Source organism: Pelagimonas varians (assembly GCF_003208435.1).
GTDB lineage: Bacteria > Pseudomonadota > Alphaproteobacteria > Rhodobacterales > Rhodobacteraceae > Pelagimonas > Pelagimonas varians.
The window spans coordinates 1-57,671 of record NZ_QKMF01000005.1 but is presented as its reverse complement, the minus strand read 5'-3'; the positions used below and the strand labels follow the sequence as shown (position 1 = coordinate 57,671).

At 56.1% G+C, this 57,671-nt stretch carries 54 protein-coding genes (1 of these 54 running past the window's edge); 32 read left to right on the top strand and 22 right to left on the bottom strand.

Annotated elements, in window-relative coordinates; all coding sequences use genetic code 11:
• The 8 genes from C8N36_RS08080 to C8N36_RS08045 all read right to left on the bottom strand — a co-directional run.
• Positions 1-265, bottom strand: partial view of a c-type cytochrome gene (locus tag C8N36_RS08080; RefSeq protein ID WP_097804214.1) — the 5' portion only. Its footprint begins 1,031 nt before the window's first position; the window shows 265 of its 1,296 coding nt (coding positions 1-265); it begins with the start codon at positions 263-265; its stop codon lies off the left edge, out of view.
• Positions 265-1,485, bottom strand: a complete 1,221-nt coding sequence (locus C8N36_RS08075; RefSeq protein ID WP_097804213.1) for a formate dehydrogenase subunit gamma — start codon at positions 1,483-1,485, stop codon at positions 265-267. Before C8N36_RS08075 ends, C8N36_RS08080 begins: the two co-directional genes overlap by 1 nt.
• A 115-nt stretch (positions 1,486-1,600) precedes the next feature.
• A complete protein-coding gene (fdh3B, locus tag C8N36_RS08070; RefSeq protein WP_097804212.1) occupies positions 1,601-2,194 on the bottom strand; it encodes a formate dehydrogenase FDH3 subunit beta in 594 nt (197 codons plus the stop codon).
• 12 nt (positions 2,195-2,206) lie between these two features.
• Positions 2,207-5,104, bottom strand: coding sequence for a formate dehydrogenase subunit alpha (locus tag C8N36_RS08065; protein ID WP_097804211.1), 2,898 nt, complete (start codon positions 5,102-5,104; stop codon positions 2,207-2,209).
• Positions 5,105-5,225: 121 nt separating this feature from the next.
• Positions 5,226-5,411 (bottom strand): twin-arginine translocation signal domain-containing protein, encoded by a 186-nt coding sequence (locus C8N36_RS08060; protein WP_097804438.1) that lies wholly within the window; start codon positions 5,409-5,411, stop codon positions 5,226-5,228.
• Positions 5,412-5,481: 70 nt separating this feature from the next.
• A complete protein-coding gene (locus tag C8N36_RS08055; RefSeq protein WP_097804210.1) occupies positions 5,482-6,102 on the bottom strand; it encodes a TorD/DmsD family molecular chaperone in 621 nt (206 codons plus the stop codon).
• Positions 6,099-6,740, bottom strand: coding sequence for a DUF3306 domain-containing protein (locus C8N36_RS08050; protein ID WP_097804209.1), 642 nt, complete (start codon positions 6,738-6,740; stop codon positions 6,099-6,101). Before C8N36_RS08050 ends, C8N36_RS08055 begins: the two co-directional genes overlap by 4 nt.
• Positions 6,740-7,276 (bottom strand): DUF3305 domain-containing protein, encoded by a 537-nt coding sequence (locus C8N36_RS08045; protein ID WP_097804437.1) that lies wholly within the window; start codon positions 7,274-7,276, stop codon positions 6,740-6,742. The genes C8N36_RS08050 and C8N36_RS08045 overlap by 1 nt, the downstream gene beginning before the upstream one ends.
• A gap of 374 nt (positions 7,277-7,650) precedes the next feature.
• Here C8N36_RS08045 and C8N36_RS08040 point away from each other — a divergent pair, with 374 nt between their 5' ends.
• Positions 7,651-9,597 (top strand): 4Fe-4S binding protein, encoded by a 1,947-nt coding sequence (locus C8N36_RS08040; RefSeq protein WP_097804208.1) that lies wholly within the window; start codon positions 7,651-7,653, stop codon positions 9,595-9,597.
• A gap of 5 nt (positions 9,598-9,602) precedes the next feature.
• Here C8N36_RS08040 and C8N36_RS08035 read toward each other — a convergent pair whose 3' ends face one another.
• A complete protein-coding gene (locus C8N36_RS08035) occupies positions 9,603-10,343 on the bottom strand; it encodes a hypothetical protein (protein WP_097804207.1) in 741 nt (246 codons plus the stop codon).
• A gap of 57 nt (positions 10,344-10,400) precedes the next feature.
• On the opposite strand from C8N36_RS08035, the gene C8N36_RS08030 reads away from it, so the two are divergent.
• The 4 genes from C8N36_RS08030 to C8N36_RS08015 are packed head-to-tail and all read left to right on the top strand — an operon-like array spanning position 10,401 to position 12,840.
• Positions 10,401-10,592 (top strand): DUF6494 family protein, encoded by a 192-nt coding sequence (locus C8N36_RS08030; protein WP_097804206.1) that lies wholly within the window; start codon positions 10,401-10,403, stop codon positions 10,590-10,592.
• A gap of 3 nt (positions 10,593-10,595) precedes the next feature.
• Positions 10,596-11,657, top strand: coding sequence for an Mrp/NBP35 family ATP-binding protein (locus C8N36_RS08025; RefSeq protein WP_097804205.1), 1,062 nt, complete (start codon positions 10,596-10,598; stop codon positions 11,655-11,657).
• Positions 11,654-12,358, top strand: a complete 705-nt coding sequence (locus C8N36_RS08020) for a DUF4444 domain-containing protein (protein ID WP_097804204.1) — start codon at positions 11,654-11,656, stop codon at positions 12,356-12,358. The genes C8N36_RS08025 and C8N36_RS08020 overlap by 4 nt, the downstream gene beginning before the upstream one ends.
• A complete protein-coding gene (locus tag C8N36_RS08015) occupies positions 12,358-12,840 on the top strand; it encodes a DUF6505 family protein (RefSeq protein ID WP_097804203.1) in 483 nt (160 codons plus the stop codon). The genes C8N36_RS08020 and C8N36_RS08015 overlap by 1 nt, the downstream gene beginning before the upstream one ends.
• 56 nt (positions 12,841-12,896) lie before the next feature.
• On the opposite strand, the gene C8N36_RS08010 is transcribed toward C8N36_RS08015, so the two are convergent.
• From C8N36_RS08010 to C8N36_RS07985, 6 genes are all read right to left on the bottom strand, one after another.
• On the bottom strand, positions 12,897-13,697 hold the full coding sequence (locus C8N36_RS08010; RefSeq protein WP_097804202.1) for an ABC transporter substrate-binding protein: 801 nt from the start codon (positions 13,695-13,697) through the stop codon (positions 12,897-12,899).
• Positions 13,694-14,407 carry an energy-coupling factor ABC transporter ATP-binding protein gene (locus C8N36_RS08005; RefSeq protein WP_097804201.1) on the bottom strand — a complete coding sequence of 238 codons (714 nt, stop codon included), beginning with the start codon at positions 14,405-14,407 and terminating at the stop codon, positions 13,694-13,696. Before C8N36_RS08005 ends, C8N36_RS08010 begins: the two co-directional genes overlap by 4 nt.
• Positions 14,404-15,108: an ABC transporter permease gene (locus C8N36_RS08000; protein ID WP_097804200.1), complete on the bottom strand. Its 705-nt coding sequence runs from the start codon at positions 15,106-15,108 to the stop codon at positions 14,404-14,406. Before C8N36_RS08000 ends, C8N36_RS08005 begins: the two co-directional genes overlap by 4 nt.
• A gap of 248 nt (positions 15,109-15,356) precedes the next feature.
• A complete protein-coding gene (locus C8N36_RS07995; RefSeq protein ID WP_097804199.1) occupies positions 15,357-16,907 on the bottom strand; it encodes a heme biosynthesis protein HemY in 1,551 nt (516 codons plus the stop codon).
• A 15-nt stretch (positions 16,908-16,922) separates the two neighbouring features.
• Positions 16,923-18,326, bottom strand: coding sequence for a COG4223 family protein (locus C8N36_RS07990; RefSeq protein WP_141468009.1), 1,404 nt, complete (start codon positions 18,324-18,326; stop codon positions 16,923-16,925).
• 42 nt (positions 18,327-18,368) lie between these two features.
• Complete coding sequence (locus C8N36_RS07985; RefSeq protein ID WP_097804197.1) at positions 18,369-19,073, bottom strand: uroporphyrinogen-III synthase; 705 nt, start codon at positions 19,071-19,073, stop codon at positions 18,369-18,371.
• 73 nt (positions 19,074-19,146) lie between these two features.
• Between C8N36_RS07985 and tsaD the strand changes: the two genes are divergently transcribed.
• The 5 genes from tsaD to C8N36_RS07960 all read left to right on the top strand — a co-directional run bounded on the left by tsaD (position 19,147) and on the right by C8N36_RS07960 (position 22,325).
• Positions 19,147-20,226, top strand: a complete 1,080-nt coding sequence (tsaD, locus tag C8N36_RS07980; RefSeq protein WP_097804436.1) for a tRNA (adenosine(37)-N6)-threonylcarbamoyltransferase complex transferase subunit TsaD — start codon at positions 19,147-19,149, stop codon at positions 20,224-20,226.
• The gene (locus C8N36_RS07975) at positions 20,223-21,173 is read left to right on the top strand and encodes an NAD(P)H-dependent glycerol-3-phosphate dehydrogenase (RefSeq protein WP_097804196.1); all 951 of its coding nucleotides are present in this window, start codon (positions 20,223-20,225) and stop codon (positions 21,171-21,173) included. The genes tsaD and C8N36_RS07975 overlap by 4 nt, the downstream gene beginning before the upstream one ends.
• 2 nt (positions 21,174-21,175) lie before the next feature.
• Positions 21,176-21,442 (top strand): YciI family protein, encoded by a 267-nt coding sequence (locus tag C8N36_RS07970; RefSeq protein WP_097804195.1) that lies wholly within the window; start codon positions 21,176-21,178, stop codon positions 21,440-21,442.
• Positions 21,442-21,861, top strand: a complete 420-nt coding sequence (locus C8N36_RS07965) for an EVE domain-containing protein (RefSeq protein WP_097804194.1) — start codon at positions 21,442-21,444, stop codon at positions 21,859-21,861. The genes C8N36_RS07970 and C8N36_RS07965 overlap by 1 nt, the downstream gene beginning before the upstream one ends.
• Before the next feature lie 65 nt (positions 21,862-21,926).
• Complete coding sequence (locus tag C8N36_RS07960) at positions 21,927-22,325, top strand: DUF1761 domain-containing protein (RefSeq protein ID WP_097804193.1); 399 nt, start codon at positions 21,927-21,929, stop codon at positions 22,323-22,325.
• A 268-nt stretch (positions 22,326-22,593) separates the two neighbouring features.
• Here the strand turns inward: C8N36_RS07960 and C8N36_RS07955 are convergent, their stop codons facing one another.
• Entirely contained in the window at positions 22,594-22,935 is a 342-nt protein-coding gene (locus tag C8N36_RS07955) for a DUF2853 family protein (protein ID WP_097804192.1), read from the bottom strand.
• Positions 22,936-23,162: 227 nt separating this feature from the next.
• Between C8N36_RS07955 and C8N36_RS07950 the strand changes: the two genes are divergently transcribed.
• A complete protein-coding gene (locus C8N36_RS07950) occupies positions 23,163-23,765 on the top strand; it encodes an HD domain-containing protein (protein ID WP_245910762.1) in 603 nt (200 codons plus the stop codon).
• Between the two features lie 76 nt (positions 23,766-23,841).
• Entirely contained in the window at positions 23,842-25,047 is a 1,206-nt protein-coding gene (gene trpB / locus C8N36_RS07945) for a tryptophan synthase subunit beta (protein WP_097804191.1), read from the top strand.
• Positions 25,048-25,105: 58 nt separating this feature from the next.
• Here trpB and ahcY read toward each other — a convergent pair whose 3' ends face one another.
• Complete coding sequence (gene ahcY / locus C8N36_RS07940) at positions 25,106-26,497, bottom strand: adenosylhomocysteinase (RefSeq protein WP_097804434.1); 1,392 nt, start codon at positions 26,495-26,497, stop codon at positions 25,106-25,108.
• A 213-nt stretch (positions 26,498-26,710) separates the two neighbouring features.
• Between ahcY and C8N36_RS07935 the strand changes: the two genes are divergently transcribed.
• The 3 genes from C8N36_RS07935 (at position 26,711) to C8N36_RS07925 (ending at position 28,621) form a co-directional block, all read left to right on the top strand.
• Positions 26,711-27,310: an HD domain-containing protein gene (locus C8N36_RS07935; protein ID WP_097804190.1), complete on the top strand. Its 600-nt coding sequence runs from the start codon at positions 26,711-26,713 to the stop codon at positions 27,308-27,310.
• On the top strand, positions 27,307-27,792 hold the full coding sequence (locus C8N36_RS07930) for a GNAT family N-acetyltransferase (RefSeq protein ID WP_097804189.1): 486 nt from the start codon (positions 27,307-27,309) through the stop codon (positions 27,790-27,792). The genes C8N36_RS07935 and C8N36_RS07930 overlap by 4 nt, the downstream gene beginning before the upstream one ends.
• A gap of 115 nt (positions 27,793-27,907) precedes the next feature.
• Positions 27,908-28,621, top strand: a complete 714-nt coding sequence (locus tag C8N36_RS07925) for a glycine zipper 2TM domain-containing protein (RefSeq protein WP_141468005.1) — start codon at positions 27,908-27,910, stop codon at positions 28,619-28,621.
• 130 nt (positions 28,622-28,751) lie between these two features.
• Here C8N36_RS07925 and C8N36_RS07920 read toward each other — a convergent pair whose 3' ends face one another.
• Positions 28,752-29,312 (bottom strand): ActR/PrrA/RegA family redox response regulator transcription factor, encoded by a 561-nt coding sequence (locus C8N36_RS07920; RefSeq protein WP_176527077.1) that lies wholly within the window; start codon positions 29,310-29,312, stop codon positions 28,752-28,754.
• Positions 29,313-29,385: 73 nt separating this feature from the next.
• Positions 29,386-30,009, bottom strand: a complete 624-nt coding sequence (locus C8N36_RS07915) for an SCO family protein (protein WP_176527076.1) — start codon at positions 30,007-30,009, stop codon at positions 29,386-29,388.
• Between the two features lie 75 nt (positions 30,010-30,084).
• Here C8N36_RS07915 and regB point away from each other — a divergent pair, with 75 nt between their 5' ends.
• The 8 genes from regB to trxA all read left to right on the top strand — a co-directional run bounded on the left by regB (position 30,085) and on the right by trxA (position 41,935).
• Entirely contained in the window at positions 30,085-31,482 is a 1,398-nt protein-coding gene (regB, locus tag C8N36_RS07910; protein WP_097804186.1) for a sensor histidine kinase RegB, read from the top strand.
• Between the two features lie 103 nt (positions 31,483-31,585).
• The gene (locus tag C8N36_RS07905; protein ID WP_097804185.1) at positions 31,586-33,100 is read left to right on the top strand and encodes a PAS-domain containing protein; all 1,515 of its coding nucleotides are present in this window, start codon (positions 31,586-31,588) and stop codon (positions 33,098-33,100) included.
• A 40-nt stretch (positions 33,101-33,140) separates the two neighbouring features.
• Complete coding sequence (gene tsaE / locus C8N36_RS07900; RefSeq protein ID WP_097804184.1) at positions 33,141-33,614, top strand: tRNA (adenosine(37)-N6)-threonylcarbamoyltransferase complex ATPase subunit type 1 TsaE; 474 nt, start codon at positions 33,141-33,143, stop codon at positions 33,612-33,614.
• Positions 33,611-34,582, top strand: a complete 972-nt coding sequence (locus tag C8N36_RS07895; protein WP_097804183.1) for an aminoglycoside phosphotransferase family protein — start codon at positions 33,611-33,613, stop codon at positions 34,580-34,582. Before tsaE ends, C8N36_RS07895 begins: the two co-directional genes overlap by 4 nt.
• Positions 34,567-35,238: a nucleotidyltransferase family protein gene (locus tag C8N36_RS07890; protein ID WP_097804182.1), complete on the top strand. Its 672-nt coding sequence runs from the start codon at positions 34,567-34,569 to the stop codon at positions 35,236-35,238. The genes C8N36_RS07895 and C8N36_RS07890 overlap by 16 nt, the downstream gene beginning before the upstream one ends.
• Positions 35,231-38,155, top strand: a complete 2,925-nt coding sequence (gene addB, locus C8N36_RS07885) for a double-strand break repair protein AddB (RefSeq protein ID WP_097804181.1) — start codon at positions 35,231-35,233, stop codon at positions 38,153-38,155. Before C8N36_RS07890 ends, addB begins: the two co-directional genes overlap by 8 nt.
• On the top strand, positions 38,152-41,535 hold the full coding sequence (gene addA, locus C8N36_RS07880; RefSeq protein WP_097804180.1) for a double-strand break repair helicase AddA: 3,384 nt from the start codon (positions 38,152-38,154) through the stop codon (positions 41,533-41,535). The genes addB and addA overlap by 4 nt, the downstream gene beginning before the upstream one ends.
• A 79-nt stretch (positions 41,536-41,614) precedes the next feature.
• On the top strand, positions 41,615-41,935 hold the full coding sequence (trxA, locus tag C8N36_RS07875; RefSeq protein ID WP_097804179.1) for a thioredoxin: 321 nt from the start codon (positions 41,615-41,617) through the stop codon (positions 41,933-41,935).
• 63 nt (positions 41,936-41,998) lie between these two features.
• On the opposite strand, the gene C8N36_RS07870 is transcribed toward trxA, so the two are convergent.
• Entirely contained in the window at positions 41,999-42,961 is a 963-nt protein-coding gene (locus C8N36_RS07870; protein WP_097804178.1) for a phosphotransferase, read from the bottom strand.
• A gap of 94 nt (positions 42,962-43,055) precedes the next feature.
• Between C8N36_RS07870 and hslV the strand changes: the two genes are divergently transcribed.
• From hslV to hslU, 3 genes are read left to right on the top strand one after another with little or no spacing between them, the layout of a single operon-like run.
• Positions 43,056-43,613 carry an ATP-dependent protease subunit HslV gene (hslV, locus tag C8N36_RS07865; protein WP_097804177.1) on the top strand — a complete coding sequence of 186 codons (558 nt, stop codon included), beginning with the start codon at positions 43,056-43,058 and terminating at the stop codon, positions 43,611-43,613.
• A 5-nt stretch (positions 43,614-43,618) separates the two neighbouring features.
• Complete coding sequence (locus tag C8N36_RS07860; RefSeq protein ID WP_097804176.1) at positions 43,619-44,644, top strand: aldo/keto reductase; 1,026 nt, start codon at positions 43,619-43,621, stop codon at positions 44,642-44,644.
• Entirely contained in the window at positions 44,641-45,948 is a 1,308-nt protein-coding gene (gene hslU / locus C8N36_RS07855) for an ATP-dependent protease ATPase subunit HslU (protein ID WP_097804175.1), read from the top strand. The genes C8N36_RS07860 and hslU overlap by 4 nt, the downstream gene beginning before the upstream one ends.
• A gap of 47 nt (positions 45,949-45,995) precedes the next feature.
• Here hslU and C8N36_RS07850 read toward each other — a convergent pair whose 3' ends face one another.
• Positions 45,996-47,303, bottom strand: coding sequence for a hydroxymethylglutaryl-CoA reductase, degradative (locus tag C8N36_RS07850; protein WP_097804174.1), 1,308 nt, complete (start codon positions 47,301-47,303; stop codon positions 45,996-45,998).
• 189 nt (positions 47,304-47,492) lie between these two features.
• On the opposite strand from C8N36_RS07850, the gene C8N36_RS07845 reads away from it, so the two are divergent.
• The 6 genes from C8N36_RS07845 to C8N36_RS07820 all read left to right on the top strand — a co-directional run bounded on the left by C8N36_RS07845 (position 47,493) and on the right by C8N36_RS07820 (position 57,499).
• Positions 47,493-48,425 (top strand): MYG1 family protein, encoded by a 933-nt coding sequence (locus C8N36_RS07845; RefSeq protein ID WP_097804432.1) that lies wholly within the window; start codon positions 47,493-47,495, stop codon positions 48,423-48,425.
• A complete protein-coding gene (locus C8N36_RS07840) occupies positions 48,422-49,039 on the top strand; it encodes a glutathione S-transferase (RefSeq protein ID WP_097804173.1) in 618 nt (205 codons plus the stop codon). Before C8N36_RS07845 ends, C8N36_RS07840 begins: the two co-directional genes overlap by 4 nt.
• Positions 49,040-49,187: 148 nt before the next feature.
• Positions 49,188-50,993, top strand: a complete 1,806-nt coding sequence (locus C8N36_RS07835) for an autotransporter assembly complex protein TamA (RefSeq protein WP_097804172.1) — start codon at positions 49,188-49,190, stop codon at positions 50,991-50,993.
• On the top strand, positions 50,993-54,718 hold the full coding sequence (locus tag C8N36_RS07830) for a translocation/assembly module TamB domain-containing protein (protein ID WP_097804171.1): 3,726 nt from the start codon (positions 50,993-50,995) through the stop codon (positions 54,716-54,718). Before C8N36_RS07835 ends, C8N36_RS07830 begins: the two co-directional genes overlap by 1 nt.
• A gap of 123 nt (positions 54,719-54,841) precedes the next feature.
• A complete protein-coding gene (locus C8N36_RS07825) occupies positions 54,842-55,978 on the top strand; it encodes a fumarylacetoacetate hydrolase family protein (RefSeq protein ID WP_097804170.1) in 1,137 nt (378 codons plus the stop codon).
• Positions 55,979-55,993: 15 nt separating this feature from the next.
• A complete protein-coding gene (locus C8N36_RS07820) occupies positions 55,994-57,499 on the top strand; it encodes an aldehyde dehydrogenase (NADP(+)) (protein WP_097804169.1) in 1,506 nt (501 codons plus the stop codon).
• A gap of 49 nt (positions 57,500-57,548) precedes the next feature.
• Here the strand turns inward: C8N36_RS07820 and C8N36_RS24835 are convergent.
• Positions 57,549-57,671, bottom strand: a 123-nt coding sequence (locus tag C8N36_RS24835) for a biotin/lipoyl-containing protein (RefSeq protein ID WP_146227648.1), incomplete at its 5' end; no start/stop codon positions are given.

The following is a 57,671-nucleotide window of genomic DNA, read 5'->3' as shown; positions in this document are numbered from 1 at the left end:
GCAACACCCGAAAATCATCTCCACCTGTCAAAAGAACTGGGGCCAGCGCATAGTTCAACGTTGACACCGCCGCCTCATGCCCTTCGAGCCAAGTCGGTAAGCCATCAGACCAGAGCCCAACAGAGTTGTCGAAGCTGGCCGTCGCCACCTGCCCTGCGTCGGACACGGCAATTCCCATAATCGGGCCGCCGTGTCCTTTGAGCGTGGAAAACTCTTGCGCCGCAGCTGGCAGCGCCAGACTTATGAGCAGCACAAGCAACCGCATTATTCAGCCGGCGTCACTTTTTCAGGCTTGGCATCCCGTGGGGGATCACCCCGCTTGACCAGTTCTTCGTCGAGCCAGATCGAATGGTGTTGATGGGCCCATGCCTCATCCACTTCGCCGGTGCCCATAGCATCATACGCGCCCTGCATCCCGACCGAGCCGATGTAGATATGCGCCAGCACGATAGCCATCAAAACAAAGGCCATGATAGCATGCCAAAGCTGGGCGAACTGCATTTCCTCTTGAGGCGAAAGCGAGATTGGCAAGGGTGACATACCCACCCAACCCGGCGCGCCAATGTCGTTCAGAAACGCAAAGGTTTTGGCAAACAGCGGCAATTCATATGGGAACAACAACGATACGCCAGACACGGCAATCGATCCGCCAAACACGATCACAGACCAAAAGATGATCTTCTGCCCGCCATTGAACTTCTTGGCGGGGGGGTGGTTTTTACCAATGATCCCACCAAATTGGGCGAACCATTTGATGTCGGTCCGGTCCGGAATATTGTGCCAAACCCACATGACCAACACCATGACCAAGCCAAGGATAAAGGCCCATGCGACATTGTTGTGGATCAGTTTGGACGCAGTCAGCAGCGTTGAGTTGAAATCTTTGCCCAGATACGGCGCGATAAACAAACGGCCCATTAGAACAAACAGGCCCGTGAATCCCAGCAGGATAAATGAACCACCCAACACCCAATGTGCAAAGCGTTCGATAAACTTGAAGCGTGTGACAGTGCGGCCAGTCATCGGCTCGTCTATAGCGATCTTGCCGCGTGTCAGATAAAACAGGATCAACGCACCGATAGTGCCAAGCAACAACCAGCCGCCATAGGTGACCAACGGGCCTTCACGGAAATTTAACCACCACATGCCGCCATCTTGGACCAGCGTTGTTGCCCCGCTATTGCGGGCGGCAGTCGTAACATCGGCCGAACCATATCGTAGCGCGCGCCACAATTCAGGATCAGATGCGCCGCCTAGCGTGCCCAGCTGCGCTGCGCCGGGATCCGCGCTGGCGTCGCCGGTGTTGTCACGGCGATAGCTGTCGTCCACGGTCTCGCCCCGTTGGCGGGCCATGATGTCCTCAAGCGTTGTCGCGCCGCCCGTGGCAGAGCGATCGGGTGCAGATGTACTGGTCACCTCATCAGCTTGTGCGACAGTGGTGGTCAGCAACAGCGATAAGACAAGTGCGAGTGCCATGCGCAGCATGTGTCACCCTCCTTGGAGAATTTGAATTCGAATAAGGGAACGGGCCGGTCTTGGAACCCCAAGACCGCCCCGAATGATAGGTGCTGGGCGGGAATAAACCCGCCCATCCAAAGCGTCAGCCTGCCTTTTGCTCGTAGGCAGTGCCCCAGCCCCAAGCACCCGAGCCGAAGCCGCGGGAAACGACACGCTCGCGGTAGATGGCCGACACAACATCGCCATCACCGGCCAGCAAGGCCTTGGTGGAACACATTTCCGCACAAATCGGCAGTTTGCCTTCTGCAATACGGTTGCGACCGTATTTGGAGAACTCTGCGTTCGAGTGGTTTTCTTCAGGTCCGCCGGCGCAGAAGGTACATTTGTCCATCTTACCACGGGAGCCGAAGTTGCCAGCCTGCGGATACTGCGGCGCACCGAAGGGGCACGCATAGAAGCAATAACCACACCCAATGCACAGGTCCTTGGAATGCAAAACCACACCGTCTTCGGTCTGGTAGAAGCAATCTGTTGGACAAACGGCCATACAAGGCGCGTCTGAACAGTGCATACAAGCCACCGAAATCGAACGTTCGCCGGGGTTCCCGTCCTGGATCGTTACCACGCGGCGGCGGTTGATCCCCCAGGGAACTTCGTGCTCGTTCTTACATGCGGTGACGCAGGCGTTACACTCGATGCAGCGTTCGGCATCACATAGGAACTTAGCTCGTGCCATATTCCGGTCTCCTTATGCTGCTGAGATTTTGCAGAGAGTACATTTCGTCTCCTGCATTTGGGTGACACTGTCGTAACCGTAGGTTTGGGCCGTGTTGGTGCTTTCGCCCAATACATACGGATCAGCACCGTCAGGGTACTTGCTCCGTAGATCCTCACCTTGGAAATGACCACCAAAGTGGAACGGCATAAAGGCAACGCCTTCACCGACCCGATTGGTAACCATTGCCATGACTTTGACTTTGCCGCCTTCAGGACCTTCGACCCAGACCTGCGCCCCGTCACGAACACCAAGGTTGTTGGCATCGCGTGGGTTGATCTCGACGAACATGTCCTGCTGAAGCTCGGCAAGCCAAGCGTTCGAACGGGTCTCTTCACCGCCGCCTTCGTATTCAACCAAACGACCAGAGGTCAGGATGATCGGGAAGTCCTTGGAGAAGTCGTTCTTTTGGATCGACGCATACATGGTTGGCAAGCGATAGAACTTGCGGTCCTCGTAGGTTGGGTAGTCCGCAACCAGATCGCGGCGTGGTGTGTACAGCGGTTCGCGGTGCACAGGCACCGGATCCGGGAATGTCCACACAACAGCGCGGGCTTTGGCGTTCCCGAAGGGCGCACATTCGTGCTTGATTGCGACACGCTGGATACCGCCCGACAGGTCGGTTTTCCAGTTGGTTTTCGGACCGGCGACAGCGTCAATCGAGGCACGCTCTTCGTCAGTCAGATCACCATCCCAACCCAGATCCATCAACATCTGCATGGTGAATTCCGGATACCCGTCCTGGATTTCCGAGTTCACACTGTAGACGCCGTCGGCCAGCAGGTTGTCACCGTCACGTTCCACGCCAAAGCGTGCACGGAAGGTCAAACCACCTTCAGAAACCGGCTTGGACATGTCGTACAGGTTCGGCGTACCGGGGTGGTTCATTTCCGCGGTGCCCCAGCAAGGCCATGGCAGACCGTAGTAATCACCATCAGCCGCGCCGCCAATAGCCTGCAGCGTTGTTCTGTCGAACGTGTGCTGGTTGGCCATGTGCAGTTTCAGGCGGTCAGGTGTCTGGCCCGTATAACCAATGGTCCACATGCCTTTGTTGATCTCAAGAAGCGTCTCTTCGACGTTTGGCGTAATGCCATCTTCTTCAAGGCCAATGTTGCGGAACAGACGTTCGTGGAAGCCGAACTTTTGCGCAAGCAGGCCAATGATTTCCTGGTCTGGCTTGGATTCAAAGAGCGGGTCCATGATCTGTTCACGCCACTGAAGCGAACGGTTGGACGCAGTGACCGAGCCATATGTCTCGAACTGTGTTGCCGCAGGCAGCAAATAGACGCCATCTGTACGGTCGTGCATAACAGCGGAAACAGTTGGGAACGGGTCAATGACGACCAACATATCCAGCTTTTCCATTGCTGTTTTCATTTCCGGCCCGCGTGTCTGCGAGTTGGGTGCGTGACCCCAAAGAACCATGGCCCGGACCTTGTCTGGGTTGTCCATGTTTTCCGGATCTTCAAGTACGCCGTCGATCCAACGCGACACCGGAATACCGGTGAGGTTCTGAAGCGACTTTTCCTTGCCGTCGGCACCAGTTGTCTTGGCAAACTGATTGCCCAACCATTCGCCGTCTTCTTCCCAAACACGCGCCCAGTGAGCCCATGCACCATTGGACAGGCCATAGTAGCCCGGCAATGTGTGCGACAGAACACCAAGGTCGGTAGCACCTTGAACGTTGTCGTGGCCACGGAAGATGTTTGTGCCACCACCCGAGGTGCCCATGTTGCCCAGCGCCAGCTGAAGCACGCAATACGCGCGGGTGTTGTTGTTGCCGTTGGTGTGCTGCGTACCACCCATACACCAGATTACGGTGCCGGGACGGTTGTTCGCCATTGTGCGGGCAACGCGGCGCAGCTGAGAACCGGGCGTACCAGTGACACGCTCGACTTCTTCAGGTGTCCACTTGGCGACTTCTTCACGGATCTGATCCATGCCCCAAACACGGGTGCGGATGAACTCTTTGTCCTCCCAACCGTTTTCGAACATGTGCCACAAGATACCCCAGATCAACGCAACGTCTGTACCGGGACGGAAACGAACATATTCGTCCGCATGGGCCGCAGTACGGGTAAAGCGTGGGTCACAAACGATCAGCGGAGCGTTGTTTTGCTCTTTCGCCTTCAAAACGTGGAGCAGCGAAACGGGGTGCGCTTCGGCAGGGTTACCACCAATGATAAAGATCGCTTTGGAATTGTGGATGTCGTTGTACGAGTTTGTCATCGCACCGTAGCCCCAGGTGTTCGCAACACCGGCAACTGTGGTTGAGTGACAAATACGCGCCTGATGGTCCACGTTGTTTGTGCCCCAATAGGCAGCAAATTTGCGGAACAGATAGGCTTGTTCGTTGGAATGTTTGGCCGAACCCAGCCAATAAACGCTATCCGGGCCACTTTCTTCCCGGATATTCATCATGCCGTCGCCGATCTCGTTGATCGCCTGTTCCCAGCTGATGCGCTTCCATTCTCCACCCTCTTTTTTCATAGGGTATTTCAGACGGCGTTCACCGTGCGCGTGTTCGCGAACAGCGGCCCCTTTGGCGCAATGTGCACCAAGGTTGAACGGGCTGTCCCAGCCGGGCTCTTGCCCAACCCAAACACCGTTCTGCACTTCTGCCACGACGGTACAACCGACCGAGCAATGCGTGCAGATGGATTTCTTGGTCTCCACCGTGCTGGATGCGGCTGTCGCGGCCGAAGCCTGCTGAACCGTACCGCCAGTGGCAGCAATCGCGGCCAGGCCGCCAATCGCCAGACCTGATCCGCGCAAAAAGGCGCGGCGGTCTACTGAAGCGTTCGCAGCTTCAGACAGGATACTGGTCCGCTGGGGGCGTCGCGCAACCCCGTTGGTCTTTTTCCTAAGCATGTTTCTCTCTCCCTTGCGTGCATGGGTTTAAACCCCAGCTTGCTTGGTATTGCGTAAGATCTTTCGGGCAGTCGGGCGTCACGCAACCAGTTGCCGAAAGGCGGGTATGATCACGTCCGGTTCAGAACCGGGCGGAATCGAAATAGGCGCGGGTGTGCGCGGTATCTTGCATCTTGTCAGATGCCAGATCAGGCGCGGCGGCTTCTGCCTCACCTGTGCCGGCCGCAATCGCCAGTGCCGCTACGGGCGCTGTGGTTCCAGCCATTTTCAAGAAATCGCGGCGGGATGCCTTGGTTTCTTTTGTCATCTTGGGAAACTCCCCTTGATGTGTTCTGACGGTTTCCCGCCACTCGAAATGCCCTGAGAACAAGGCAGGATCATTCACCACTCAACCGAAAGGCTTCGGTTTCGATTTCCATAAAGGCGCGGCCAACAGTGCCGACCGACGCGTAGAAAATCGAATTCTTTGCCCCCTCTAGGTCAGCAAAGAAATGCGAAGCCCAAGGGCCGATGTGCCGATTAAAGAAGGTCTTTTGTTCGTCCAGCGTTGCCGGGTTTCCGAAACGGCCCACAACCAACGCACCCATCATTTCCATCAGGCTGGCGATATTGTCTTCGGGTTCAAAAACGTTCTTCGCCCTCTCCAACCCGCGCGCGACCATATCGCGGCGCAGCTGAGCAAGCGGCTTTTCGTTCAGAAATCCGGTCAGGTAATAGGATGCATAGGGCAGCAATTCACCACGCCCCAGTCCGATGAAAAGCTTGTTATATTCGCTTTCGACAGCCTTCGGTTTGGTGATCTTTGCCACTTTGGCAAGGGTGCTGATCGCCTTGCCCAGTTCACTGTCATCCCCGCTTAGACTGGCGGTTTGGGCAAGCAAGAGTTCATCCGGCGGACCCGCAAGGATCAAGCCAACGAAGTTGTAAAGGTCAGCACGCAGCCGATCCTCTTGGGCGATTTGGGGGGCGGTCTGAGTGGTGTCCACTGCTGCGGTCATCCTGTCCTCTGGTCGTCAAATGTGAATGTCATGCGGCGCGAGCCCGGCATAGGGGCTGTGGCTGCGTCCTCGGGGGCGTCGTCCCATTCTGGCTGGAACGGTTCCTCATCTTGGGCGGATTGCGCAGCAAAAGCCAGCACAGCTTCTTTGTCTTGGGGTTGGGGCGGGCGAACCGGATCAATTGCCGGTTCTTCAATGTCTTGCTCTGACTCTGCATCAGCGTCTTCCGCGGCAGCCTCTTCTTCGGCCTGACGCGCCAACTCCTCGACGTGGGCCATCATGCCTTTGCCGACCTGATAGGCGCTTTGCATGTTCTCGACGCACATCGCGGCATCGGTAAAATCTTCACCATAGTCGACCAATCCATCAATATTGGCCAATAACGGGTTCACAGACCACAAACGCCGGAGCGCACGGGTCTTAAGCCGCGCAGGAATCGCATCACCCATGAATTGTTTAAAATCAGCCCCTTCGCCCAAGCTGTCCGGATCAGGCAGACCCAGCTGCTCCAACAGCTCTTCGTCTGTCTGTTCGGCTTGAACCGCCTCAACGTCGGCTTTAACGATCGCCTCTTCGGCTTTCACCTCGGCGATGGCTTCTGCTTCTACAGCGGCTTTGCGGCGCGACCAAAGATCCATCACTGCAACCTCGCTTTTTTACGGCCGGTGGGGGACCGGTAGACATCGGCTGTCTGCGCAATACGCGCATCTCCAATACCGTCCTCAACCATATCCGTCCGTTTCTTGTCGCGGCGGCGCTTCACGAAAACTTCGTCTTCGTGGAATTCCTCTACAAAAGCGCGCACCCAAGCCATCAGACCGATAGGCATTGGAACCTTTTCAACCAGCTCTTCGCCACTGTCTGTGTAGTCTTGTGCCTCGTAGGGCGAAGCTGTGACTAGCAACATATCTAGAGGGCAATCGCCTTCGCCTTCGCGCATCACGACATAAATGCTGGGAACCTTGGCTGTTAGCCCGTGTAAATACGCTTCGGTCTCGGCTCCGTGCAGTTCTAGCGTTAGGGTGGCTGCGTGGTATTCAATTGCTTCACCTTCGCGGCGCATCTCGCGGAATTCCGCAGGGCCTGCCCCCGGGAGAACGGCGACAGCTTTCCACACCCAAGGCACCCAGCGCGTTACGCCCGGCGTCTTTCGAAGAACAACGCCCAGCGGCATTGCCTCATACATTTTAGGATTGTGGATCAACCCGGATGTCCTCCCAATTGATCTAACCTTGCGGCAAGCGCCCGCCCGTTCAAAGCCTTGATTGAAGCCAAACGGTATTCTTTGGTATTCTGGGACAATTTGGGCAAGCCGCGCGTTGGCAAAGGTCCATGTTGGACGAATTGTCTAATCTGACCAAAACTATAGGCTTTATTCCGTGACGTCACTCCGGCGAATCATCGGTGCGAATCACCTTCAACTTCAGCCCGCGCGTTTGCCTTTGGCAAAATAAAACCGGTTGTCGCCGACAGCGAATCAAGTCTACGCTTTGCACCGAATGGGGAAAATTTCAGGCCGGTTCTGGCCAGAATTAAAGTGGGGAAAATATGCCTAAGTCTCTGATTACGTGTGATTGTATGGGGTCAATGCAATTGGATACTGAGGGGCTCAAGCAATCCACCGGACTAGAGGTCTCAAAACCCTGCCAGACCCTGTGCACCACCCAAATTGACCGAGCCGTGAAGGCGCTTGAGGAAGGTGATGCAATTATTTGTTGCACCCAACAGTCTCAGGTGTTCGAAGCTCTGGCCGAGGAAATCGGGCAGCCCGATGCCCCCCTTTTGGACCTGCGTGATCGGGCCGGATGGAGCGAAGATACCGCCTCGAAACTGCCCAAAATGTCCGCCCTTGCCGCCGAGGCCCTATTGCCCGCCTCTCCCGCTAAGACGCGTGATGTTATTTCCGAAGGGCTGTGCCTGATCACAGGGCCAGCTGAAACAACGCTGGCCGTGGCAGAGCAGTTGCAAGACTATCTGAGCGTTACTGTTCTTTTGGACCACGCCAAGGATGTCCCGGATACAGCCAAATTTGACGTTGTTGTTGGCCGTCTGCGCAGGGCCTCCGGTGCCTTGGGCCAGTTCGAAGTGGCCATCGACGCCCTGCAAATGCCAAACCCAGGTGGCCGTGGCCCCAGCCTGTCCGACCCGCGCGATGGCGGGAAGTCCATGTGTGACATTTTGCTAGACCTAACAGGCGGCACACCGCTTTTCCCGGCGCCCGAAAAACGCGAAGGATATCTGCGTGCAGATCCGGCGCATCCACCATCGATCTCGGCGGCCATTTTAGCCGCATCGCATATGGTTGGCACATTCGAAAAGCCACTTTATGTGCGGGCCGAACCCTTGCTGTGCGCCCATTCGCGGGCGGAACAAACCGGCTGTACCAACTGCCTTGATCTATGTCCCACCGGCGCGATTTCCCCGGCAGGCGACCATGTCAGCATCGATCCAATGGCCTGCGCAGGGTGCGGGGCCTGTTCGGCGGCATGCCCGTCGGGAGCCATCAGCTATGATGCACCGCCTGTCGATCTAACGATGCGCCGCGTTCAAACATTGGCCAAGGCCTTTCTGGATGCAGGTGGCACCGCGCCGCGTTTGATGGTCAGTGACGCCCATGGTGCCGAAATGGTGCGCCTGTCCGCACGTCACGGACGCGGCTTGCCCGCGGATGTCATCCCGATGGAAGTCCCGGCCCTGAACTTGTTCGGACATGCCGAAGCCGTTGCCGCCCTTGCCGCCGGATTTGCTTCTGTCACATTGCTGCCCGGACCGGCGACCGACCGCCAAGCGCTGGCGACCCAAATTGCCCTAGCAGCGGCCATCGGCGGCGCTGGCAGCGTTACGCTTTTGGACACAACCGACCCAGACGCGATGTCCGATACGCTCTACGCCGAAGCCGCCCCTGCCCCTGTCGCCTCCCCAATTCGGCCCATGGGCACACGCCGCCAAATCACCCGCCAAGCCGCCCGTGCGCTCAACCCCGACGCAGATATCCTACAGCTTCCGGACAATGCCCCCTATGGCGCGGTTGAGATCAATACCGACAGTTGTACCTTGTGCCTGTCATGCGTGTCGCTCTGCCCGTCAGGGGCGCTTGGCGACAATCCTGACCTGCCGCAGCTCCGGTTTCAGGAAGACGCCTGCCTTCAGTGTGGCCTGTGCGCCCATGTCTGCCCGGAAGACGCAATCACGTACAAACCGCAACTGGATTTGACCGACGCCGCGCTATCGCAGCGGGTTGTAAACGAAGAAGAGCCCTTTGCCTGCATCCAGTGCGGATCGCTGTTCGGGGTGAAATCAACCATCGAAAAAATAACGGAAAAACTGGAATCGCATAGCATGTTCCAGCGCCCCGATGCGCTTAAGATGATCCAGATGTGTGACAACTGCCGCGTCGATGCGCAGTTCCATGCGCAAAATAATCCGTTCGAAGGCAAGGAACGCCCAAAAGTCCGCACCACCGAAGATTACCTGTCAAAACGGCGCGATCACTAGGGCTGTTATTGATGCACCAACGGTTTCCCCAGATCGGCGGCTTGCAGCCCCGACACATAGGCCAAGATCGCCGAAATTTCGTCCAGCGTCATTTCGACGGGCACGATAGGTGGTGGTCGATCGAGGGGGAACGGGTCCGTCAAATCCGCCACTTGGGTAAAAGACGGGTGGGGGTTCAAATCATAAAACGTCGCGAACCGTTCTTGCCAGTCGGACAGGCTGCGCAACACGAAAAAACTAGGGGTCGATCCAATGCTGGTCAGCCGCGTCGCTTCGTCCACAACGTGGCATCGGGCGCACTTGGTTTTCGACGTGGTGTGGCCCAAAACGCTATTGCCCTCAAGAGTCATATCCTCGGCCTCCGCCACGGTTTCGGGGGGTGGTGTAAACAACGCGGTCCCTTGTGGTGCAAAGCCGGTGATCGTGCGCATGCCAACTTCAGAACGCAGCCATTTGGCAAATCGGTCCGTACCGGCATGTCCTTCACGCTGGCGTTTCACGTGCCAAACTGTTTGCCCACCCTGAAACAACGGTCGACCATCCGCACCCAGCGCAATGTCCGCCTGTGCCGGATCACTGACCAGCTCAACCTTGATCTGGGTTTTCAGAGAAAAACGCGGCAAGATGTGTTTCAACAATCCGGTTTCCGCCAATCCCTGCGGAACATACAACCGAACCAAGCGATCTTCTGCAACCGCAGTCAGCGGCAGCAAAAGCAACAAAGTAATGAAAAGGCCTATACGCATACCCTTAGGGTAGGCGTCGATGGGTCGATCCGTCAACGGGTCCGATAGGAGTAGACGATGAGCGACGATTTCAACATGTCCATGCGCAAGTTTCTCAAACAGGTTGGTGTTACATCCCAACAAGCAATTGAGGACGCGATGCGGGATGCAAAGGCAGACGGAAAGACCTTTGCAGTCAAAGCCGTGATCACCATCGAAGAGCTGGACATGACGCATGAAGTCACTGGCGAAATCAAAGGGCAGGATTGATCCGTGGCAAACAGAGAAGCCGTTCTTGAGGTTCTAAAAACCATCACCGACCCAGTTGCCGGCGGCGACATTGTTGCCAGCGGGGCCATGCGTGCATTGAATGTCGGCGACGGCACCGTGCGCTTTGTGATCGAAATCGCACCCGAACATGCCAAACTGTTCGAACCGGTCCGCGACGAAGCAGAAACACGGGTCAAGGCAATTGACGGCGTCAACAGCGTCTCGGTTGTTCTGACCGGACATTCCAACGCCGCGCCGCCGGATCTGAAACCATCGAAACCCGCCGAACCCAAAGGCCCACAACGCATCCCCGGCATCGCGCATATCATCGCCGTTGCATCGGGCAAGGGCGGTGTCGGCAAATCCACAGTGTCGGCGAACCTCGCCTGCGCCTTGGCCGCGCAGGGCCGCAAAGTTGGACTGCTGGACGCCGATGTTTACGGGCCCAGCCAACCAAGGATGCTTGGCGTCAGCGGCCGGCCCTCTTCACCGGATGGCAAAACAATCCTGCCCATGCGTAATCACGGTGTCACGATGATGTCGCTTGGCCTGATGACAAATGATGACCAGGCTGTCGTTTGGCGCGGTCCGATGCTGATGGGCGCGTTGCAGCAAATGCTGACGCAGGTTCAGTGGGGCGCATTAGACGTTCTGATCGTTGACCTGCCGCCCGGCACCGGTGACGTCCAGATGACTCTGGCCCAAAAAGCCCTTATCGACGGTGCCATTATTGTTTCCACCCCCCAAGACGTTGCATTGATCGACGCCCGCAAGGGGATCGATATGTTCAATCAGTTGAACGTGCCCATTTTGGGCATGATCGAAAACATGTCGACTCACGTATGTTCTAAATGCGGGCACGAGGAGCATCTTTTCGGGCATGGCGGCGTTGCCGCTGAGGCCGCGAAACTGGGTGTTCCCTTGCTTGCCGAAGTACCTTTGCACCTCGACATTCGATTGGCTGCAGACGGCGGCGCACCCATCACTGTCAGCGCACCGGACGGCCCACAAGCACGGGCCTTTCATGACATTGCCAACGCACTGGTGGCATGGGGCAAAGCATGAGCACGCCAGACCTGCAGTTCCCTCCGTTGATGTCGGGCGAAGCCTGCGAAGGCAGTGCCTTTGAAACGGCCTGCCAGCGCGCGATCATGGGCTGCGAGGCAGGGCTTGTATGCTATCACCTAGGGGCCAGCGCGCTGGAAGGCGCGTTGGTTTTCGCCCCAGAAGTGCCGCTACGCGAAGCCATGGCTATGCTGCCTTTGTGCGGGATCAGCTTCCAGAATGCTCTGGGGGCTTTGGCCCCGCCCGAAGTCGCTGTGCATTTGGAATGGTCAGGAGGGATCTTGGTCAATGGCGCATCCTGCGGGGGCTTTCGGGCAATGGCTTCGGATACGAACCCGCAGGCCGTGCCGGATTGGCTGGTGATCGGTTTCACCCTGCCCCTATGGCCCGAGGATGATCGCCCCGGAGACAGGCCCGACCAAACCGCGCTATATTCCGAAGGGTGCGCCGATGTGCAGGCCCCGGCTTTGCTTGAAGCATGGTCCCGTCACTCCTTGAACTGGATCAACAAGTGGGAAGGCGAAGGCACCCGCCCCTTGCACGCCGAATGGCGCGGCTTGGCGCATGGCGTTGGCGAACCTGTCACCCAAGGTGCATTGACCGGCACATTCTTGGGAGTCGACGAGGATTTCGGCATGCTTTTGCGGGATGACACCGACACCCATTTGATCCCTCTCACCTCATTGTTGGAGAACAGCTGATGAAACTCGCCCGCGCGATCCATTTTGACGAATCCGACCAACGTGTTTTCCATTCCCCCGCCCAAACAGGCGAATGGTGCGTGTCAGGCGGGTTCGAATTTTCCAACTGGTCCGAAGCCGATCTTAGCGGCAAAGCCAGACAGGCCTTTGCAAATGGCTGGTTCGGGCTCGAAACGTCAGGCCGTGTGACATTCGTCGCGGTGACCGACATCACTGAGGCAGAACTGGCTGTGCTGATCGACCTTCTGGCACAGCATTTTGTCACCTATTACGGCGCACCATCGGTTGAGGCCGCGCGCCCGGTTGCCAGCGACGAGCTGACTCACATGGTCGATTTATGCGACGATCACACCGCGAATACTTTGCTGACGGTGTCACGTGAATTGACCCCCTCGGGGGTGCGCGAAGCCTTTCGCGTCATCGAGCCGCAAGATGCGGGGCTGGACCAGTTGGCGATCCACGGGTCTGTAGACGAGTATTAAACGCAAACCCCCGCCTGTTTAGGGGCGGGGGTTCGTATTCAACGGCTGGAACACGCCTATTCGGCGTTGAACACAAACAAAGTTTCGCCATTGATCTTGTAGGTATCAATCAGTTCTTTGGCGCGATCAGACACCAACCACCCCTCCAGTTTTTTGGTCAGATCCGTTTTGACATGTGGATGCAATTCGGGATTGACCGGCAAAAACGCATATTGGTTGAACAGCACAGGATCGCCCGCATACAGCAGCGCAAGGTCGCCTTTGTTGCCAAAGTTCAGCCAACTTGCACGATCGGACATGATATAAGCGTTCATTCCGGATGCCGTGTTCAAAGCCGCCCCCATGCCTGATCCGACGGCGCGATACCAATCGCCAAATGTTTCTGGATCCAAATTGGCGGACCCCCACAGACTCAGCTCTTTTTTGTGGGTGCCACTGTCATCGCCGCGGCTCACAAAACGGGAACTGCTACTGGCAATGTTTTGCAACGCGCTGACCGCAGTTGGCACTCCGTCGATGGCAGCGGGATCGTCTTTGGGGCCGATAAAGACAAAATCATTATACATGATTTCGCGGCGATTGGTGCCAAAGCCGTCGGCCAGAAACTTTTCTTCGGCCTGACGGCTGTGTACCAAAATCGCATCCACATCTCCTGCGCGGCCAAGTGTGAGCGCTTGCCCCGTACCAACCACCAGCAACTGAACCTCAAGATCCAAATCTTTTTCGATTTCCGGCAGCAAAACATCTGCCAATCCCGAATTATTAAAAGACGTGGTCACCGCCATTTTCATAGCATCCCCCGCATAAGATACGGTGCCAATAACAGCGGCAAACAGGCTAGCAACTATCAGTTTCATTCCACGATATCTCCCTTGAGGAATGCAGCGGCCTGAGGTGTTTCAGGCGCAGTAAAAAACTTGGACGACGGCGCTTGTTCATGCACCTGCCCATTGAGCAAAAACACTACAGTATCAGCCAACCTGCGTGCTTGACCCATATCATGTGTGGACAAAACAAGACGGGTTCCATTGCTGCTGGCCTCATGCAAAATCGCTTCGATCTCTCGCATTGCACGACCATCCAATGATGCGCAAGGTTCATCCAGAAAAACCAGCTTGGGGTTAATGATCAATGCCCTCGCAAGGGCCAGTTTTTGCTGCTCGCCACCTGACAGAACAGGTGCAGGACGGCGTAGCATCTCTTGCAAACCAACACGCTCGGCCCAGTTTTGCGCCAAATCGCGCGCTTCGGCTTTGGGCATGCCGTGGGCGCGCAAAGGATAAATCAGATTTTCCTCGACCGACCGGCGCAACATCACTGGCCGTTGAAACACGAAGGCCTGATTGTGGCGGGCCTGCTCGGTTGGACAAGCCCAAGTGATTGAGCCTTTGGTCAAACGCGCGGCCCCGTGCAGCAGGCGCAGCAAAGTTGTTTTGCCCGCGCCATTTGGCCCGATCACGACACATGTCCCCCGCCCGTCCAAGGTCAAATCGACCGGGCCCACCAAAACCTTGCCGCGCCGCGATGTTATGGCCCCTTTTGCCACCAATGGAAACAGAGTGCTCACCAACGCCCCTCCCGTTCGGTCCGGCCCAGCCAATGGATCGCCAAGTTGACAACAATTGCCAAGGCGATCAACACAAAGCCAAGCCCCAGCGCCAAGGCAAAATCACCTTTGCCTGTTTCAAGCGCAATGGCCGTGGTCAAAACACGCGTAGAATGGTCAATGTTGCCGCCGACAATCATGATCGCCCCAACCTCGCCGATGGCGCGGCCGAACCCTGCCAGCGAGGCCGTCAACAAAGCACGGCGCGCATCCCACAAAAGCGTCGAAATCTTTTGAAACTGGGTGACATTCATCGAAATCAGCAGATCGTGGTATTCAGCCCAGAGATCGCGCAACGATTGATGTGCAATGCTGGCGATGAGCGGAACAATGATGATGACCTGAGCTATCACCATTGCCGTTGGTGTGAACAGCAATCCCAACACACCAAAGGGGCCAGAACGCGACAATAAAACATAAACGACAAGGCCAACCACAACCGGCGGCAACCCCATCAAAGCATTCAACACTGCGATGACTGTACGGCGCGCTTTGAACCTGCGCACCGTTAGCAACGCGGCCATTGGCAGTGCAATTGCCGAAGCAACAACCAAGGCGATCAGGGTGACTTGCAAGGACCGCAAAGCGATCTCGACCAGCTCTGCGTCCAATGTCACCACAAGCCAGAATGCGCGGGACATACCATCCCACAGATCAACCATGTCTGCTCTCCCCAACTTCGGCCGCACTATTGCAACCCTAGCCCGGTGGATACAGGGCCAGACGCCATGATTTTTTACATAGGAGATGTTTTTTTGCGCAATGACGCAGTCCCTTGGACAAAAAGTCCGGCAGGTGCGACGCAGCAGACAAGAGTGTGGAAAAAACGACCGAGGACCATAAAGTTTGAAAAGAGCCGGTCAGATCAAAAGAGGCGGGCCGAAGTCGCTCGGCCCGCCTTGGCTATCCGTTACTTCTTTGCCTCGCCCTCGGGCTCGGTGATGGTTTCAGCCTCTTCGATCACCTCAGCGTCCGGCGTAACATCCTTGGCCGTTGCGTCTGTGTCCGAAGGCGCATCAGCCTCGGGATTTGCGACAACGATGTCGACAAGATCCTCGTCCGACTTATCCTCAAGTGCACCGATAATCAGTGGCAGCATATTGGCACCAGCTGGCAGCACAACTTCGGACTGAGGCGGATTGGTCCAGCTCAGCGTATCGAAAGCACTACAGTTGGTGCAAAGCGGAGCCCACTCGGCGTGGATCGTGTTACAGTTTTCGCAAACCCACTGAGGACCGCGCGGCGCAGTCACCGCCTTGGCCAGCCAGCCGCGAACAACCGTATCTGGCGAACCTTCGCCGCGTTCAATAGCAGCCATGATCGCCAAAACGCGGGCGTCTGCGTCGGTATCAACGAGGTTGCCAATTGCACGCCGCGCTGCCGGGAAATCTTCGGCAGCAAGGTTTAGTTCCGCAGTCAACAATTTGGTTTCGCGGTGGTCGGGAACCAAACGCAACAGCGGATCAAACCGCTTCAGGCGGGCTTCTGGTGTTTCATTTGGTTCAATCGCTGCAAAAGCTGCGGCCAAATCCGGGTGTGGATGTGTGGTCCATGCTTTTTTGAGAACTTTGATCGCAACCCGCTTGCGGTCCTGCGCAATCAAGCTGCGCGCAGCCATTGCCGCCGCGGGAACCAGATCAGGCGACGCCTTGTTGGCGGCAATAGCTGCCTCAGCCGCTGCGGCGCTTTGCTCACCGTCCTTGATTTCGATCGCGTTCGACAAGGCCAAAACTGCATCACGACGCTTGTACACATCGCGCGGCATTGTGCCGGTCTTCAGCTTGGCGGACAGGGTCTGGCGTGCCCCGGCCCAATCTTTGGATTCGGCCTGCAAGCGCAGAAGCGTATCGCCGACTTCGCCATGTTTAGGCTTGATCGCAAAGGCACGTTCCGCAAGCTTTAGCGCTGTATCTGTGTCACCAGCCTCAAGCTTTTGCTTCATCAATCCGCGCACACCGACAAATCGGGTGGTTTCGGTCTTCAAAAGACGCTTGTAAACTTCTTCGGCCTTTTTGGTATCGCCAACCATTTCAGCTGCCTGAGCGGTTATCAGATCCGTCAGCTCTGGCTTGTGCAGGTATTTTTGCGCCTTGTTGGCCTTGGCAATCGCCAAGCGTCCTTCGCCAGAAGCGAGGGCCATCATACCTTCGGACAGCGCCTGATAGCCTTTGCGTTCGCGGTTGCGATCAAAATAGCGGCTAATCGCGGTTTCATCCCCGTTGATCCACCGCAACAGCGCCACCAGAAAGCTGGCGACTTTGAACAACACATACAGCACACCGATCATCAAGATCAGCAGCATCACAAGTTTGAGCGGCCCAAGCGTGTATTCCATGCCAAACAGGATAAATCTGGCCTCGGCCAGACCGGAGCCGTCGCTTTCGATTAGAAAACCTGCCCCGAGGGTCAGCGCCGCAACCAGAGCGACGAACACGATAATCTTGATAAGTGACCAAAGCATAATTCGTGACCCTTACTATTTGTTCAATTCCTGGGACAGAGCGGCAGCAGCCGCCAGCGCATCCCGTTGCATTCCAGCTTGTACCAACCAGCCATCCAGTTCGGCTTTGGCGGCATCCGGGAGCGCATCTATTTCGGTTAGTGCTGTGTCCAGATCACCTGATTTCACAGCCGCTTCGGCGCGTGAAAGAACGGCGTCCGGATCATCCCCTTCGCGCGGAGTTACGGATCGCGCACCCAGTTGTTTTTGGAAGAAACTGGCCAATCCTCCCCCGTCTGCCTCTGCCTCGCCGCCAGCCTTACGGGCCGCATTCAAAGCATTGCGGGCAAGTTCTGGAAATTCACCGGCAAGCGCGGTCAGTGTCGGCACACCGTCTGCCGCGACCGAACTCAACGCTGCGGGAACAGCAACGCCGTTGTCCGTCAGAACCGCCAAAGGCTGCGCAAAGGATTTACCGGTTTGCAGCATTGCAGTGATTTCGGCGAGCGCAGCACGGCTTGCGGCCAGAGTCGCGTGACCTTCGGCATTGGATTCAGCTTGAATAGCCTCGGCTGCCATGGCTTGAATTTCGACCCGCTGCACTTCTAGCGCCGCTTGTTGATCGGTGATCGACTTGCGCAATGCGTCCAGCTCACGCTCATAGGCCGCGATGGATTCTGGCGAAACGGCATCGGCCATCGGGGCCTTTTCGATGGCTGTCAAACGGCTGTCAAAACTGGCCAGTTCATCCCCCATCGCTTTCAAAATCGCTTCGGATCCATTGATCTGATCCTCAAGACCCGCAACAGAGGCAACAACCGGGGCAAGGTCGATAATCTCAACCGCTTTTTGCGTGTCAGCTGATTGCGCCACCAACGTTTCAATCTGGTCAGACTGCGATTTTAGCGCGCCGCGGGCTTCCTCCTCAAAGGGATTGGGCGCGGGTTGGGGAAAGAACGGCAGCGGCGTGCCAACGAACTGCGCGGCACCGAACCCCAAAATCGCGGCAACGGCTCCGCCAACTGCGGTGGACATGAAGCCACTTTTTTTCTCAACAACGGTTTCGCGAATGACCTGCGGTTCGGGCGTTTCCGATGGACTGTCTTTAAAAGAGGTCTCAACCGTTTCGTCCACAGCTTCGGCTTCTAGCGGCACGTCAGCATCATCCGAGGCCTTCGCCTCTTCAAGCAGTACGTCTTCGACAGGTTCGGAAGCGTCTTCAATCGTCGCATCAGGCGCGTCTTCGGCGACATCGGCCTCAACAGCCTCTGACACAACGTCATCGACAGACGCTTCAACTTCGGCTGCCGCATCTGTAGCCTCTTCGACCACAGCTTCGATTTCAGTTTCTACCGCTTTTGCTTCGGTTTCTACCGTTTCGACAATCTCTTCGGCTTTTGACTGATCCTTGCCAGTCCTGCCTCTTCTGGATTTTGCCACGTTCGCCACCCTTTCAACACACCCGATATATAGATCGAGTCCTTAGTCCTTTGCACAAGCTCTTTCCAGCAATTCGGTCACTAAAGTAACCATTGCCGACGACTCAGGCCGTGCTGCAACTTTCAATTCCGTTTTATGCAGCCCGACGAGCGGCTTGACCACAGCTTCACTCATAGCCGCGACAAGAAGCGGCGCTTTGATGCTGTTTTTCGCCAACAAAGCCGCTGTTCTAGGCGAAAAAACCGGGGCCACCACGGGTGTATCGCCCATAAGAGCACGATGCGCATCAATGCTTGGCGGCAATTCAGGCTGATCATACAGCACAGATTCATCTGTGGTGATTCCTTGCGACGTCAAACGCGCCGCCACATCCCCCTGCGCAAAAGTGCCCCGCACATGCAAAAGAGGTCCAATCCCCGGTTGATCGGCAATCCATTTCACCAAATCATCCGCATTGCCGTTTGCACTTTGGGCTGGAAACCCGGCATTTGCTGCGGCCATGGCCGTCGCATTTCCAACCGTGAACGCAGGCAACACAGGGCCACCTGCTTTGACATAGGCCTCGACCCCATGGGCCGATGTGAACACCAATCCGCGAAAATCAGCCATCTTTGGCAAGTTCCCCGAAAAGGAAATTCCGATCAAAGGCGAGAATAGCGGCGTGAAGCTACCAGTCAATTTAGCCACGAATCTACGAGACGCCGCATCAGGGCGTGTCATCAGTAGAATGGGCTTAGTCTGCGGCATCGTCGCTCCGGGATTGTCGCGCGCTTTAGTGGGTGGTACTCCGGTGCCTCAGGCAACGCAACGGGAAGACCGTATGACATCTCCCCTTATACTTGGGCTGGAAAGCAGCTGTGACGACACCGCGGCAGCGCTTTTGCGTGGACGTGACGTGTTGGCATCGGTGGTGCTTGGGCAAACGCAGCTGCACGCCGAATTCGGCGGTGTGGTTCCGGAGATTGCCGCGCGCGCGCATGCTGAGCGCCTTGATGGTGCAATTGAACAAGCTTTAGACGAGGCCAAGGTGACTTTGCCAGACATTGACGCGATCGCAGTGACCGCTGGACCGGGCTTGATCGGTGGTGTCTTGTCGGGTGTGATGATGGCCAAGGGGCTGTCAACCGGCCTGGGAAAACCATTGATCGGGGTGAATCATTTGGCAGGCCACGCATTGACCCCACGCCTGACAGACAGCCTGACCTACCCCTATTTGATGCTGCTTGTCTCTGGCGGGCATTGCCAGTTTTTGGTCGTACGCAGCGCCCAAGACTTTACCCGGCTTGGCGGAACAATCGACGACGCCCCGGGCGAAGCTTTTGACAAAACCGCGCGGCTGTTGGGGTTGCCGCAACCGGGTGGCCCGTCGGTGGAACACGTCGCCCGCAACGGCGATGAAAAACGGTTCCGGTTTCCCCGACCTTTGCTGGACCGCGCGGGTTGCGATCTGTCTTTTTCCGGACTTAAGACTGCATTGTTGCGACAGCGCGACCAACTGATTGCCGAAAAATCAGGGCTGACAGAGCAAGACCGCAATGACATGTGTGCCGGGTTTCAAGCGGCCGTGCGGGATGTTCTGGCAGAAAAAACCCGCCGCGCCATTGCTCTTTACTTGGCGGAATCGCCGGCCGAACCTGCCTTGGCGGTTGCTGGCGGTGTTGCGGCAAATATGGCCCTGCGCACTGTGTTAGAGTCTGTTTGTGCCGACAGCAGTATACGTTTTACCGCGCCGCCCTTAAAGCTATGCACAGATAACGCGGCCATGATTGCCTACGCAGGATCCGAGCTGTTTGCCGCTGGGATTACCGATGACATGACGCTGTCCGCCCGCCCCCGGTGGCCGCTGGACAAGACCGCCGTCCCCCTCATCGGGTCAGGAAAAAAAGGGGCAAAAGGATGAGCATCTCGATACTCGGAGCCGGAGCATTTGGAACCGCTTTGGCGATTTCACTGGCACAAAACGGGCCAGTCACCCTGTGGGCCCGCGACGTATCCGCGATGCTAGAAACCCGTGAAAGCCCGCGCCTGCCCGGCCTGAAAATTCCCGATGCGGTTCACATTGTGTCCGACTTGGACGTCGCGCTTGAGGCCGATACAATTTTGCTATCCATCCCCATGCAGCGGTTGTCAGGACTGATGGACCGCATCGACACCCCGCTGGCGGACAAAACCCTGGTGGCCTGCTGCAAGGGTGTTGATCTGCGAACCGGCTTGGGCCCGACTGGGATTTTGCAGGCAGCCAAACCAGACGCAAGTGTTGCCATTCTGACAGGGCCCAGTTTTGCGGCAGACATTGCGCGCGGCCTTCCCACCGCCTTGACCTTGGCTTGTGCAGTCGACGCTGTGGGCAAACGGGTGCAGCACCAGCTATCGACGCCATCCTTACGCCTGTATCGCAGCACTGATGTCGTCGGAGCAGAGCTGGGCGGGGCGTTGAAAAACGTGATGGCCATTGCCTGCGGGGCTGCCATTGGGGCTGGTTTGGGCGATAGTGCTCGCGCCGCATTGATGACTCGCGGGTTTGCCGAAATGACCCGCTTTGCTGCTGCGCAAGGGGCCCGCCCTGAAACAATGGCCGGTCTTTCCGGTCTTGGTGATTTGGCGCTGACCTGCACATCCGATCTGTCACGCAACTATCAACTTGGGCTTGCGCTTGGCCGAAAAGAGATCTTTGATCCCTCGGTAACTGTCGAAGGGGCCGCAACCGCTCAGGCCATGGACCGGATCGCAATTGATACCGGCCTGTCCTTGCCAATATGTCATGCCGTCGCCGCCTTGACCCAAGGGCGCGTCACCGTAGACGACGTGATGGCGCAACTGCTTTCCCGCCCATTGAAGGAAGAATAATCATGCTTATCGCCCTGATCGCAAAAGACAAACCCGGTGCGCTACCGATCCGTCAGGAAAACCGTCCTGCGCATGTTGAGTATCTAAAAGCCACCAATGTCGCCCAAGCCGGGCCCCTGCTCGACGACAATGGCGAAATGTGTGGGTCACTGGTTATCCTGGATTTACATGATATGGCCGCCGCCCAAGATTGGGTTGCCCACGACCCTTATAACAAGGCCGGTCTGTTTGAATCCACGGAACTGATTGCGTGGAACAAGGTCATCTGATGCGCTACTGGCTGTTCAAATCAGAACCCTCAACTTGGTCTTGGGACATGCAAGTCGCCAAGGGCGCCGCGGGCGAAGAATGGGACGGCGTCCGAAACTATCAAGCCCGCAATTTCATGCGCGAAATGGCGTTAGGGGATCGCGGGTTTTTCTACCATTCCCAAAAAGAAAAAGCGGTCGTGGGCGTGGTTGAAATCTGCGCCACGGCCCATCCCGACAGTACGTCAGACGATGATCGCTGGGACTGCGTCGATATTCGCGCCGTTGGACCTGTGCAAACGCCTGTCACGCTGGAGCAGGTCAAAGCGCATCCGGAATTGACCGAGATGGCTCTGGTCAAAAGTTCACGTCTGTCTGTCCAACCCGTGACCGAAGCCGAGTGGCAAGTGATCTGTGGACTGGCCGGCATTGCCCCCTAGGCGAACCACCAATCCTGCGGCAAACTATCCCAAGCGATCCGTCAAGTGACGAACAGGAGGGTAGAATGCTCGAAATTATCAATGTTGTGGTGGCCGCAGTGGCGGCTTTTGCCGCTGGCGCTGTGTACTATATGAAGCTGGCCGAACCGTGGATGGAGGCATCTGGCGTCGCCCGCGGTGACGACGGACAACCCGCAAACGGGCAAAACCCAATGCTCTATGCCTATACTTTTGTGATGCAGCTGATCGTTAGCGGAATGATGCGCCACGTTTTTGAACTGGCAAATATAGATACATTGGCCAAAGGGCTGATTTCTGGCATCGGGATCGGGCTGTTCTTTATCACCCCCTGGATTGCCATCAACAACGCCTATGTGGATCGCCCAAAGAAACTAACGCTGATCGATGGCGGCTATGCCACCATCGCTTGCGCGATTATGGGGCTGGTTCTGACGATTTTCTAAATCGAAACTGTCCACCCAAGCATAAAAACGGAGGGGTCCGGACATACCGGAACCCTCCGTCCACCCCACGTGCTCCCTACACACCACACGTGAAACTGAAATCTGGTTCCAGCCTTCTGGCCGGTGTCTATCTATCTACCTGACATGCAGGATTCGGGCAAACTCCGAATAGATGCAATTTCGTGCAATTGTGCATCGAAGTGATTGTAGTTCAAAAAGAAAGAAGGCCCCCGAAGTCGGAGGCCTTTGGGGCTGATGTTTATCAGCTTTAGCTGTATACGGCTTCTTTGCCGAAATGCTTGACCAAAATGTAATAGAAAACCGCGCGGTATTTGTTGCGCTCAGATTTGCCATAGGTTTCGATGGTCTTGTTGATCGCTTCCATCAGTTCAGGCCCGTCGGCCAGACCCAGCTTCTTGATCAGGAAATTGTTTTTGACGGTCTCAAGCTCGGACGCTTGTGATCCCGCAACTGTCGATGCGTCGTCGTTATAGATCGCTGGGCCACAGCCGATCGTAACTTTGGTCAGCAGGTCCATATCCGGCGTCATGCCGCATTTGTTTTTCAGATCTTCGGCGTATTTCGCAATCAGTTCGTCGCGCTTGCCCATTGGTAACTCCCTCTTTTTCGGGGCCCCAAACCCCGTCTGAATTTATATTCGATGGCTTTTGAGCCGTCTTGCGCAACGTTAATGGTTATTGCCTGTCTGGCAATGATAAAAACGTGGGCGATTTCCCATGTCCAACCTGCGGCATTTCAGGGTCGTGCGCGAAGCAGACAGTTTGCTACAGTTCGTTCAGATTGAAACACAACGAAACACAATCAAGGCGATGCCCCATGCAGGATGACCAAGTCTCCTTTACCCAAATGAAAGACGGAACCAAAGAAGAATACCTTTTGCTACAGGAGCTTGAGAAACCCTATATCGCCCTGACTGCGGATCGGATTTTGGATGAACTGCGCAGACAAGGCGACGCATCGCTTGAAGGCTACAAGATCAACCGGCTTCAGCACGGGTTGCAGGCGGCCACGCGCGCCGAACGGGACGGCGCGGACATCGACTGGGTCGTTGGGGCCCTGCTGCATGACATCGGCGATGGGCTTGCGCCGCAAAACCACGACCGTTTCAGCGCCGAGGTAATCCGCCCCTTTGTACGCTGGGATGTTGCGTGGGTTGTTGAGCATCACGGGATTTTCCAAATGCTTTATTATGCGCATCACTACAGCTGGGATGAAAACGCCCGTGATCAATTCAAGGACCACCCTTGCTTTGACAGCTGTGCAACCTTTTGCGAACGCTGGGATCAAAGCTCGTTTGACCCTGACTATGACATGCTCCCGCTCGAACACTTTGAGCCCAAAGTCCGTCAAGTTTTTGCGCGAAAGGCTTATGATCCAGAGAATGTTCGCGAAGGATTTGTGTCTTCACTCTCAGCGTGATCTGTATCAATTCCCTATTTTGCTCAGCAGTTTACGCTGCGCTCAGCCAAATTAGTTCATTTTCTGGGAGGTAAAAATGACAACCTATTTGAAAGACACACCCAACGCGGACGGGTACTTTGGTGACTATGGCGGCGCAATGCTGCCGCCGCCGCTGGTTCCTCACTTCAAGGAAATCCGCGAGGCTTATGATAAAATATCGAAATCAGCGGAATTCATCCGCGATCTGCGCTACATCCGCAAGCATTTTCAGGGCCGCCCAACGCCGGTCTCTCACCTGAAGAACTTGTCAGATCTTGCTGGCGGCGCGCAGATCTATGCCAAACGCGAAGACCTGAACCACACCGGCGCACACAAGCTGAACCATTGCATGGCCGAAGCATTGCTGGCCAAGCATATGGGCAAAACCAAACTGATGGCCGAAACTGGTGCGGGTCAACACGGCGTCGCATTGGCAACCGCTGCGGCCTATTTTGGTATGGAATGCGAAATCCATATGGGCGAGATCGACATCGCCAAAGAGGCCCCGAACGTCACCCGCATGAAATTGCTTGGCGCGACTGTTGTGCCTGTCGGCTTTGGCGGTCGGTCTCTCAAAGAGGCCGTCGATAGCGCGTTCCAAGCCTATGTGCCGCAAGCCGACCACGCTTTATTTGCCATCGGATCTGTTGTGGGGCCACACCCTTTCCCGATGATGGTTCGCAATTTCCAACACATTGTCGGGATCGAGGCGCGCGAACAGTTTTTGGATATGACCGGCGAGCTGCCAGACATCGTTGCGGCCTGCGTCGGCGGTGGATCAAATGCAATGGGGCTGTTTGCGGGATTTATCGAAGATGATGTCGCGCTTTATGGCGTAGAACCGATGGGCACCTCGTCCAAGCTGGGCGAACATGCGGCCACCATCAGCTTTGGCGAGGATGGCGATATCCACGGTTTCCGGACGATGGTGCTGAAGGACGAAAACGGTGACCCGGCACCCGTTCATACGGTGGCGTCAGGCCTTGATTACCCCGGTGTCGGGCCGGAGCACGCGCATTTGTACCGCACGGGCAAAGCCAACTATACCTCGGCCAATGACAAAGAAGCGCTGAAGGCGTTTTTTGATCTCAGCCGCCACGAGGGTATCATTCCAGCGTTAGAAAGCGCCCATGCTGTGGCGTTTGCAACCCGCGAAGCGCCTAAAAATCCCGGCAAGTCGATCTTGATCAATCTGTCAGGTCGCGGAGACAAAGACATCGATTATGTCACTGAAACCTTTGGATTTGGCGAAGACCTGTAATCGGTCTGACCCTTTGTACACATAGGCAAAAGGCGGGGCCAAAACCCCGCCTTTTCTATTAGTAACGGTAATGCTCGGGCTTGAACGGACCTTCTGGTTTCACACCGATGTAGGCCGCTTGCTCGGCTGAAAGTTCAGTCAGCTTCACACCAATGCGGCCCAAATGGAGACGCGCAACTTTTTCATCCAGATGCTTGGGCAGGATGAAGACGCCGGGCGAATAGGCTGCGCCGTTGGTCCACAGTTCCAACTGCGCCAAAACCTGATTGGTAAAGCTGGCGGACATAACGAAAGACGGGTGGCCTGTGGCGTTCCCAAGGTTCAACAAACGGCCCTCGGACAACAAAATGATCTTATTGCCAGAAGGCATTTCGATCATGTCCACTTGGTCTTTGATGTTGGTCCATTTGTGGTTCTTTAGGGCTGCAACCTGAATTTCATTGTCAAAGTGGCCGATATTGCCAACGATGGCCATGTTCTTCATTCCGCGCATATGCTCAATGCGGATCACATCCTTGTTGCCGGTTGTGGTGATGAAGACATCGGCGCTGTCGATGACATCCTCAAGCAGCACAACTTCGAAGCCGTCCATCGCCGCTTGAAGCGCGCAAATAGGATCGGCTTCTGTCACTTTGACACGTGCACCCGCACCGGCCAAAGACGCGGCAGAGCCTTTGCCAACATCGCCATACCCGCAAACAACGGCAACCTTGCCAGCCATCATCGTATCTGTGGCGCGGCGAATCCCGTCCACAAGTGATTCTTTACAGCCGTATTTGTTGTCGAACTTCGACTTGGTCACGCTGTCATTGACGTTGATCGCAGGGAACGGCAGCTGATTGTTCTTCGCCAGTTCATACAAACGATGCACGCCTGTGGTGGTTTCTTCGGACACACCAAGGATCGCTTCGCGGGTTTTTGTGAACCAGCCCGGTGTCTCTGCCATCCGCTTTTTGATCTGGGCAAAAATCGCCTGTTCTTCTTCCGATGTAGGCACTTCGATCAGATCGGTTTCGCCTGCTTCGACGCGTGCGCCCAGCAAAACATAAAGTGTCGCGTCGCCGCCATCGTCCAAAATCAGGTTTGCACCTTCGGGGAACATAAAGGATTTATCCAAGTAATCCCAATGCTCAACCAGCGTCTGGCCCTTGATTGCGAAGACCGGAACGCCTGCTTCGGCGATCGCAGCCGCAGCGTGATCCTGAGTCGAGAAAATGTTGCAAGAAGCCCAACGCACATCAGCACCAAGCGCCACCAGCGTTTCAATCAGAACCGCCGTTTGAATGGTCATATGCAACGATCCTACGATGCGCGACCCTTTCAACGGCTGGCTGGCTCCGAATTCGTCACGCAGTGCCATCAGGCCCGGCATTTCGGTTTCAGCAATGTTCAGTTCCTTGCGGCCGAACTCGGCCAGCGAAATGTCTTTTACGATATAATCTGCGGCCATTTGCCTGCCTCCGGTTGATTGATCGGTTGCCGCCGGACCTATCACCACACGCATGCACGGGCAACGCGGATTAAAATGCAAAGCAAGTGATTGCCTGATCGGTTTGTTAACCACGTTTTGACATACAAAGCAGTGCGCACGGACCTTGCCAAATAGGCCGCCCGTCATGCTAGACAGGCACGGATGATTTTTGGGTCAAAGTGAGACGTGAATATGGCACCAAAGCAACCCCGGGCATGGCAACGCATGCTGTCAGGACGCAGGCTGGATCTGTTGGACCCCACCGCCGTGGATATCGAGATCGAGGACATTGCGCACGGATTGGCTTTTGTGGCGCGTTGGAATGGCCAAACCCACGGCGATTTTGCCTATTCAGTTGCTGAACATTCGCTCTTGGTTGAAACGCTTTTTGGCCGGTTATGCCCCACTGCAAGTGCGGCTGACCGGTTGACCGCTTTGCTGCATGACGCGCCTGAATACGTGATTGGGGATATGATTTCCCCAGTCAAGGCGGCCGTCGGCCCGGATTATGGTGACCTTGACAAACGGCTGACCGCCGCCATCCACATTCGATTTGGACTGCCTTCTGTGACGCCTGTCCGGTTGAAGAAGCAGATTAAAAAGGCGGATCAGATTAGCGCGTGGATGGAAGCAACCGAGATCGCCGGCTTTACCAAAGATGAGGCCAACAAGCTGTTTGGGGCCCCGAACCCTGACATGATTGCAGGTTTGGCAATCGAACTGCGCCCCCCTGTTGAGGCCCGCCACGATTTGACCGCGCGCCACACCGAGCTTTTGGCGCAAATGCCATGATCTCGGTGCGCCGCGCCGGAGTGCTGGACGCCCGACCTTTGGCAGACCTTTTGAACGAGATTATCGCACTTGGCGGCACAACGGCCTTAACCAACCCAATCAGTGTACCCGAAATCACGGCGTGGATGACACGATACCCTGAACAATCTGCATGGTCTCTGGCCGAAGACGATAGTGGTGCAATTCTAGGGTTTCAGTTTATCGAACCAGCGGACTACCTACCCGATGACGCCGTTGAAATTGCAACTTTTGCCAAGGTCGGCAAAGTACAAATGGGCATCGGGTCAGCTTTGTTTGAAGCCACCGAAACCGCAGCCCGGCAGCTTGGTTACAGTTGGATAAATGCCAATATCCGCGCAGACAATTTTGGCGGACTGGCCTACTATCAAAGCCGCGGCTTTGAGGATTATGGCAAAAAGCCTGCCGTTTCCTTGGGATCTGGCCTGACCGTCGACAAGTGTCTAAAGCGTTACAATCTCTAACCGCCGTCACTTTCCGTCGCTTTAAAACAAATCGTCCATAAAAATGCCCCAATTCACCGGGATAGAACTAACCAACGGGGTTTATCCCAGTCTGTCCGTATTTTGGAGACATATTGTGTTTCGCTTAAAAACCACTTTGGCATCCGTTCTTGTGTTGGCTGTCGCTGGCTGTGCACAGACCAAAACACCTTTCGCGTCCTCTATGAGCCACCAAGCCGTGCCTGCGGCACAATCCCAGCAGGAACTCGTTCTGGCTGAACAAGCCGACGCTTTGAACAAAATGTCCACGGATCTGGTGCGCAAAACGACTCTAAACGGGGCCGCAATCGGTGCTTTGGCGGGCTGCGGACTGGCCGTTGTTGGTGGCTCCAAAAATCAATGCATTCAGGCTGCCTTGGTTGGCGGAGCAGTTGGCGCTGTTACAGGCCATGCTAAAGGCAAAGCTCGGGTCGCAAAACGGGTTGAAATTGTTGAACTCAGTCGCGTTTTGCCCAGTTTGCGCACAACAACCAACCAGCTTGGCGTTGTGGCCAGCGGCGTTGACACACTAATCGCTGAACAAGATGCAGAAATCTTCGCGTTGAAACAGCAAGTTGAAGCCGGTCAACTCTCACAAGAAACCTATGAAACGCGCTTGTCAGACATTCGTTTGGTTCGGTCTGAACTGGCACAAGCGCTTTCACTGAGCGTATCCCAAGCCAAACAGGCAAACCTTGCCCTGCAAAATGCCCAAGACCAAGGTCAAACTGGTGTTGAATGGTACATCAGCGCGACCGAGAAACTTGAGCAAGACTCTGTCTCTGCCCGCGCCAAACTGTCCTTGCTGTAGGTTTTCTGGCCCTCGATCTCGCCAAGCACCCTTAAAACAAAAAACGCCGACCATGTTTGAAACATGTGCCAGCGTTTTTGTTTTAGCAATTTGAACAATGCAGCACCTGGTGCAACATCGCGCCCCCCCCCTAGCGTGGGCTGCGCTTGGCCAAAATGCGTTGCAACGTCCGGCGATGCATGTTCAACCGGCGAGCGGTTTCCGACACGTTGCGATCACACAGCTCATAAACCCGCTGAATATGCTCCCAGCGTACGCGATCCGCACTCATTGGGTTCTCCGGCGGTGGTGGCAGATCGTCGCCCTTCGCCAGCAAGGCATTGGTGATATCGGTCGCATCAGCCGGTTTCGACAAATAATCCGTTGCGCCAATCTTCACTGCTGCAACGGCTGTAGCGATGGCACCATATCCTGTCAGAACAACAATACGGCTGTCAGGTCGCTTTTCCCGCAGGACTTCGACCACATCAAGGCCATTGCCGTCCTCAAGCCTTAAATCGACCACGGCGTAGGCAGGGGGCCGCGCGGTTGCGACGGCGGTTCCCGCTGCAACAGATCCGGCCATTTCGACTTCGAAACCGCGTTTTTCCATGGCTTTTGCCAATCGCCGCAAAAAAGGTTCGTCATCATCGACCAATAACAAGGTCTTGTCTTCGCCGATGTCCTCGATATTGCGGTCTGCCAAATTCATTCCTCCCGGGTGTGATCCCCAATGGTAGAACAAAGCTTTATCGCTGCAAAGTCAAAGGGTCAAACACGCTTTGTTATTTTGTTGCGGCTTTCGCAAAACAAGCGACACTTTCTGCCATCTGTTCCGGTGTCATTTCGCGTCGGAAAAACTCTGCAAAACCGGTTTCAGGCATCACCAGATAGGTAAAGGTCGAGTGGTCGACCAGATAGTATTCATCTTCTGCGGGCTGTGCCTTGTAATATGTTCGATACGCCTGCGATGCTGCTTTGATTTGTTCGGGAGATCCCGTCAGACCAATCATTTTCTCATGATTGTTGTAGGCAAATTCACCCACAATTTCAGGTGTGTCGCGTTCAGGATCGATGGTAATAAACACTGGGGTCGTGCTAATCCCGCGCTCGGCTAGCAAATCAACAGCTTCGGAGTTCCGGGCGCTGTCAAAGGGGCAAATATCCGGGCAAAAAGTATAGCCAAAGTAAATCAGGCTTGGCTCGGTGATCACATCGGCGTCTGTCACCGTTTCCCCGAGAGAGTTAACCAATGTGAACGGGCCGCCAATTGTAGCGCCGCCAGCAACAGCGCCAGTGCGGCACTGCTCAAACGGATCATCGGACCCTGCAGTCATCGTTACGTAGGCCGTAACCCCCAACAAAGCGACAACAGCAACCGACGCGGAAATAGCAGCCAGACGCAACATAGCACTCTCCCTTTTATTCATTCTCAGGCACAGGTATCACTTGAGAAACCCCACGCAAGGGGTGAAAGGGCGCACATGATACAAAGTGAACTCGGGGTGATCGGCGTAGATCAACGCAGCAACTGGATCCGGTTACGGACCATGATTTTGCTGCGGTGGGTGGCGATTGTCGGCCAGGTCACGGCAATTACTGTTGCGCAACGCATGTATGATCTGCAGCTGGAGTTGGGGCTGTGTTATCTGGCGGTTGGTGTTTCCATTGTCGGCAACTTGATCGCAATCTTTGTTTTTCCAGAAAACAAACGCCTCAGCGAAACCGAGAATTTTCTGATGGTTATGTTTGACCTGCTGCAACTGTGTTTCTTGCTGTATTTGACCGGTGGTTTGCACAATCCTTTTTCATTGTTGGTTTTGGGGCCCGTCACTGTATCAGCGTCTGTTCTGACACTGAGGTCCACTTTGATTTTGGGGTCGACGGCCCTGATTATGGTGACCTTGATGGTCAATTTTCACTTGCCGCTGCGCACCGAAGAAGGCTTTATTCTTCGCATCCCGGACATCTTTGTTTTTGGTCAATGGATTGCGATCTGCATCGCATTGCTGTTTATTTCCGTTTATTCACGGCGCATTACCCGCGAAATGCATTCCATGTCAGAAGCATTGGCCGCCACACAAATGGCACTGGCACGCGCGCAAAAGCTCAATGATCTGGGCGGCGTAGTCGCAGCCGCGGCCCATGAATTGGGAACACCTTTGGCGACAATCAAACTGACTTCATCTGAACTTGTCGATGAATTGGACGATATGCCAGAACTGCGTGAGGACGCCCAGTTGATCCGCGAACAGGCGGACCGGTGCCGCGATATTTTGCGGTCCATGGGGCGCGCGGGCAAAGACGATCTACACATGCGCCAGGCACCATTGATCGAAGTGATCCGCGAGGCCGCAGAGCCACATCAAGATCGTGGTAAGGAAATTTTAATCGAAGACGGCCCCGGACCGGGCGCATTCAACGCCCAACCGCAAATTCTGCGACGCCCTGAAATCATCCACGGGCTGCGTAACCTCATTCAAAACGCCGTCGATTTTGCCAGCACAAGCGTTTGGGTCGAGGCACTATGGACAGAGGACATGATCTCAATTCGGATCGTCGATGATGGCCGGGGATTTCCACCGCACTTGATTGGCCGCATCGGCGATCCGCTTATGCGCCGCAGACGCAGTGAATCGGACAAAAAGACCCGGCCGGAGTACGAAGGAATGGGGCTTGGCTTGTTTATCGCCAAAACTTTGCTGGAACGAACGGGCGCTGAATTGAGCTTTGCAAATGCTTCCGACCCCTACCAAACAGAAAACAATCAAGGTGAACGCAAAGGTGCCATCGTTGAGGTAGTGTGGTCTACCGCCATGATCGTCCCAGTCCAGTTGGAACCGGGCGAACTGTTGGGAGAAAATCAACGGTTCGAAGTTTGACTATCGTTAAAATTGCATTTCACGGATTAACTCTTGCTTAACTAGCTGTTAACTAGTGTTGACATAATACATAAGGCTAACCTGTCTCGAAAGGCTGGAACCCGTGAACGAAATTGTGGCAATTGGGGTTGGTATAGGTGCGGGATTGGCCGTCTTGGCCGGCGCAGCCATTTTGTCGTGGTATGTCTTCAAACCAAACAAAATCGCCCCCTCAAGGCCCGCTTTGTCGCCAATCGCTATTTTGTTCAAAGACCAAATCGTCATCGACAGCACCAGCGCGGCTTCTAGCGTGTTGGAAAGGCCGATCCTGAACGGGGCAAGCTGGGCTGAGATCAGGTCCGAATTGCTGGTTCAATTTCCTGATATTCCGGAAAAAACCCAAAGCGGGTCTTCTTGTTTCAATGCCGAAAACGATCCCGATACCACTTTGACGCTGAGGGTGAACGACACCACGATGCGGTTGGAAATCAAATGTCAGCCCATCACAGCGAACCAAGCGTTTGAGTATCGCAGACAGCAATCGCGTAATCAGCGCCTGCAAGCCGCGATCGAGACCTCGCCCAACCCGATTTGGGAAATGGATGGGCACGGAGCCGTGATTTGGCAAAATCCGGCTTATGAACGGATTTGCGCGGACACTGGCAATAAGCTGGGAGCAGATTGTCCGTTTGAACTGGCTCCTCCAACCACCAATGTACCGACGTCATCACGCGTTAGCTTGCCGTGCAAAGATGGCAGCCGGAGATGGTATGAAGTCAGTTCCAAACCTTATAACTACGGCTGGATGCATTTTGCCTGCAGCATCGACAATCTGGTCGAGGCCGAAATGGCCCAGCGCAATTTTGTACAGACCTTGACCAAAACATTTGCCCACCTCCCCATTGGATTGGCGGTTTTTGACCGCGAACGACAACTGGTTTTGTTCAACCCTGCACTGGTGGATCTAACGCATCTGCCGGTGGATTTTCTCAGCTCCAAGCCCAACCTACTCAGCTTTTTCGATCATATGCGCGAAAACCGTATGATGCCCGAACCTAAGAACTATCCGACTTGGCGCGAAAAATTGTCAAATGTCATCTCGGCCGCACGCGAGGATCGATATTGCGAAACGTGGACTTTGCCGTCTGGTTTGACCTACAAAATCACCGGCAGACCGCACCCTGATGGGGCTGTGGCCTTTTTGATCGAAGACATCAGTGCCGAAATATCACTAACCCGCCGATTCCGTTCCGAATTGGAGCTGACCCAATCCGTTATCGACTGCTTTGGAGATTCCGTTGCCGTTTTTTCGCGATTGGGTGTGCTGACCTTCAGCAACACAACATATCGCGAACAATGGAAGTGCGACCCTGATAGCGCCTTTGCGGAAATCACCATCGTTGACGCAACCAAAGATTGGCAGGACGCCTGCCATCCCTGCCCGATTTGGCCAGATCTGCGTGATTATGTGCTTACGATGCGCGATCGTAGCGCCTGGAGCGCGGACCTAAGGCTAAAGGACGGCGAAACCCTGACATGCTACATTGAGCCCGTCGCAGCCGGTGCCACAATGGTGCGCTTTTCAAATCGGATTGCGAAACCTGTAGCGCGGGATATTTCCCAAACTACAGCCGTCTGATCTCGCTTGCAGCGAAATCTGCAAAGAGTATCTTTGCACCATGACAACTCAGCATGCCCGTCTTTCCGTTTCCTCCCCCGAGGAAACCACACGTTTGGCCCAAAAACTGGGTCAATGCCTGCAACCCGGCGACGTCATTTTGATGCAGGGCGGGATTGGGGCGGGTAAAACCCATTTTGCCCGCAGCTTGATCCAGTCTTTGCAAGACCAACCAGAAGATGTGCCGTCGCCAACCTTCACCCTTGTGCAGGTCTATGACACAAACGCGGGAGAGCTGTGGCACGCTGATCTGTATCGTTTGGGGTCGCCGGATGAATGTGTGGAATTGGGCCTGGCCGATGCCTTTGAAACCGCAATTTGTTTGATCGAATGGCCTGACCGCCTTGAGGATTTGTCCCCGGAAACTGCTTTGCACCTGCATTTAATTGATGCTGCACAGAACGACAGCCGCGACGTCGTCTTTAGCTGGGCCGCCAACCGTTGGACCGATGTTGTTGCGGGCCTGAGGACATGACACCGTTTTTGGAAGCTGCAGGTTGGGCCGATGCCGCGCAAACCCCCTTGGCAGGGGATGCATCTTCTCGGAGCTATGTCCGCCTGACAAGAGGGCCAGACACCGCGATTTTGATGCTAGATCCAGATGGCGATGTTGACCTGTTCGCGCGCCTTGCCCGGCATTTGTCCGCCCTAAACCTAAGCGCACCATCCATTATGGCTCAAGCACCGGGATTGCTGCTGATCGAAGACCTTGGCGATGGCCTGATTGCCCAGCTTGCACAAGATACTGTTCGCGAAACAGCGCTGTATTTGGTCGCTGTCGATGCATTGCTAGAGCTGCACAAACATCCCGCCCCCGCGTCATTGCCTGTCGCCACGCCCAAGGTTTTGGCAGCTATGACCGACGTTGCCTTTGACTGCTATGCCGTCGGAGCAGAGCTTCCGAACCCCGCAGCCCGTGATGCTGTGATTACTGCGTTTGAACCCATTTTGCAAAACTATGCGGCCCCGGAAGGTGTCATGGTTTTGCGCGATTACCACGCCGAAAATATCCTTTGGCTCGCGGATCGTCAGGGCGCGAAGCGTGCTGGCCTTTTGGATTTTCAAGACGCATTGCAGGGCCACCGCGCCTATGATCTGATTTCCCTGATCGAAGACGCCCGCCGCGATGTAAGCCCCCACACCGCCAAGGCCTGCATCGCACATTATTTGGCGCAATCGGGGTTGCCAGAGACTGCGTTTCGCACAGCGCTGGCAGTTCTGGGTGCGCAGCGTAACCTTCGAATACTGGGGGTTTTTGCCCGTCTCGCGGCAACACGTGGCAAGCCGCATTATATCGATTTAATTCCGCGGGTTTGGGCCCATTTGAAACATGATTTGACCCATCCCGCTCTGGCTCCGGTCGCGGCCATTCTCAGCCAATCGCTTCCCGAGCCCACGCCCGCAATTTTGCAAAGGTTAAAAAATCCATGCCCGACGCCATAATGCTGTTTGCCGCCGGGTTTGGCACCCGCATGGGGGCTTTGACCAAAGACACGCCCAAACCGTTGATCCAAGTGGCCGGAAAGCCCTTGCTAGACCACGCATTAGACCTGACCACGACTATTTCGACCCGCGTTGTGAATGCCCACTATCACGCGGATCAAATCAAAGCACATCTTAAGCCAATTGATGTGCAAATCTCGGTTGAGATGCCAGAGGTTTTGGACACCGGAGGAGGCCTGCGGGCAGCCTTGCCTTTTCTGGGAACTGATCCCGTTTTCACTTTGAACACCGATGCGGTTTGGGCCGGTCCTAACCCGCTCGAACTGCTTGAGGCGGGGTGGAATCCAGAGATAATGGATGCGCTTTTGCTTTGTGTTCCACTCGGCAATGCCGTGGGGCGCAAAGGCGGCGGCGACTTCGATTTAACGGCCCAAGGCACCCTGATCCGCAAAGGCGATCTGGTTTATACAGGCGCACAAATCGTCAAAACCGATTTGCTGGCAGATATCCCTGAAACGGCGTTTTCACTCAATGTGCTCTGGAACCGGATGGCCAAGCAAAACCGCCTGCACGGCCTGACCTATTCGGGAAAATGGTGCGACGTCGGGCACCCCGCCGGCATCCAAATGGCACAGGACATGCTCGCTTATGTTTGAGACATCTGGCCCACGTTTGTTTGGCCTCCCCCCCGGCGTCGATTTTGCCGAAGCCCTGACCCACGGCCTACAGGCGCGCGCATCATCCCCCTTTGAATTGGCGCAAACCGAACTTTACGTCAGCACAGAACGCATGGCGCGCAGGCTGCGTATGATTTTTGACCAAGGGCCGGCGTCGCTATTGCCCAGCATTCGGCTGGTCACCGATCTGGCTGATCCTGTGACCCGCACGCAGCTTCCTCAACCTGAACCGTCTTTGCGGCGGCGGTTGGAATTGACGGGCTTGATCTCAAAACTTCTGGATGCACAACCGGATTTGGCTCCTCGCAGCGCCCTTTTTGATTTGGCCGATAGCCTGTCCAGTCTTATGGAGGAAATGCAAGGCGAAGGGGTTTTGCCAGAAACCGTCGCTGGCCTAGATGTAAGCGATCAATCGGGACATTGGCAGCGGGCGCTTGGTTTTCTGGGCATTGTGCAACACTATTTCGAAACCGACAGCACCCCTGATAGCCCAGCCTTTAACCGACTGGCACTCAAGTTGCGATTGCAGGCATGGCAAGACAATCCGCCAAAGCATCCGGTGATCGTTGCGGGTTCAACCGGATCACGCGGCACAACGGCTGAATTCATGCGCGCGGTGGCACATTTGCCTCAAGGCGCGGTCATCCTGCCCGGATTTGACTATGACATGACAACGCCGGTTTGGGATCGTTTGGACGAACCGCTTTCTGGCGAAGATCATCCGCAGTATCGCTTTGCCAAACTGATGCAACAGATGGACCTGCGACACGCAGATGTGGCCCGCTGGACGCACACCCAGCCCCCTGCACCAGATCGCAATCAATTAATATCCTTGGCCCTCAGACCCGCGCCTGTCACCCACCAATGGATGAGCGAGGGGCCGAACCTGCCCGACCTGCGCGAAGCCACCAAAGACATTACATTGGTCGAGGCCCCGTCTTTGCGCGATGAGGCGCAAACCATTGCCCTGCGCCTGCGGCAAGCTGCCGAAGACGGTGTCACGGCCGCGCTTATCACGCCAGACCGGATGCTCACCCGTCAGGTGACGTCAACTTTGGATCGTTGGGGGATTTTACCGGACGATAGTGCTGGCATTCCGGCCCAGCTTACGCCCCCGGGTCGGTTTTTGCGCCATGTTTCAGCGCTATTTTCAGCGCCCCTTAGCGCCGAGGCTTTGTTGACACTGCTCAAGCATCCGTTGACCCACACGGGGGACGGGCGGGGCCAGCATCTTCAAAACACGCGTAACCTTGAGCTGCACATTCGCAAAAAGGGTTGGCCGTTCCCACGTGCCGATCTTATCAAGGAATGGGGGGCCAAAGCCGAACAAGACGGTTGGACCACTTGGCTAACGGATCTGTTTTGCGAGGTTGAAACCGCCGGTACACTGGATCTGCCAACATGGGTTGCGCGCCATATCGCACTGGCCGAATCCATTTCTGCAGGGTCGCAGAGCGACGGCACCGGTGTACTCTGGCAGGAAAATGCCGGACGAAAAGTTGCGGAAATCGTGGCCGAGTTGGGCGACGAAGCTGGTTTTGGCACTGATATGAACGCCCGTGACTACAACGCTCTTTTTGGCGCTATCCTTGCCAAGGGCGAAGTGCGCGACCGCGATGCGCCGCACCCGCATATCTTGATCTGGGGAACGCTTGAGGCCCGTGTGATGGGCGCTGACTTGTTGATTTTGGCCGGATTAAACGAGGGCAGCTGGCCTGAATTGCCCGGTGCTGATCCTTGGCTAAATCGCAAAATGCGTGCTGACGCCGGCTTACTTTTGCCAGAACGGCGCATTGGCCTGTCTGCGCATGACTTCCAACAAGCCGCCGCAGGTGCCGAAGTCTGGCTGACCCGGTCGCAAAAGTCCGATGAGGCTGAAACAGTGCCGTCACGCTGGATCAACCGACTGACCAACCTAATGACCGGCCTGCCGCAACGCAAAGGCCCACAAGCCCTTGCAGACATGCGCAGCCGCGGGGAGCATTGGCTGGCTTTGGCCCAGGTCGCCGATACCCCCTTGCAAACAGCGCCAGCCTTGCGGCCATCGCCCGCCCCGCCAGTGGATGCGCGCCCGCACAAGCTTTCGGTTACAGAAATCAAACGGTTGGTGCGCGATCCATATGCGATCTACGCCCGACATAGCCTACGTTTGCGGCCGCTCAATCCGCTGATGCGTGCACCGGACGCCCTGATGCGTGGCATTTTGCTACATTCGGTTCTGGAACACTTTGTCAAAGAGGCCAGCGCTGCGCCGGAGATGCTCACATCCGCTGCCTTGCTTGAGCAAGCGCAAAAGATCATTGGCGACCCAAACGAGGTGCCATTTCCAACCATCCGACAGCTCTGGCTGGCACGGATGCAGCGCATTTCCGAATGGTTCGTCGAGGGCGAAAGAAAACGCCAGTCCATCGCCAAACCTGCAAAATACGAGGTTCGCGGTAAAGCCGGCTTGCCCGCGCTTGGGTTTACGCTGACCGGCACGGCTGATCGGATCGATATCGACGAACGCGGCAATGCGCATATCTATGACTACAAAACCGGCGCGGCCCCAACCAAAACAGAACAACAGTATTTCGACAAACAATTGCTGCTTGAGGCCGCGATGCTGGACAAAGGGGGCTTCGAAGGCATCGCACCGCGCCATGTCGAACGGGCGCTGTTCATTTCGCTGCAACCCAGCAAACCGGATGAAGTCGCAGCCCCTTTAGACGAAATGCCCATCGACACCGTCTGGCAAGAATTCGAGAGCCTGATTGCGGCCTATATGGATGCTGAAAAAGGCTTCACCGCCCGGCGGGCGCTTATGAAGGACACCGATATTGCCGATTATGACCATCTATCGCGCTTTGGCGAATGGGATGTCACGGACACGCCCAACCCCGAGGTGCTGACATGATCCGCGACCTCGCCACCCAGCGGCAGGTAGATGCCGCCCGCCCCGGCAATTCAACGTGGTTGGCTGCCAATGCCGGATCAGGCAAGACCCGCGTTCTAACCGACCGCGTGGCGCGATTGTTGTTGGACGGGGTGCTGCCCGAACACATCTTGTGCCTGACCTACACCAAGGCCGCAGCAACCGAGATGCAAAATCGCCTGTTCAAACGCTTGGGCGGCTGGGCGATGTTGGAAGATGTGGATTTACGCCGCGAATTGGCAACCCTCGGGGTCGAGACTGACTTGTCCGAACCCTTCCTGCAAGGGGCCCGCACGCTATTCGCTCGTGCCATCGAAACCCCCGGCGGGCTGCGCATTCAAACCATTCATTCCTTTTGCTCGTCTATCCTGCGGCGGTTTCCGCTCGAGGCGCAGGTCAGCCCCCAGTTCAAGGAAATGGAAGACCGATCAGCGCAAATGCTTCGGGCTGAAATTCTGGATCGCATGTCAGAAGGGCCAAAAGCCCATCTGGTTCAGGCCATCGCTCCGTTTATTTCGGGGGATGACACCGAAAAGCTATTGTCCGAAGTCTGCCGTCGCCGCGATGGTTTTGCCATTGCCCTGACCCCCGGTGATATCTTTGCTTCCTATGGTTTGGCGGCGGATGTCACCGCGCAATCTTTGCGCGCACAGGTGTTTCTTGGCAGTGAAATGTCCTTTTTGCCGCAGATTGCTGCCCATCTGGAAACCTCAGGGGTGAATGACAAAAAGGCCGCTGTTATTCTAAAAATGGTCACGGTGGCAGACGGGCCGGGTTTGACGCTGCTCAAACAGGCCTGCCTCACCCAAAAGGGCACGATCCGTAAAAACTTTCCAGCCAAGGCTGTGCGCGTCAATGCACCCGAGCTTTGCGAAGAGTTTGACCAGTTGATCGCCCGTGTTGCAGATTCAATCGAAGCCGAACGTGCCTTGGCCTCCGCCCAGCGCGATATTGCTTTGCACAGATTTGCGCAGGATTTCTTGCCAAAATACGAGCATGAAAAAACCCTGCGCGGCTGGCTCGACTTTGACGATCTGATCAGCCGAACCCGTGATTTGCTATCGGATCCACGCGTTGCAGCTTGGGTCTTGTACCGATTGGACGGCGGAATTGACCATATTTTGGTCGACGAGGCGCAAGACACCAGCCCTGTGCAATGGCAGGTGATCGAACGGTTGGCGCAGGAATTCACCAGCGGTGAAGGTGCGCGGGCGGATGTGCGGCGAACAATCTTTGTTGTGGGCGATAAAAAACAGTCGATCTATTCCTTCCAAGGTGCTGACCCCAGCGAATTCGACCGTATGCGGGCCGAGTTCGACGAACGGCTCAAAACCACCGATGCCCCGCTTGTTCCTATGACGCTGGAACACAGCTTCCGGTCGGCCGAGGCCATTCTGAGACTGGCGGACAATACCTTTGACGGGGCGATTGCCTCTGGCTTTACCGACGATCAAAAGCACATCGCGTTCAAGGACCGGATGCCGGGGCGCGTTGATCTGTGGCCGCTGATCGACAAGATCAAAGAAGACAGTGATGGCGCGTGGTTTGAACCGTTGGACCGCATCGGATCAACCCATCACACGGTGATTTTGGCCAAACGGATCGCCTATTTCATTCGCACCACTATTGAGGCCGAAACACCCCTGCCCGTCGAAAAGGGGTTTTCAGGTGACTACGAGGCGCGCCCAGTGCACGCCGGAGATTTCCTGATCCTTGTGCGCGGGCGATCCCGGTTGTTCAAAGAAATCATTCGCGCCTGCAAACAAGAAGGGCTGCCAATTGCGGGCTCTGACCGGCTCAAGGTGATGTCCGAACTGGCGGTGCGCGATATCATCGCCTTGCTGACCTATCTATCAACCCCCGAAGACGACCTTTCTTTGGCGACAGCCCTACGATCCCCGCTGTTCGGGTTTTCCGAGCAACAGCTCTTTGATCTCGCCCATCGTCGCGGTGGCAAATATCTGTGGGAAAGCCTGCGGGATCGCCGCGATGAATTCCCCGAAGCCATGGCAATTTTGGACGACCTGCGCGGCCAGACTGATTTCTTGCGACCCTATGATTTGATCGACCGCATCCTGACACGTCACCTTGGCCGCCGCCTGTTGATCGGGCGCCTTGGCCCCGAGGCCGAGGACGGTGTGAACGCCCTCCTTGGCCAAGCGCTGAGTTATGAGCAATCCGATGTGCCATCGCTGACCGGTTTTTTGCAATGGGCGCAGGCGGACAATCTGGAAATCAAACGCGCACCTGACAGCGCTGGTGAAACGCTGAGGGTGATGACGGTGCATGGGTCGAAAGGGCTTGAGGCACCGATTGTTATTCTGCCCGATTGCGCCGCCCCTCGCCGTGATTTGCGCGATGCGATTTTGGGGGACGCGGATGGAACAATGTGGAAACAGACCGGCGATTTGCAACCCGAACGTCACCGTGACGCGGTCGAAGCGCGTCAGGAAAAAGAACGGCAGGAACGGGATCGCCTGCTTTATGTTGGACTAACCCGCGCCGAAAAATGGCTGGTTGTTGCAGCCTCTGGCGATTTGGGGAATGGCGAAGACGTCTGGTACAAACAGGTTCAGCGCGGCATGGTTGCCTCTGGCCCCACAGAGGTTGATTATGATTTTGGCCCTTATGGCAGCGGTGCCGGTCTTCAGATTGGTGATCCGGATTGGTCAGGTTTAGAAATGACACGGACGTCCAAGCCCGTTTTGGCTGAAACGGTCCTGCCAGAACTGTTCACGAAACCCGCACCAACACCGCTACCAGCAATTGAAACCCGATCCCCATCTGATTTGGGCGGGGCCAAAGCGCTGGCCGGTGCAGATGGCGACACAGTAGAAGTCGCGAAAGCGCGCGGCACACTGCTCCACAGCTTGCTTGAACATCTGGCCCCGCTCCCGCCGTTGGAACGCCCCGATGCGGGAACCGAACTGCTGGAACAGCACCGCAAAGCTGCAGAAAACTCCGGTCTTTTGCCAATGCTTTCCCAGATTCTGGCGGAGGCCTTGTCCGTCTTGTCTACCCCCGCGCTTTCCCAATTCTTTGACAGCCGGAGTTTGGCCGAAGTGCCTGTTACGGCCGAGATTCCCGACATCGGCCGAATCCACGGCGTGATTGATCGCCTGCTCATCTCGGATAAAAAAATTATCGCCGTGGATTTCAAATCCAACCGCACCGTACCTCAAAACGCCGCCCAAACGCCCGAAGGTTTGTTGCGTCAAATGGGGGCTTATGCTGCTGCACTTGCTCAAATATTTCCAAACCACGAGGTAGAGCTAGGCCTGCTTTGGACAGCCAATTGCCACTACATGCCGTTGCCGCACGATCTCGTGACACAAGCGCTTGGTCGCACCACGGCATCTTGACGCGCGCCGCAACGCTTTCTAGGTTCCACAACCTGTCAGGCCGCAAACATTTGCGCTGCCTCAACTCAAGGAGAGTACCATGGCTACCGTCGCTGTCACCGACGCCACCTTTGAAGCCGAAGTCAAGAATTCCGATGTCCCCGTTGTGGTGGACTTTTGGGCCGAATGGTGTGGTCCATGCAAACAGATCGGCCCCGCTCTCGAAGAGCTGTCCGCCGAATATGAAGGCAAGGTCAAAATCGTCAAAGTAGACGTCGACAGCAATCCGAACTCCGCTGCCGCCATGGGCGTGCGCGGTATTCCGGCGCTGTTCATCTTCAAAGACGGCGCACCAATCGCCAACAAAAACGGCGCGGCACCAAAAGCTGCTTTGCAAAGCTGGATCAACGAAAGCATCTAAGCTGTCGGACAAGATTTTCAGGCCTCGCCATTCGGCGGGGCCTTTTTAGTTTCAAGGGCCAGCTTAACGCCCCGGAAACACGCGGGCCGTTAGGGATTCGATGCCCAACCAACGCCGCTGCTGCGCGAAACTCCGGTCTTGCTGATCAGCCGGCAAACCCCACCATTCTGCCAAAACACGGTGCCGGATCAAAAGCTGCACGGATGGGTCTTCGGGGCCGACCAAGCCATAGCTGTCAAAAAACGCATCCCGAACGGGAATTGGCAGCACTTCCCCGGGAGGGATATCAGCATGCGGCGCGCGCAAAATCGCATAGTCAGACAGAAGCCGGCCGATATCATGGCCAACCGGTACGACACGTTGGGCAGAAAAATCCACCGCTTTGACCTGAGGCCCCATCAACAGATTGCGCATATGCAGATCACCGTGGGTTTGCGCAGCCTTGGTGCTGCGGCCTTCAAACAGGTGTTGCCGCCCGCATAATGCGTCCGCGCAGACCAGAAACCGTTCAGTGTCCACAATCCTGCGGGTTCCGTTGCGCACCTCCTGGATGACATCTTGCAGATAGCCAAGCGTATATTTCGGCTGAAAAACCCGCGTTTCAACACAGGTCGCGCGGTGGTACTGCCCCAGCCACGCCCCTGCCCGCTTCATCGCGTCTGCCTGCTGTTCGAGCGTTGCCCCGTCCAACACAACCGCCAACGGCTGCCCTTCGGCAAATTCCATTACGCAGGCTTGGGTTTCGAAATCGACCGCCAGCAGTTCCGGGACACCGTCAGGAAAGGCGTCAAAAGCGTACATGTGCCCCTGCATCGCATTAGAAAACCCCTCTGGGTCCAGAGGCTTGGCCTGCAATTTCAAAACCAAAGCTGGCCCAATCTGCCGGTCAAGACGCAGCGCCACCATATCAACGCGTGCATCTAGCCTACGCGCCAGCGGGGCGACCTGCACATCCTCGGGCGCAATGCCAATCTGTGCCGCCAATTCCGGCCACAGCTTCATCGCTTGTGTACTCAGCTGATCCATTCCATTTCCCCGCGCGTTCCGCTATCCCCAAATAGGCCGCCTTGCCGGGGAACTTTATGATCCCCATATGGGCGTGAGACGAAAGGAAAACACAATGGCAGACAGCGCATTTCCCGGATGGCACGGCACGACAATTGTTGGCGTTCGCAAAGACGGGCAGGTCGTGATCGCAGGCGACGGGCAAGTGAGCCTTGGCCAGACGGTGATCAAAGGCACGGCCCGCAAGGTTCGCCGCCTGTCTCCGGGTGGGTACGACGTGGTTTGTGGCTTTGCCGGATCTACCGCCGACGCATTCACCCTGCTTGAGCGGCTCGAAGCCAAGCTTGAGGCGACACCGGGCCAGTTGCAGCGTGCAAGCGTCGAGTTGGCCAAGGACTGGCGCACCGACAAATATCTGCAAAAGCTGGAAGCGATGCTGATCGTCACCGACGGCGCACACCTGCTTGTGATTACGGGGGCTGGCGATGTTCTGGAACCCGAACATGATGTTGCCGCCATCGGCTCGGGCGGAAACTTTGCCCTCGCCGCCGCGCGCGCCATGATGGACACCGACAAATCAGCCGAAGACGTCGCCCGTGCAGCCATGGCAATCGCCGCCGACATCTGCGTCTACACCAACGGCAAGCTTACCGTCGAAAGCATCAAGGCGTGAGCGATATGACGTTCACCCGCCTAGGCAACTCTGGCCTTGTCGTATCGCGTTTGGCGTTGGGTACGATGACGTTTACCCATGGCTCTGACTGGATTCCCGGCGTCGCGAAAACCGGCATGGATGATGCGCAGCGCATGGTCGATGTGGCTTTGGATCGCGGTGTGAATTTTTTCGACACCGCCGATGGGTATTCCAGTGGCGAAGCCGAAGACATTCTTGGCAAAACCCTCAAGGGCAAGCGCCATGACGCGGTGATCTGCACAAAAATCGGCTTTCGCCAAAGCGACCGGCTGACCGACGCTGGCCTGTCGCGCGGGCATATTCTGTCTTCAGTTGAGGGCTGCCTCAAGCGGCTGGATACCGACTGGATCGACCTTCTGGTCCTACATAAAACCGATTTCACCACCCCGCTTGAGGAAACACTGGGCACCCTGCAACGTGTGATCGACAGCGGCAAAGTGCGCCACATCGGCGTGTCAAACTGGCCTGCGTGGAAAGTTGCCCAAGCGGTTCAGACGCAGGGTGCCAACGGGTTCGATCCATTTATCACCGGCCAATATCTGTACAATGCTGTGGCGCGCGACATCGAAACCGATGTGCTGCGTATGGCGGGCGAAATGGGTCTTGGCCTGATGGCTTGGTCCCCGCTGGCAGGCGGGTTGCTGACCGGTAAATACGATCTGAACAAACTGGACTCCTCAGATGGACGTCTGGCCGAAGGGGATTTTTTGCAAATCTCGCGCGATCAGGCAGAAGCGACAATCGCAGCCCTGACCAGCAGCGCCCAAACGCATGATGCAACGCCCGCGCAAGTTGCCTTGGCTTGGATCTTGCACAAACGCCGCTCCCACACTGTGATTGTTGGGGCCAGCAAACTCAGCCAGCTTGAAGCATCACTAGAGGCAGCAAACATCACCCTAAGCGCGGCAGAGATCGCCGCGATTGATGCTGCCGCCGCCCCGAACCGTCGTTATCCGGAATGGTTCGACGACATGATGACCGACGAGATTTACACGAAAGCCCTGTCATGACTGATTTGACCCCCCGCGAAATCGTCTCGGAACTAGACCGTTTCATTATCGGCCAAGCTGACGCAAAACGCGCCGTCGCCGTTGCCCTGCGCAACCGTTGGCGCCGCAAGCAGCTGTCCGATGATCTGCGCGACGAGGTATACCCGAAGAACATCTTGATGATCGGCCCCACCGGCGTCGGTAAAACCGAGATCAGCCGCCGTCTGGCAAAACTGGCCAAAGCCCCCTTTATCAAGGTCGAAGCCACCAAATTCACCGAAGTTGGCTATGTCGGCCGCGATGTGGAACAAATCATCCGTGATCTGGTCGATGCTGCGATCATCCAAGTGCGTGAATTCATGCGCGAAGACGTCAAAGCCCGCGCCCACGAAGCCGCCGAAGAACGCGTAATCGAAGCCATCGCAGGCACTGATGCCCGCGACGCAACCCGCGAAATGTTCCGCCGCAAGCTGAAGGCCGGCGAGCTGGACAATACCGAGATTGATCTGGAATTGGCCGACACGACGTCACCCTTTCCGATGATGGACATCCCCGGCCAGCCCGGCGGCGGTGCGGGCATGATGAACCTTGGTGATCTGTTCGGCAAAGCCATGGGCGGGCGCACCACACGCAAGCGTATGACTGTAGCGGCCAGCTACGAGCTGTTGATCAACGAAGAAGCTGACAAGCTTTTGGACGACGAGCAGATCAAGGTTAAAGCGCTTGAAGAGGTCGAACAAAACGGCATCGTATTCTTGGACGAGATCGACAAAGTCGCCGCCCGCCAAGAAGCCCGTGGCGGAGATGTGTCCCGCGAAGGTGTGCAGCGCGATCTACTACCCTTGATCGAAGGCACAACTGTCAGCACCAAGCACGGTGCCGTCAAAACCGACCATATCTTGTTCATTGCGTCGGGTGCATTCCATATCGCCAAGCCATCGGATCTGCTGCCCGAACTTCAGGGACGTCTGCCGATCCGCGTGACCCTGCGTGCACTGACGGAAGAAGACTTTGTGCGCATCCTGACCGAAACAGACAACGCCTTGACGCTGCAATACACGGCGTTGATGGCGACCGAACAGGTCACCGTCAGCTTTACCGAAGGCGGCATCAAAGCGCTGGCTAAAATCGCCGCGGATGTGAACCAGTCGGTTGAGAACATTGGCGCACGGCGGCTTTATACTGTGCTGGAACGTGTCTTCGAAGAGTTGAGTTTCGAGGCACCGGACAAACCAGGCACCGAGGTCACGGTGGACGAAGCATTTGTCGAAACGCACTTGGGTGCACTGACACAATCCACAGACCTAAGCCGCTACGTTCTGTAATGCTGATGTAACGCATTGGGCCAGCGTTGCAGCTGGCCCACTCGCATTTAATCTGGGATTTCCAACGCCTGCTTGGCAGCTTCGACGCTGACATCGCCTGCCGACACAATGGCCTTGGCCACACGGTCCACGTCAGCGCCCGTTGCCCCTGCTGTGATCGCGATATTGCGCGCATGTAGCGCCATGTGCCCGCGCTGGATACCTTCGGTGGAAAGCGCCCGCAAGGCTGCGAGGTTTTGCGCCAAGCCAACACAGGCCGTCACTTGGGCCAGTTCCTGTGCCGAGCCGATCTTCATCAGTTTCAATGCAGCTTGTGCGGCTGGGTGCGTTCGCGTTGCACCGCCCACGATGCCCAGCGCCATGGGCATTTCCAGCACCCCGACCAGCGCCCCGTCACCATCGATTTCCCAAGTCGTAAGGGACGAATAACGCCCCGACCGCGCGGCATATGCATGCGCCCCCGCTTCAATCGCGCGCCAATCGTTGCCGGTGGCCAATACAACCGGATCAATGCCGTTCATGATCCCTTTGTTGTGGGTGGCCGCACGGTACGGATCGATTAACGCCAGCGCGCAGGCTTCGACGATCCCCTGCGCGACCTCTTCGCCACTAAGCGTGTTCGTAGTCAAAACATCTGCCGGCAGGCGTACGGATGCCGTGACAACCCGCCGGTCCGCCAGATTGGACAAGATGCGCAGACGCACGGTGCCACCAGTGATCTCCTCGACATCCGGTGCCAGCATTTCCGCCATCGAGTTGACTGTATTTGCCCCCATCGCGTCGCGAACATCCACGAGCAAATGTAAAACGACCATCGGACCAATGGGCGAGGTTTGGAACACCTCAACCTCGATCCCCTGACAGCCCCCGCCCAGCCCGATCAGCACGGTATCCTTGGAATTGGCTTTTGCAATCAGGCGCGTTTCAGCGGCCAGTAAACGGGCGCGGGCCCCAAAGGGGTCGGACAAGCCGATGACCTGAACTTGGGCCCGCATGATAGGCAGTGTGCAACTGGCAGAAAACCCGCCGCCTTGGCGGGCGAGTTTCGCCATATAGGACGCCGCAGCAACCACAGAAGGTTCTTCGACCGCCATGGGCACCAGATAATCTTGGCCGTTCACCTGAAAATTGGTGGCAACACCAAGCGGCAGTTCAAACCTGCCGATCACATTTTCGATCATCCCGTCCGCAATTTCCAGTGGCAGCGCACCTGATCCGGCAAGAGCGTCAACTGTCGGGCCATCCAGACCGGCAGCCTGCGCCACGGCATCCAAACGGGCAATCGGAGCCATATTGCGCAATCCCTTTATTCGGGAAAACGGCTCATTTTCGGGACAAACACTGGGATCTGACATACGCACTCCTTGTCGATTTGGTCGGACTATGCGTTGAATTGTTTCAGGCGAATAGCGCTTTTCAGGCCTTTGGGCCCCCTCACCCGCCCAATCTACGCCTCGTAACCGCTCGAAAACATGCTCTGCACTTGTATGTTACCGGCCAAGCGGTTTTACACGGTCATGACCAGTCCTTACCAAAGTGCCGCTATGAAACCTCTCTATCTTGTCACGCATTCAGGTGGCTTCCACGCAGATGAGCTGTGCTCGAGCGTCATCCTGACCCGCCTGTACCCTGAAGCTGAAATCATCCGGTCCCGTGCGAAGGACTGGATTACCCCGGCCGAGGATAGGATCATTTATGATGTTGGCGGCACATTCGATGCCGATCTGCGGATTTTTGATCACCACCAACGTGATGCCCCGTTGCGCGAAGATGGCCAACCTTACAGTTCGTTCGGATTGATTTGGGCACACTTCGGTTTGGACTACCTGCGCAGCTTTGATCTGCCCGAAGACCACATTGAGCACATCCACCGCTCTTTGGATTCCAAATTTGTCCTGCCTATAGATCTGCTGGACAACGGAGCCATCAGCCCCGGCGTTGCGGGCCCCTTGTCGTCTTTGACACTGCCCACTCTGCTTGAGACGCTTAAACCTGTGTTTGACGACACTGGAACCGAGGCGGAAATGCAGGCCTTTCACGGTGCCCTCACCATCGCCCGCGCCTTTATCGAAGCGCAGGTGGCCAAATCCGCTGCCAAACTGCGTGCCAAGGCACAGGTTGAACAGGCCATCGCAGACGCTGGCGATGGCCTGATTTTGGAACTGCCCATGGGCATGCCGTTCCGCTCCGCAGTGGTAAAAGCAGGTGCAGATCACTTGCTGTTTGTCGTAAACCCGCGCGGAAATGATTGGTCCATTGGCGGTATTCGCAAATTTGATGAGGGGTTTGAGCTGCGCGCGGACCTACCCGCTGCTTGGGCCGGTCTGACGAATGAGGCACTGGAGGCCGCCAGTGGCGTCACGGGAGCAACGTTTTGCCACAACGGCCGGTTCATTGCCGCTGCCAAAACCCGTGACGCCATCCTGAAAATGGCGAAAATCGCCGTGGATGAGGCGACAAAAACGCTGGTGTCATGACAAACCTGCTCTACAGCTTTCGCCGTTGCCCCTATGCGATGCGCGCCCGACTGGCCCTTGCATCCGCAGGCGAACAGGTCGCGTTGCGCGAAGTCGTTTTGCGGGACAAGCCGCAGACATTTTTGAAGGTGTCACCCAGCGGCACGGTGCCTTGCCTTGTCTTGCCTGACATCGTGATTGACGAAAGTCTGGACATCATGTTGTGGGCCTTAGGGCAACGCGACCCCGAAGGTTGGCTAGACATGCCAAACGTCGGGTTTGACTGGATTTCCCGATGCGATGGTCCGTTTAAACAAGCGTTGGACCGCACCAAATACGGCACACGCTATCCGGAGGAAGACCCCGAATTCCACCGCGCCAAAGCTGCCCAATTTCTTCGCGATTTAGACACCCAAATCAGCACATGGATTTTTGAAAACCCTAGTTTGGCAGATTACGCCATCTTGCCGTTTGTACGTCAATTCGCCTTTGTCGACAAAACATGGTTCGACGCGCAGCCATGGCCTGCATTGCAAGGCTGGCTGGACCGTTTTCTAACTTCGGACCGATTTGAAAACATCATGAAAAAATATCCAAAATGGCTGCCGGATAATGCGCCAGAACATTTCCCATAGCGGTCATTTTCAGGGCCCAAAACCTCTCATTCTCTATCAAGACAAGAATGCATCACGGCGATTCGCGAATTGGCGCCTGTTCTGAAACTTTTTCATGGCCGAACTCTGATCCGTGCAATAGGCTGGACGAAAAATGGCGGTGTGAAGTATGATCCAGCTTTCCTCGGGACGGTTGCTTTTGGCTGGCGCTATGGCGTTTCAGCTAGCCAATTCAGCTTTGGCGCTTGAAACAGTAGACTTCAAACTGCTCAATTCATCCGACGAAGACCTTGAGGCGAGTCTGGTGTCGGCGTCTTTGTCGTCCGGTTTATTAGCCAATGATGAAAAAACCCCTTACGATGTGGTCGCCGCCGCACAGTCCGATTATTCTCGGCTCGTCGAAGCGCTCTATGCGCAAGGATATTACTCCGCGGTAGTCCGGATCACTCTGGATGGCAAGGAAGCGGCCAAAGTTGATCCTTTCAATCTTCCGGCCCAAGTTAACGAAATAAAGATTTCGGTCGATCCGGGCGAACTCTTTGAGTTTGGAACCGCGCAGGTCGGACCGCTGGCCCCGGGAACAACCAAACCGGAAGAATTTGAAACCGGCCAATCCGCCTTGGCCACCGTGGTGCGCGGAGCGGCACGCAAAGCCGTAAACGACTGGCGGTCGGCCGGATATGCAAAAGCGCAGGTGATTGATCAAAGCATTACGGCCGAGCACGCCAATTCCCGTCTCAATGTGACGATCGCAATTGATCCGGGTCCAAAACTGACTTTTGGCGACGTTACCGTGACCGGAGAAAGCAAAACCAAGCCTGCGCGAGTTCGGCAAATTGCCGGAATTCCACGCGGTGAAGTGTATGATCCCGATGCTGTGAAAAAGGGCGCAGACCGGCTGCGCCGCACTGGCACCTTTAAGTCAGTGCAAGTGACAGAGGCGGAAACACCTGATCCCGACGGCTCTTTGGATCTTGGTATCGCCGTTATCGACCGAAAGCCACGCCGGATCGGCGGCGGCGCTGAATTGTCAACGGACGAAGGGGTTACACTGACCGGTTACTGGTTGCACCGAAATTTGTTCGGTGGCGCAGAGCGGTTTTCGATCGATGGGAAAGTCACACAGCTGGGCACCGAAAAACAAAACATGGACTACTCCTTGATCTTCCGGTTCGAAAAACCGGCGGTCTACGGGGCTGATACGCTGTTCTTTTCCCAGTTGAGTTTCGAGCTTGAGGATGAGCCCGATTACATCGATCACATGGTCGAACTGACTTTTGGCGCATCGCGTGAATTCAGCCCATATTTGACCGGGGAACTGGGTGTCGGTGTCAGCTATCACGAAATCACCGATATTTACGACGGCACCCGCGAAACGCGTGAATTGTTTTTGTATAGCCTGCCCGCCAAGCTGATTTATGACCGGCGCGACAATACTCTGGACACACAAAACGGGTTCTTCATAAGCGCGGAACTCACACCGTTTTATGAGCAATATCAAAGCCAAACCGGCGGTTTGTTCGAAATGGACGCACGGGCGTTTTCCTCTTTCGGGGCAGAAGATTCGACCGTTCTAGCCGGACGCCTGCAACTGGGTTCCTTGGTGGGGCCAGATGCGGTTGATGCCCCTCCGGGGTATTTGTTCTACTCCGGTGGCGGGGGGACAGTCCGGGGCCAACCATATGAATCTTTGGGTGCCAACCAAGATGGCCGTTCATTGGGGGGCAAAGCCCTTGCCGTTTTGTCCGGCGAGGTCAGATATTCGATCACAGACACCATCGGAGTGGTCGGCTTTGCGGATGCCGGTTTTGTCGGGGCAGATAGCTTTGACGAAGGGGAGTGGCACGCAGGGGCTGGCCTTGGGATGCGCTACAAAACCCCAATCGGGCCAATTCGCGTGGACGCCGCGTTCCCCGTATCCGGAGAAACCAGTAAGAAAATGCAGTTATATATCGGGATCGGGCAGGCGTTTTGATGCGATTTTTAGCTCTTTGCTTGTGCCTTTTGACGCCTATGTCAGCTGTTGCCCAAGATGACGATGACCGCGGCTATATTCAGGGCCTGCTAGAAGACGCCTTGTCCGGACCGGGGCGCACCGTCATCATCGACGGGTTTGCCGGGGCTCTGTCCAGCCGGGCCACGATCGAAAAGATCACGGTGACGGATGAACAAGGCGTTTGGGTCACCGCCGAAGACATCGCCATGGTTTGGACCAGAACCGCACTGCTGCGCGGCCGGATCAAGATCGACGAAATTTCAATCGGTCGCATTGATTTGCCGCGCAAGCCCCTTCCCAGCAAAACCGAATTGCCAAGCGCGGCGTCGGGCGAGGCGTTTTCGCTGCCCAGCCTGCCCGTTTCGGTGAACATCGACAAGATGGACATCAAAGACGTGTTGCTGGGCGAAAGCCTGTTTGGGCAATCAGCACGCGTGTCTTTTTCCGGATCGGCGCGATTGGAAGATGGCGCAGGTGACGTTGATCTGAAGATGGTCCGTACTGACGCAGAGGGTGAATTGCGGTTGAAGGGCGCTTTCAACAACGAATCTCGCGTCTTGGGGTTGGACTTGGCCTTGATCGAGCCACAAGATGGCATCGCCGCAAATCTTCTGTCTCTGCCGGGCAAGCCGTCACTAGAATTGACTGTCAAAGGCGAAGACCCGCTTTCTGACTTCAACGCTTCAATCTTGTTGGCTACGGACAATCAGGAACGCCTGTCAGGTGTGGTGACTTTGATCAGTCAATCCGACGGGACAAACCGGTTCGCTGCCTTATTGGGTGGGGATATCGCCCCTGTTTTTGTTCCCGAATTCGCTGAATTTCTTGGCAATAAGGTCGATCTTACAGCCGCAGGGCATCAGGCACCTGATGGCACCCTGACGCTTGATGCCCTGCGCGTCAGCGCTGCCGCGCTTTTGCTCGATGGATCCGCAGAGATCAGCCCCGACGGATGGCCCACCAAATTGTCGTTGGATGGCAACATTACGCCACCCACCGGCGAAACCGTCATTTTGCCACTGTCTGGCCCAAAAATCGAAATCCGAAGCGCCGTTCTAAGCGGGTCGTTCGACTCCGCGTCCGGTGAAGAATGGAGCTTGAATGGCCAGTTGTTGGGTTTCGAACAAGAGACGCTCGCGCTCGACTCCGTCGGCTTTGAGGCATCTGGCGTGATCAACCGAACCGAAGAACGCATCGACGGCGAATTGACGCTGGATGCCACAGGTCTGGCACCGGCTTCGCAAGATCTGGCAGAAGCGATCGGAGACAGTTTGAACGGTGCCTTGGCCTTTGACTGGGCCAAGGGTGCGCCTTTTACCCTGAACAATCTAAAACTGTCCGGCGAAGACTATGGCCTGACCGGCTCGTTGGTCGTTTCTGACCCGACCAAACCTGATGAACTGTCCCTAACCCCAGATTTCACTTTGGCTGCGCGTGATCTCAGCCGGTTTGCGAAGCTGGCAACAATCCCTTTGGCAGGCGCAGCGGATTTGAAAATTTCCGGCCTTGTTGCCCCGTTGACCGGCGCGTTCGACCTATCCATATTTGGCAGTACGCAGGATTTAAAGACAGGTGTGGCCGAGCTTGACCCGTTATTGACGGGGCAGGGTCTATTGGCCGTGAATGCCACGCGTGGTCCGGGCGGTTTTGTAGTCAAACCGTTGACGATCGAGACCAGCCAGATCAACTTGGTTGCCTCCGGAACGCTAAAAGAAACCGGCAGTACCGGAACCTTGTCTGCGCGTCTGGTTGACCTTGGCAAAGCAATTCCGCAGGTGCGCGGGCCTGCTGCGATAACCGCAGATGCCGTTCAAGTAGACGGAGGCTGGGACGTCACCGCTCTGACAACGTTGCCCGGAGATGCGCGGGCAACCTTCACCGGTGAGCTCCGCGAAACCCAGCCCGCCAAATGGCAAGCGTCCGGATCGCTCGACGCTAGAATCGGCCAGCTTGCCAAATATGCCGACCTTGCGGGGCAACCTTTGGCAGGGTCCGCCAGCTTAAAGGCTCTGGGATCTGCAAACTTCGACACCACGGAGTTTGACCTGAACGCCGACGCTCAGTTGGATAATTTCAAGTTCGGCAACCCTCAGGTCGAAACATTGCTACGTGGGGCAACCACCGCGAAGCTAAGCGCCAGTGGCAACCTTGACGACATCGACATTTCGACCCTTAACCTTAAGGCCTCTGGTGTTTCTGCCGAGATATCCGGCCAAATTGGCCCGGACTCCGGTGATCTTCGCTATCAATTGGACATGGCTAATTTGGCCTTGATTGTACCCGATTTCCCCGGTGCCGTTAGCGCATCTGGAACCGCTACCAAGCAAGGCGATACTTGGCAGATCAACACCTCTGGTGAAGGGCCGGGCGGTATTAGGCTGACGGCAAGTGGTGACATTGCCCAAGATGTTTCAACGATGAATTTGGCCGTTTCAGGGGCTGCCCCTTTGGAAGCTGCGAATATTTACCTCACCGGTCAGGCTCTTTCAGGGCAAGTTGGCTTTGATCTGCAGGTCAACGGACCGCCTGCTTTGAACTCTGTCTCAGGCCGGTTTACCCTATCTGAAGCCAATTTTACGTCTCCTGCTTTGGGCGTGGCGTTGAACGATATCCGTGGAGGGGCTGATCTGGCGGCAGGACGCGCCACCTTGGGTTTGTCTGGCCAGGTTGCCAGCGGTGGGCAGGTTCAGGTTTCCGGCCCCATCACTCTTGAAGCGCCCTTCAATGCCGATCTGACGGTGATTTTGGACAAGATAACACTGCGTGAAGCATCCTTGTTTGAAGTTGCTCTTCAAGGCAATTTGCGGGTCACGGGGGGACTGGCAGGCGGGGCGGGTGTAACCGGTTCAATCGATCTAACCGATGCCGAGATACAATTGCCACCGCTCAGCAGCTCGTATTCTGCGCTTGATGGTTTGCGCCATCTGCACCCCAGCAAAAAGGTAAAGCGTACCTTGCGTTATGCCGGGCTTGAGTCTGTTCCCACACCAAAGCCAGCCTCAACAGCTGATTACCCGCTTGACGTGACCATCAACGCCCCCAACCAGATTTTTATTCGCGGTCGCGGCCTTGATGCCGAACTGAACGGGTCATTACGCATAACAGGCTCTTCCAACAACATTCAGCCCATTGGCGCATTCAATCTGGTGCGCGGCAGGCTTTCACTTTTGGGCAGACGGCTTGATCTGAACGAAGGGCTGGCCCGACTGGAAGGTAGTTTCGACCCCGTGATCGATTTTTCCGCAACCTCAGAAGTTGAAGATGTTTCAATTACCTTGCGGATCAGTGGCCTCGCATCGGAGCCCGAGCTTGAGGTCACGTCCGATCCTGACATGCCCGATGACGAAGCCTTGTCATATTTCTTGTTTGGCAAAGATCCGACAAACATTTCCGCCCTTCAAGCGATTCAGCTGGCTGCTGCCATCCGCACGCTTTCGGGGCAAGGTGGGGTCGGTCTTACGGATCAGTTGCGGCAGACGCTGAACGTTGATGAGCTGGATATCGGGCTGGATGCAGACGGCAACGCCGAAGCAAAAGTCGGAAAATATATTTCCGAAAGCATCTATACCGATCTGACGGTTAACAGCGACGGCACTAACGAAGTTAGTCTGAACCTGGATGTAACACCCAATTTGACCGTGCGGGGCAGTGCCGACAATGATGGAGATTCCTCGATCGGGATTTTCTTTGAACGCGACTACTAGGAAAACCGGAATTCCTGTCCACGCTTTGATCTGTTGCTGGGGGAATCCGTCGCTCCGGCATTGACAGTCGCCGGTCCTTGCCAAACGTTATGCGCTAACATGACCTTTGGCAGGGAGCCTCACATGACTCTATTTCCATCTTCGGGCACATTGCTGGGCCGCGTCTGGAATCCCGACATTTCCGGCCCCGTCGTTGTGACACTGCGCGGCGGTCATCTTTGGGACATTACCAGTGCGAATGCCCCTTTGGTCCGCGATATATGCGAAATGGACGATCCTGTCGGATATGTAGCTTCAGCGCCCGGACTTGACCTTGGCCCCGCAGAAACAATCGCCGCAAATGCAACCGACACAGGCCATTTGCACCTTTTGGCACCGTGCGATCTACAAGCGGTCAAAGCCTGCGGAGTCACTTTCGCCGGATCGATGGTTGAACGGGTTATCGAGGAACAAGCGGCTGGTGATCCGGACAAAGCCCAAAACATTCGCGCAAGGATCGGTGCCCGGATCGGCGATAGCCTGACCAATATCACCCCCGGCTCACCCGAAGCCGAAACAGTTAAATCCGCCTTGATCGAGGAAGGATTGTGGAGCCAGTATCTTGAAGTCGGCATCGGCCCTGATGCCGAAGTGTTCTCAAAGGCGCAAACCCTATCCGCGGTAGGGTCAGGGGCTTTGGTCGGATTGCACCCAATGTCGACATGGAACAATCCCGAACCTGAAATTGTGCTAACCGTTTCAAGCACAGGCCGCATTGTCGGGGCCACTTTGGGTAACGATGTCAATCTACGCGACGTCGAAGGCCGGTCAGCTTTGCTGCTGTCCAAAGCCAAAGACAACAATGCCTCTGCATCTATCGGGCCAATGATCCGGCTGTTTGATGATGGTTTCACGCTGGACACCGTACGCGCCGCAGAGCTGACATTGACAGTCACCGGAACCGATGGCTTTTCGCTAAAAGGGCATTCTTCCATGTCACAGATCAGCCGTGACCCACAGGATTTGACCCGACAAACTTTGGGCAGGCATCACCAGTATCCTGACGGCTTTATGCTCTATCTCGGAACACTGTTTGCGCCAACACAAGATCGTGATACGGTCGGCGGCGGCTTTACTCACAAACTAGGCGATCATGTCGAAATTTCATCGCCGGAACTTGGGACGCTTTCCAATACAGTGCAATTGTCCACCACCTGCCCCGAATGGGCCTTTGGTGTAAGCCACCTTATGCGAAACCTCGCCGCACGCGGACTTCTCTAAACCAAGGATATTATCATGCTGAAAGGCACACATTTAATTGCAGGCAAATGGGTCAGCAGCACTTCGACATTCACCAACGAACCGGTCAGTGGCGATGCGGACAGCTTTTGTGCGGGAACACCGGAACTGGTTGATCAAGCCTGCCAAGCTGCCGAAGATGCATTCTGGACCTTTGGCTATTCAAGCCGCGAGAGCCGCGCCGCCTTGCTGCGTGCGATAGCGACTGAAATTGACAACCTTGGCGACGCCATCACCGAAATGGGCTGCAAGGAAACCGGCCTGCCAGAGGCCCGTTTGATCGGTGAACGCGGCCGCACCACCGGCCAGCTGCGCCTTTTCGCGGACCACATCGAAGCCGGAAATTACCTTGATCGCCGCCATGATGTGGCTTTGCCAGATCGCGCCCCACTGCCACGCCCCGAAATTCGCATGGTTCAACGCCCTATCGGGCCGGTTGCCGTCTTTGGCGCATCTAATTTCCCGCTCGCGTTTTCAACGGCTGGTGGCGATACCGCTGCTGCATTGGCCGCAGGCTGCCCCGTTGTGGTCAAAGGACACCCTGCACACCCCGGAACGGCGGAACTTGTTGCCCAAGCTATTGATGCGGCTATCAAATCATGCGGCGTCCACCCCGGTGTCTTTGGCCTTGTCCAAGACGGCGGCATTCCAGTTGGCCAAGCATTGGCACAGCATCCCCTGATCAAGGCAGTTGGCTTTACCGGCAGCTTGCGCGGCGGTCGTGCGTTGTTCGATATTTGTGCAGCCCGCCCTGAACCAATCCCGTTCTTCGGAGAGCTCGGCTCGGTCAATCCGATGTTCATTCTGGACGAAGCCTTAGCCGCGCGCGGCGATCAGATTGCAGCTGGTTGGGCCGGTTCGTTGACAATGGGTGCGGGCCAGTTTTGTACCAACCCCGGTATCGCAATTGTAACCGCCGGTGCGCAGGCGGATGCCTTTGTCGCCGCTGCGGGGGCCGCTTTGGAACCGATTGGTGCGCAAACCATGCTCACCTCCGGCATAGCAAACGCCTATCATTCCGGACGTGACCGCATTTCCCAAAGCGCGGGCGTCCGTGCAGTGATGACTTCGACATGCGATTTGCGCGGGGCCACGCCTTACCTGTTCGCAACCACTGGTGCCGACTGGTTGGCAAACCATGAGCTGTCCGAAGAAGTATTCGGCCCGCTCGGCATGGTCGTGGTGGTCGCAGATGATGTGGAGCGTATTGCAGTGGCAAAATCACTCGAAGGACAACTGACCTGCACTTTGTTCATGGATGATGGCGACACAGACGCTGCTCGTGCCCTGATGCCGATCTTGGAACGCAAAGCGGGTCGAGTACTGGCCAACGGTTTTCCGACTGGTGTCGAAGTTTGCGATGCTATGGTTCATGGCGGCCCCTACCCTGCGTCCACCAACTTTGGCGCAACTTCGGTTGGGACCTTGGCCATTCGCCGCTTTTTGCGCCCTGTCAGCTATCAAAACATCCCCGAAGGCATTTTGCCTGCTGACCTGACATAAAATAACGGTAAGAGGCGGCCAAGCGCTGCCTCTTACCTGTGATTTACCCCTACCCGAGTTCGATGAGGAGGTCTTTAGCGTCGATTTGTGCGCCTGGAGAGACGTGCAGGGCTTTGATGACGGCGTCTTTTTCGGCGTGGATGCCGGTTTCCATTTTCATCGCTTCGATGGT

Coding starts and splice junctions, on each gene's coding strand:
- C8N36_RS07930 (WP_097804189.1), top strand. CDS start 27,307: ATGATCTCGGTGCGCCGCGCCGGAGTGCTGGACGCCCGACCTTTGGCA.
- tsaE (WP_097804184.1), top strand. CDS start 33,141: ATGACAACTCAGCATGCCCGTCTTTCCGTTTCCTCCCCCGAGGAAACC.
- C8N36_RS07820 (WP_097804169.1), top strand. CDS start 55,994: ATGCTGAAAGGCACACATTTAATTGCAGGCAAATGGGTCAGCAGCACT.
- C8N36_RS07835 (WP_097804172.1), top strand. CDS start 49,188: ATGATCCAGCTTTCCTCGGGACGGTTGCTTTTGGCTGGCGCTATGGCG.
- C8N36_RS07915 (WP_176527076.1), bottom strand. CDS start 30,009: ATGTTGCGTCTGGCTGCTATTTCCGCGTCGGTTGCTGTTGTCGCTTTG.
- addB (WP_097804181.1), top strand. CDS start 35,231: ATGTTTGAGACATCTGGCCCACGTTTGTTTGGCCTCCCCCCCGGCGTC.
- tsaD (WP_097804436.1), top strand. CDS start 19,147: ATGACATCTCCCCTTATACTTGGGCTGGAAAGCAGCTGTGACGACACC.
- C8N36_RS07870 (WP_097804178.1), bottom strand. CDS start 42,961: ATGGATCAGCTGAGTACACAAGCGATGAAGCTGTGGCCGGAATTGGCG.
- C8N36_RS07965 (WP_097804194.1), top strand. CDS start 21,442: ATGCGCTACTGGCTGTTCAAATCAGAACCCTCAACTTGGTCTTGGGAC.
- C8N36_RS07850 (WP_097804174.1), bottom strand. CDS start 47,303: ATGTCAGATCCCAGTGTTTGTCCCGAAAATGAGCCGTTTTCCCGAATA.
- C8N36_RS08065 (WP_097804211.1), bottom strand. CDS start 5,104: ATGCTTAGGAAAAAGACCAACGGGGTTGCGCGACGCCCCCAGCGGACC.
- hslV (WP_097804177.1), top strand. CDS start 43,056: ATGGCAGACAGCGCATTTCCCGGATGGCACGGCACGACAATTGTTGGC.
- C8N36_RS08030 (WP_097804206.1), top strand. CDS start 10,401: ATGAGCGACGATTTCAACATGTCCATGCGCAAGTTTCTCAAACAGGTT.
- C8N36_RS08060 (WP_097804438.1), bottom strand. CDS start 5,411: ATGACAAAAGAAACCAAGGCATCCCGCCGCGATTTCTTGAAAATGGCT.
- C8N36_RS08020 (WP_097804204.1), top strand. CDS start 11,654: ATGAGCACGCCAGACCTGCAGTTCCCTCCGTTGATGTCGGGCGAAGCC.
- C8N36_RS08015 (WP_097804203.1), top strand. CDS start 12,358: ATGAAACTCGCCCGCGCGATCCATTTTGACGAATCCGACCAACGTGTT.
- C8N36_RS07985 (WP_097804197.1), bottom strand. CDS start 19,073: ATGCCGCAGACTAAGCCCATTCTACTGATGACACGCCCTGATGCGGCG.
- C8N36_RS08055 (WP_097804210.1), bottom strand. CDS start 6,102: ATGACCGCAGCAGTGGACACCACTCAGACCGCCCCCCAAATCGCCCAA.
- C8N36_RS07975 (WP_097804196.1), top strand. CDS start 20,223: ATGAGCATCTCGATACTCGGAGCCGGAGCATTTGGAACCGCTTTGGCG.
- C8N36_RS08000 (WP_097804200.1), bottom strand. CDS start 15,108: ATGGTTGATCTGTGGGATGGTATGTCCCGCGCATTCTGGCTTGTGGTG.
- C8N36_RS07995 (WP_097804199.1), bottom strand. CDS start 16,907: ATGCTTTGGTCACTTATCAAGATTATCGTGTTCGTCGCTCTGGTTGCG.
- C8N36_RS07825 (WP_097804170.1), top strand. CDS start 54,842: ATGACTCTATTTCCATCTTCGGGCACATTGCTGGGCCGCGTCTGGAAT.
- C8N36_RS07890 (WP_097804182.1), top strand. CDS start 34,567: ATGCCCGACGCCATAATGCTGTTTGCCGCCGGGTTTGGCACCCGCATG.
- C8N36_RS08010 (WP_097804202.1), bottom strand. CDS start 13,697: ATGAAACTGATAGTTGCTAGCCTGTTTGCCGCTGTTATTGGCACCGTA.
- C8N36_RS07935 (WP_097804190.1), top strand. CDS start 26,711: ATGGCACCAAAGCAACCCCGGGCATGGCAACGCATGCTGTCAGGACGC.
- C8N36_RS07845 (WP_097804432.1), top strand. CDS start 47,493: ATGAAACCTCTCTATCTTGTCACGCATTCAGGTGGCTTCCACGCAGAT.
- hslU (WP_097804175.1), top strand. CDS start 44,641: ATGACTGATTTGACCCCCCGCGAAATCGTCTCGGAACTAGACCGTTTC.
- ahcY (WP_097804434.1), bottom strand. CDS start 26,497: ATGGCCGCAGATTATATCGTAAAAGACATTTCGCTGGCCGAGTTCGGC.
- C8N36_RS08050 (WP_097804209.1), bottom strand. CDS start 6,740: ATGGATCTTTGGTCGCGCCGCAAAGCCGCTGTAGAAGCAGAAGCCATC.
- C8N36_RS07970 (WP_097804195.1), top strand. CDS start 21,176: ATGCTTATCGCCCTGATCGCAAAAGACAAACCCGGTGCGCTACCGATC.
- C8N36_RS07860 (WP_097804176.1), top strand. CDS start 43,619: ATGACGTTCACCCGCCTAGGCAACTCTGGCCTTGTCGTATCGCGTTTG.
- C8N36_RS07895 (WP_097804183.1), top strand. CDS start 33,611: ATGACACCGTTTTTGGAAGCTGCAGGTTGGGCCGATGCCGCGCAAACC.
- C8N36_RS07840 (WP_097804173.1), top strand. CDS start 48,422: ATGACAAACCTGCTCTACAGCTTTCGCCGTTGCCCCTATGCGATGCGC.
- fdh3B (WP_097804212.1), bottom strand. CDS start 2,194: ATGGCACGAGCTAAGTTCCTATGTGATGCCGAACGCTGCATCGAGTGT.
- regB (WP_097804186.1), top strand. CDS start 30,085: ATGATACAAAGTGAACTCGGGGTGATCGGCGTAGATCAACGCAGCAAC.
- trpB (WP_097804191.1), top strand. CDS start 23,842: ATGACAACCTATTTGAAAGACACACCCAACGCGGACGGGTACTTTGGT.
- C8N36_RS08075 (WP_097804213.1), bottom strand. CDS start 1,485: ATGCTGCGCATGGCACTCGCACTTGTCTTATCGCTGTTGCTGACCACC.
- C8N36_RS07920 (WP_176527077.1), bottom strand. CDS start 29,312: ATGAATTTGGCAGACCGCAATATCGAGGACATCGGCGAAGACAAGACC.
- C8N36_RS07830 (WP_097804171.1), top strand. CDS start 50,993: ATGCGATTTTTAGCTCTTTGCTTGTGCCTTTTGACGCCTATGTCAGCT.
- trxA (WP_097804179.1), top strand. CDS start 41,615: ATGGCTACCGTCGCTGTCACCGACGCCACCTTTGAAGCCGAAGTCAAG.
- C8N36_RS08045 (WP_097804437.1), bottom strand. CDS start 7,276: ATGCCGCTGGGCGTTGTTCTTCGAAAGACGCCGGGCGTAACGCGCTGG.
- C8N36_RS07950 (WP_245910762.1), top strand. CDS start 23,163: ATGCAGGATGACCAAGTCTCCTTTACCCAAATGAAAGACGGAACCAAA.
- C8N36_RS08040 (WP_097804208.1), top strand. CDS start 7,651: ATGCCTAAGTCTCTGATTACGTGTGATTGTATGGGGTCAATGCAATTG.
- C8N36_RS07955 (WP_097804192.1), bottom strand. CDS start 22,935: ATGGGCAAGCGCGACGAACTGATTGCGAAATACGCCGAAGATCTGAAA.
- C8N36_RS08035 (WP_097804207.1), bottom strand. CDS start 10,343: ATGCGTATAGGCCTTTTCATTACTTTGTTGCTTTTGCTGCCGCTGACT.
- C8N36_RS07960 (WP_097804193.1), top strand. CDS start 21,927: ATGCTCGAAATTATCAATGTTGTGGTGGCCGCAGTGGCGGCTTTTGCC.
- addA (WP_097804180.1), top strand. CDS start 38,152: ATGATCCGCGACCTCGCCACCCAGCGGCAGGTAGATGCCGCCCGCCCC.